Origin of the sequence: Halolamina pelagica, assembly GCF_900115675.1 — an archaeon.
GTDB lineage: Archaea > Halobacteriota > Halobacteria > Halobacteriales > Haloferacaceae > Halolamina > Halolamina pelagica.
In genome coordinates, this window is sequence record NZ_FOXI01000005.1 from 55,430 (window position 1) to 108,120 (window position 52,691).

At 69.8% G+C, this 52,691-nt stretch carries 62 protein-coding genes and 4 tRNA genes (2 of these 66 running past the window's edge); 31 read left to right on the forward strand and 35 right to left on the reverse strand.

Going from position 1 to position 52,691, the window contains the following annotated elements:
• On the reverse strand, window positions 1-571 hold the beginning of the coding sequence (ggt, locus tag BMZ83_RS08325) for a gamma-glutamyltransferase (protein ID WP_074877566.1). It extends 1,079 nt beyond the left edge of the window; the window shows 571 of its 1,650 coding nt (coding positions 1-571); it begins with the start codon at window positions 569-571; its stop codon lies beyond the left edge, outside the window.
• Window positions 572-702: 131 nt separating this feature from the next.
• Between ggt and BMZ83_RS17350 the strand changes: the two genes are divergently transcribed.
• Window positions 703-828 carry a hypothetical protein gene (locus tag BMZ83_RS17350; protein WP_255458091.1) on the forward strand — a complete coding sequence of 42 codons (126 nt, stop codon included), beginning with the start codon at window positions 703-705 and terminating at the stop codon, window positions 826-828.
• A 17-nt stretch (window positions 829-845) separates the two neighbouring features.
• Here BMZ83_RS17350 and BMZ83_RS08330 read toward each other — a convergent pair whose 3' ends face one another.
• From BMZ83_RS08330 to BMZ83_RS08345, 4 genes are all read right to left on the reverse strand, one after another.
• Complete coding sequence (locus BMZ83_RS08330) at window positions 846-1,280, reverse strand: universal stress protein (RefSeq protein WP_074877568.1); 435 nt, start codon at window positions 1,278-1,280, stop codon at window positions 846-848.
• A gap of 282 nt (window positions 1,281-1,562) precedes the next feature.
• Entirely contained in the window at window positions 1,563-2,936 is a 1,374-nt protein-coding gene (locus BMZ83_RS08335) for a M28 family metallopeptidase (RefSeq protein ID WP_074877570.1), read from the reverse strand.
• A 91-nt stretch (window positions 2,937-3,027) separates the two neighbouring features.
• A complete protein-coding gene (locus BMZ83_RS08340; RefSeq protein ID WP_074877572.1) occupies window positions 3,028-3,621 on the reverse strand; it encodes a DJ-1/PfpI family protein in 594 nt (197 codons plus the stop codon).
• 105 nt (window positions 3,622-3,726) lie between these two features.
• On the reverse strand, window positions 3,727-4,344 hold the full coding sequence (locus tag BMZ83_RS08345; protein ID WP_074877574.1) for a pyroglutamyl-peptidase I family protein: 618 nt from the start codon (window positions 4,342-4,344) through the stop codon (window positions 3,727-3,729).
• Between the two features lie 99 nt (window positions 4,345-4,443).
• Between BMZ83_RS08345 and BMZ83_RS08350 the strand changes: the two genes are divergently transcribed.
• The 3 genes from BMZ83_RS08350 to BMZ83_RS08360 all read left to right on the forward strand — a co-directional run bounded on the left by BMZ83_RS08350 (window position 4,444) and on the right by BMZ83_RS08360 (window position 6,286).
• Window positions 4,444-5,265: a class I fructose-bisphosphate aldolase gene (locus tag BMZ83_RS08350; protein ID WP_074877576.1), complete on the forward strand. Its 822-nt coding sequence runs from the start codon at window positions 4,444-4,446 to the stop codon at window positions 5,263-5,265.
• Window positions 5,265-6,137, forward strand: coding sequence for a class 1 fructose-bisphosphatase (locus BMZ83_RS08355; protein ID WP_074877578.1), 873 nt, complete (start codon window positions 5,265-5,267; stop codon window positions 6,135-6,137). The genes BMZ83_RS08350 and BMZ83_RS08355 overlap by 1 nt, the downstream gene beginning before the upstream one ends.
• Window positions 6,138-6,201: 64 nt before the next feature.
• A tRNA-Leu gene (locus tag BMZ83_RS08360) sits at window positions 6,202-6,286 on the forward strand.
• A 132-nt stretch (window positions 6,287-6,418) separates the two neighbouring features.
• Here BMZ83_RS08360 and BMZ83_RS08365 read toward each other — a convergent pair.
• On the reverse strand, window positions 6,419-7,558 hold the full coding sequence (locus BMZ83_RS08365; protein WP_074877580.1) for an AI-2E family transporter: 1,140 nt from the start codon (window positions 7,556-7,558) through the stop codon (window positions 6,419-6,421).
• A gap of 152 nt (window positions 7,559-7,710) precedes the next feature.
• Between BMZ83_RS08365 and dacZ the strand changes: the two genes are divergently transcribed.
• Together dacZ and BMZ83_RS08375 are read left to right on the forward strand one after the other, a co-directional pair.
• Window positions 7,711-8,520 carry a diadenylate cyclase DacZ gene (gene dacZ, locus BMZ83_RS08370; RefSeq protein WP_074877581.1) on the forward strand — a complete coding sequence of 270 codons (810 nt, stop codon included), beginning with the start codon at window positions 7,711-7,713 and terminating at the stop codon, window positions 8,518-8,520.
• Window positions 8,520-9,326, forward strand: a complete 807-nt coding sequence (locus BMZ83_RS08375; RefSeq protein WP_074877583.1) for a mechanosensitive ion channel domain-containing protein — start codon at window positions 8,520-8,522, stop codon at window positions 9,324-9,326. Before dacZ ends, BMZ83_RS08375 begins: the two co-directional genes overlap by 1 nt.
• Window positions 9,327-9,341: 15 nt before the next feature.
• Here BMZ83_RS08375 and BMZ83_RS08380 read toward each other — a convergent pair whose 3' ends face one another.
• Together BMZ83_RS08380 and BMZ83_RS08385 are read right to left on the reverse strand one after the other, a co-directional pair.
• Window positions 9,342-9,845 carry an acyltransferase gene (locus tag BMZ83_RS08380; protein WP_074877586.1) on the reverse strand — a complete coding sequence of 168 codons (504 nt, stop codon included), beginning with the start codon at window positions 9,843-9,845 and terminating at the stop codon, window positions 9,342-9,344.
• Between the two features lie 115 nt (window positions 9,846-9,960).
• A complete protein-coding gene (locus tag BMZ83_RS08385) occupies window positions 9,961-10,155 on the reverse strand; it encodes a cold-shock protein (protein WP_049981782.1) in 195 nt (64 codons plus the stop codon).
• Window positions 10,156-10,282: 127 nt separating this feature from the next.
• Here BMZ83_RS08385 and BMZ83_RS08390 point away from each other — a divergent pair, with 127 nt between their 5' ends.
• Window positions 10,283-10,669, forward strand: a complete 387-nt coding sequence (locus BMZ83_RS08390; protein ID WP_074877588.1) for a ribbon-helix-helix protein, CopG family — start codon at window positions 10,283-10,285, stop codon at window positions 10,667-10,669.
• On the opposite strand, the gene BMZ83_RS08395 is transcribed toward BMZ83_RS08390, so the two are convergent.
• A complete protein-coding gene (locus BMZ83_RS08395) occupies window positions 10,670-11,125 on the reverse strand; it encodes a DUF5814 domain-containing protein (RefSeq protein ID WP_074877589.1) in 456 nt (151 codons plus the stop codon). It lies immediately after the preceding gene.
• Between the two features lie 114 nt (window positions 11,126-11,239).
• On the opposite strand from BMZ83_RS08395, the gene BMZ83_RS08400 reads away from it, so the two are divergent.
• A tRNA-His gene (locus BMZ83_RS08400) sits at window positions 11,240-11,310 on the forward strand.
• Window positions 11,311-11,556: 246 nt separating this feature from the next.
• Here BMZ83_RS08400 and BMZ83_RS08405 read toward each other — a convergent pair.
• Window positions 11,557-12,738 carry a CBS domain-containing protein gene (locus tag BMZ83_RS08405; RefSeq protein ID WP_074877591.1) on the reverse strand — a complete coding sequence of 394 codons (1,182 nt, stop codon included), beginning with the start codon at window positions 12,736-12,738 and terminating at the stop codon, window positions 11,557-11,559.
• A gap of 79 nt (window positions 12,739-12,817) precedes the next feature.
• On the opposite strand from BMZ83_RS08405, the gene BMZ83_RS08410 reads away from it, so the two are divergent.
• A complete protein-coding gene (locus BMZ83_RS08410; RefSeq protein ID WP_074877593.1) occupies window positions 12,818-13,189 on the forward strand; it encodes a cupin domain-containing protein in 372 nt (123 codons plus the stop codon).
• A 102-nt stretch (window positions 13,190-13,291) separates the two neighbouring features.
• On the opposite strand, the gene BMZ83_RS08415 is transcribed toward BMZ83_RS08410, so the two are convergent.
• Window positions 13,292-13,495, reverse strand: coding sequence for a hypothetical protein (locus BMZ83_RS08415; protein ID WP_074877595.1), 204 nt, complete (start codon window positions 13,493-13,495; stop codon window positions 13,292-13,294).
• Between the two features lie 123 nt (window positions 13,496-13,618).
• Between BMZ83_RS08415 and BMZ83_RS08420 the strand changes: the two genes are divergently transcribed.
• From BMZ83_RS08420 to BMZ83_RS08430, 3 genes are all read left to right on the forward strand, one after another.
• Entirely contained in the window at window positions 13,619-15,673 is a 2,055-nt protein-coding gene (locus BMZ83_RS08420) for a DEAD/DEAH box helicase (protein WP_074877597.1), read from the forward strand.
• Window positions 15,674-15,749: 76 nt separating this feature from the next.
• A complete protein-coding gene (locus BMZ83_RS08425) occupies window positions 15,750-17,633 on the forward strand; it encodes an SLC13 family permease (RefSeq protein ID WP_074877599.1) in 1,884 nt (627 codons plus the stop codon).
• Between the two features lie 42 nt (window positions 17,634-17,675).
• Window positions 17,676-17,748, forward strand: a tRNA-Pro gene (locus tag BMZ83_RS08430).
• Between the two features lie 108 nt (window positions 17,749-17,856).
• On the opposite strand, the gene BMZ83_RS08435 is transcribed toward BMZ83_RS08430, so the two are convergent.
• The 3 genes from BMZ83_RS08435 to BMZ83_RS08445 form a co-directional block, all read right to left on the reverse strand.
• Window positions 17,857-18,072 carry a hypothetical protein gene (locus tag BMZ83_RS08435; RefSeq protein WP_074877600.1) on the reverse strand — a complete coding sequence of 72 codons (216 nt, stop codon included), beginning with the start codon at window positions 18,070-18,072 and terminating at the stop codon, window positions 17,857-17,859.
• 309 nt (window positions 18,073-18,381) lie between these two features.
• The gene (locus BMZ83_RS08440; RefSeq protein WP_074877602.1) at window positions 18,382-18,576 is read right to left on the reverse strand and encodes a cold-shock protein; all 195 of its coding nucleotides are present in this window, start codon (window positions 18,574-18,576) and stop codon (window positions 18,382-18,384) included.
• 59 nt (window positions 18,577-18,635) lie between these two features.
• Window positions 18,636-19,319, reverse strand: coding sequence for a hypothetical protein (locus BMZ83_RS08445; RefSeq protein ID WP_074877604.1), 684 nt, complete (start codon window positions 19,317-19,319; stop codon window positions 18,636-18,638).
• Window positions 19,320-19,513: 194 nt separating this feature from the next.
• Here BMZ83_RS08445 and BMZ83_RS08450 point away from each other — a divergent pair, with 194 nt between their 5' ends.
• From BMZ83_RS08450 to BMZ83_RS08460, 3 genes are all read left to right on the forward strand, one after another.
• The gene (locus BMZ83_RS08450; RefSeq protein ID WP_074877606.1) at window positions 19,514-20,932 is read left to right on the forward strand and encodes a single-stranded DNA binding protein; all 1,419 of its coding nucleotides are present in this window, start codon (window positions 19,514-19,516) and stop codon (window positions 20,930-20,932) included.
• A gap of 67 nt (window positions 20,933-20,999) precedes the next feature.
• Window positions 21,000-22,910 (forward strand): flippase activity-associated protein Agl23, encoded by a 1,911-nt coding sequence (locus BMZ83_RS17110; protein ID WP_074877608.1) that lies wholly within the window; start codon window positions 21,000-21,002, stop codon window positions 22,908-22,910.
• Window positions 22,907-23,542: a hypothetical protein gene (locus BMZ83_RS08460; RefSeq protein ID WP_074877610.1), complete on the forward strand. Its 636-nt coding sequence runs from the start codon at window positions 22,907-22,909 to the stop codon at window positions 23,540-23,542. The genes BMZ83_RS17110 and BMZ83_RS08460 overlap by 4 nt, the downstream gene beginning before the upstream one ends.
• 21 nt (window positions 23,543-23,563) lie before the next feature.
• Here BMZ83_RS08460 and BMZ83_RS08465 read toward each other — a convergent pair whose 3' ends face one another.
• Entirely contained in the window at window positions 23,564-24,373 is an 810-nt protein-coding gene (locus tag BMZ83_RS08465; RefSeq protein WP_074877612.1) for an MOSC domain-containing protein, read from the reverse strand.
• Between the two features lie 88 nt (window positions 24,374-24,461).
• On the opposite strand from BMZ83_RS08465, the gene BMZ83_RS08470 reads away from it, so the two are divergent.
• On the forward strand, window positions 24,462-24,935 hold the full coding sequence (locus tag BMZ83_RS08470; RefSeq protein WP_074877614.1) for a redoxin domain-containing protein: 474 nt from the start codon (window positions 24,462-24,464) through the stop codon (window positions 24,933-24,935).
• On the opposite strand, the gene azf is transcribed toward BMZ83_RS08470, so the two are convergent.
• Window positions 24,936-25,730: an NAD-dependent glucose-6-phosphate dehydrogenase Azf gene (azf, locus tag BMZ83_RS08475; RefSeq protein ID WP_074877616.1), complete on the reverse strand. Its 795-nt coding sequence runs from the start codon at window positions 25,728-25,730 to the stop codon at window positions 24,936-24,938.
• Window positions 25,731-25,823: 93 nt separating this feature from the next.
• Between azf and BMZ83_RS08480 the strand changes: the two genes are divergently transcribed.
• The gene (locus BMZ83_RS08480) at window positions 25,824-26,174 is read left to right on the forward strand and encodes a dihydroneopterin aldolase family protein (protein ID WP_074877618.1); all 351 of its coding nucleotides are present in this window, start codon (window positions 25,824-25,826) and stop codon (window positions 26,172-26,174) included.
• Between the two features lie 123 nt (window positions 26,175-26,297).
• Window positions 26,298-26,708 (forward strand): DUF5790 family protein, encoded by a 411-nt coding sequence (locus BMZ83_RS08485; RefSeq protein ID WP_074877620.1) that lies wholly within the window; start codon window positions 26,298-26,300, stop codon window positions 26,706-26,708.
• On the opposite strand, the gene BMZ83_RS08490 is transcribed toward BMZ83_RS08485, so the two are convergent.
• From BMZ83_RS08490 to pth2, 10 genes are all read right to left on the reverse strand, one after another.
• On the reverse strand, window positions 26,709-27,443 hold the full coding sequence (locus tag BMZ83_RS08490) for a creatininase family protein (RefSeq protein WP_074877622.1): 735 nt from the start codon (window positions 27,441-27,443) through the stop codon (window positions 26,709-26,711).
• A gap of 133 nt (window positions 27,444-27,576) precedes the next feature.
• Window positions 27,577-28,104 carry a YqaA family protein gene (locus BMZ83_RS08495; protein WP_074877932.1) on the reverse strand — a complete coding sequence of 176 codons (528 nt, stop codon included), beginning with the start codon at window positions 28,102-28,104 and terminating at the stop codon, window positions 27,577-27,579.
• A gap of 81 nt (window positions 28,105-28,185) precedes the next feature.
• Window positions 28,186-28,863, reverse strand: coding sequence for a DUF502 domain-containing protein (locus tag BMZ83_RS08500; RefSeq protein ID WP_074877624.1), 678 nt, complete (start codon window positions 28,861-28,863; stop codon window positions 28,186-28,188).
• 75 nt (window positions 28,864-28,938) lie between these two features.
• Window positions 28,939-29,778 carry a proline dehydrogenase family protein gene (locus BMZ83_RS08505; RefSeq protein WP_074877626.1) on the reverse strand — a complete coding sequence of 280 codons (840 nt, stop codon included), beginning with the start codon at window positions 29,776-29,778 and terminating at the stop codon, window positions 28,939-28,941.
• Window positions 29,779-29,803: 25 nt separating this feature from the next.
• On the reverse strand, window positions 29,804-30,061 hold the full coding sequence (locus BMZ83_RS08510) for a KEOPS complex subunit Pcc1 (RefSeq protein ID WP_074877628.1): 258 nt from the start codon (window positions 30,059-30,061) through the stop codon (window positions 29,804-29,806).
• Window positions 30,058-30,192, reverse strand: a complete 135-nt coding sequence (locus BMZ83_RS08515) for a DNA-directed RNA polymerase subunit P (RefSeq protein ID WP_049981803.1) — start codon at window positions 30,190-30,192, stop codon at window positions 30,058-30,060. The genes BMZ83_RS08510 and BMZ83_RS08515 overlap by 4 nt, the downstream gene beginning before the upstream one ends.
• Before the next feature lie 3 nt (window positions 30,193-30,195).
• Window positions 30,196-30,465: an eL43 family ribosomal protein gene (locus BMZ83_RS08520; protein ID WP_074877630.1), complete on the reverse strand. Its 270-nt coding sequence runs from the start codon at window positions 30,463-30,465 to the stop codon at window positions 30,196-30,198.
• A 51-nt stretch (window positions 30,466-30,516) separates the two neighbouring features.
• Window positions 30,517-31,269, reverse strand: a complete 753-nt coding sequence (locus BMZ83_RS08525) for a DUF2103 domain-containing protein (protein WP_074877632.1) — start codon at window positions 31,267-31,269, stop codon at window positions 30,517-30,519.
• A gap of 70 nt (window positions 31,270-31,339) precedes the next feature.
• Window positions 31,340-32,722 (reverse strand): tRNA pseudouridine(13) synthase TruD, encoded by a 1,383-nt coding sequence (gene truD / locus BMZ83_RS08530; protein ID WP_074877634.1) that lies wholly within the window; start codon window positions 32,720-32,722, stop codon window positions 31,340-31,342.
• Between the two features lie 81 nt (window positions 32,723-32,803).
• Entirely contained in the window at window positions 32,804-33,142 is a 339-nt protein-coding gene (gene pth2, locus BMZ83_RS08535; RefSeq protein WP_074877636.1) for a peptidyl-tRNA hydrolase Pth2, read from the reverse strand.
• Between the two features lie 88 nt (window positions 33,143-33,230).
• Here pth2 and BMZ83_RS08540 point away from each other — a divergent pair, with 88 nt between their 5' ends.
• The 3 genes from BMZ83_RS08540 to BMZ83_RS08550 all read left to right on the forward strand — a co-directional run bounded on the left by BMZ83_RS08540 (window position 33,231) and on the right by BMZ83_RS08550 (window position 35,614).
• Window positions 33,231-33,947: a YIP1 family protein gene (locus BMZ83_RS08540; RefSeq protein ID WP_074877637.1), complete on the forward strand. Its 717-nt coding sequence runs from the start codon at window positions 33,231-33,233 to the stop codon at window positions 33,945-33,947.
• 168 nt (window positions 33,948-34,115) lie between these two features.
• Window positions 34,116-34,706 carry a dCTP deaminase gene (dcd, locus tag BMZ83_RS08545; protein WP_074877638.1) on the forward strand — a complete coding sequence of 197 codons (591 nt, stop codon included), beginning with the start codon at window positions 34,116-34,118 and terminating at the stop codon, window positions 34,704-34,706.
• Window positions 34,703-35,614 carry a thiamine-phosphate synthase family protein gene (locus BMZ83_RS08550; RefSeq protein WP_074877640.1) on the forward strand — a complete coding sequence of 304 codons (912 nt, stop codon included), beginning with the start codon at window positions 34,703-34,705 and terminating at the stop codon, window positions 35,612-35,614. The genes dcd and BMZ83_RS08550 overlap by 4 nt, the downstream gene beginning before the upstream one ends.
• A gap of 21 nt (window positions 35,615-35,635) precedes the next feature.
• Here BMZ83_RS08550 and BMZ83_RS08555 read toward each other — a convergent pair whose 3' ends face one another.
• Window positions 35,636-36,751: a hypothetical protein gene (locus BMZ83_RS08555; RefSeq protein WP_074877643.1), complete on the reverse strand. Its 1,116-nt coding sequence runs from the start codon at window positions 36,749-36,751 to the stop codon at window positions 35,636-35,638.
• An 89-nt stretch (window positions 36,752-36,840) separates the two neighbouring features.
• Here BMZ83_RS08555 and BMZ83_RS08560 point away from each other — a divergent pair, with 89 nt between their 5' ends.
• Genes BMZ83_RS08560 through BMZ83_RS08570 form a run of 3 tightly spaced genes read left to right on the forward strand, consistent with a single transcriptional unit; the run spans window position 36,841 to window position 39,826 of the window.
• Window positions 36,841-37,836, forward strand: coding sequence for a glutathione S-transferase family protein (locus BMZ83_RS08560; protein WP_074877645.1), 996 nt, complete (start codon window positions 36,841-36,843; stop codon window positions 37,834-37,836).
• A 47-nt stretch (window positions 37,837-37,883) separates the two neighbouring features.
• Window positions 37,884-38,627, forward strand: a complete 744-nt coding sequence (locus BMZ83_RS08565; protein ID WP_074877647.1) for a hypothetical protein — start codon at window positions 37,884-37,886, stop codon at window positions 38,625-38,627.
• 44 nt (window positions 38,628-38,671) lie between these two features.
• Complete coding sequence (locus tag BMZ83_RS08570; protein WP_074877649.1) at window positions 38,672-39,826, forward strand: pyridoxal phosphate-dependent aminotransferase; 1,155 nt, start codon at window positions 38,672-38,674, stop codon at window positions 39,824-39,826.
• A 5-nt stretch (window positions 39,827-39,831) separates the two neighbouring features.
• Here the strand turns inward: BMZ83_RS08570 and BMZ83_RS08575 are convergent, their stop codons facing one another.
• Window positions 39,832-40,560, reverse strand: coding sequence for an SDR family NAD(P)-dependent oxidoreductase (locus BMZ83_RS08575; protein ID WP_074877652.1), 729 nt, complete (start codon window positions 40,558-40,560; stop codon window positions 39,832-39,834).
• A 107-nt stretch (window positions 40,561-40,667) separates the two neighbouring features.
• Between BMZ83_RS08575 and BMZ83_RS08580 the strand changes: the two genes are divergently transcribed.
• Window positions 40,668-41,780: a molybdopterin-dependent oxidoreductase gene (locus tag BMZ83_RS08580; protein ID WP_074877654.1), complete on the forward strand. Its 1,113-nt coding sequence runs from the start codon at window positions 40,668-40,670 to the stop codon at window positions 41,778-41,780.
• Window positions 41,781-41,825: 45 nt separating this feature from the next.
• Window positions 41,826-42,320 (forward strand): cupin domain-containing protein, encoded by a 495-nt coding sequence (locus tag BMZ83_RS08585; RefSeq protein WP_074877655.1) that lies wholly within the window; start codon window positions 41,826-41,828, stop codon window positions 42,318-42,320.
• Here BMZ83_RS08585 and BMZ83_RS08590 read toward each other — a convergent pair whose 3' ends face one another.
• Window positions 42,321-42,593, reverse strand: coding sequence for a hypothetical protein (locus BMZ83_RS08590; RefSeq protein ID WP_074877657.1), 273 nt, complete (start codon window positions 42,591-42,593; stop codon window positions 42,321-42,323). It lies immediately after the preceding gene.
• Between the two features lie 55 nt (window positions 42,594-42,648).
• Entirely contained in the window at window positions 42,649-43,128 is a 480-nt protein-coding gene (locus tag BMZ83_RS08595; protein WP_074877659.1) for an RNA-binding protein, read from the reverse strand.
• Window positions 43,129-43,228: 100 nt separating this feature from the next.
• Here BMZ83_RS08595 and BMZ83_RS08600 point away from each other — a divergent pair, with 100 nt between their 5' ends.
• The 5 genes from BMZ83_RS08600 to BMZ83_RS08620 all read left to right on the forward strand — a co-directional run bounded on the left by BMZ83_RS08600 (window position 43,229) and on the right by BMZ83_RS08620 (window position 49,670).
• On the forward strand, window positions 43,229-44,536 hold the full coding sequence (locus BMZ83_RS08600; protein WP_074877661.1) for a ribonuclease catalytic domain-containing protein: 1,308 nt from the start codon (window positions 43,229-43,231) through the stop codon (window positions 44,534-44,536).
• A gap of 194 nt (window positions 44,537-44,730) precedes the next feature.
• Window positions 44,731-46,791 (forward strand): hydantoinase/oxoprolinase family protein, encoded by a 2,061-nt coding sequence (locus BMZ83_RS08605; protein ID WP_074877663.1) that lies wholly within the window; start codon window positions 44,731-44,733, stop codon window positions 46,789-46,791.
• Window positions 46,788-48,617: a hydantoinase B/oxoprolinase family protein gene (locus tag BMZ83_RS08610; protein ID WP_074877665.1), complete on the forward strand. Its 1,830-nt coding sequence runs from the start codon at window positions 46,788-46,790 to the stop codon at window positions 48,615-48,617. Before BMZ83_RS08605 ends, BMZ83_RS08610 begins: the two co-directional genes overlap by 4 nt.
• A gap of 50 nt (window positions 48,618-48,667) precedes the next feature.
• Window positions 48,668-48,877 (forward strand): hypothetical protein, encoded by a 210-nt coding sequence (locus BMZ83_RS08615; RefSeq protein WP_074877667.1) that lies wholly within the window; start codon window positions 48,668-48,670, stop codon window positions 48,875-48,877.
• A gap of 40 nt (window positions 48,878-48,917) precedes the next feature.
• On the forward strand, window positions 48,918-49,670 hold the full coding sequence (locus BMZ83_RS08620; protein WP_074877669.1) for a DUF7289 family protein: 753 nt from the start codon (window positions 48,918-48,920) through the stop codon (window positions 49,668-49,670).
• A 118-nt stretch (window positions 49,671-49,788) separates the two neighbouring features.
• Here the strand turns inward: BMZ83_RS08620 and BMZ83_RS08625 are convergent.
• The 5 genes from BMZ83_RS08625 to BMZ83_RS08645 form a co-directional block, all read right to left on the reverse strand.
• Window positions 49,789-49,860, reverse strand: a tRNA-Ala gene (locus BMZ83_RS08625).
• 117 nt (window positions 49,861-49,977) lie between these two features.
• The gene (rpsJ, locus tag BMZ83_RS08630) at window positions 49,978-50,292 is read right to left on the reverse strand and encodes a 30S ribosomal protein S10 (protein WP_074877670.1); all 315 of its coding nucleotides are present in this window, start codon (window positions 50,290-50,292) and stop codon (window positions 49,978-49,980) included.
• On the reverse strand, window positions 50,293-51,561 hold the full coding sequence (tuf, locus tag BMZ83_RS08635) for a translation elongation factor EF-1 subunit alpha (RefSeq protein ID WP_074877672.1): 1,269 nt from the start codon (window positions 51,559-51,561) through the stop codon (window positions 50,293-50,295).
• Window positions 51,562-51,687: 126 nt separating this feature from the next.
• On the reverse strand, window positions 51,688-52,644 hold the full coding sequence (locus tag BMZ83_RS08640) for a homoserine dehydrogenase (RefSeq protein ID WP_074877673.1): 957 nt from the start codon (window positions 52,642-52,644) through the stop codon (window positions 51,688-51,690).
• On the reverse strand, window positions 52,641-52,691 hold the 3' portion of the coding sequence (locus BMZ83_RS08645) for an amino acid-binding protein (protein WP_074877674.1). 474 nt of this gene lie beyond the right edge of the window; the window shows 51 of its 525 coding nt (coding positions 475-525); the start codon falls outside the window, past its right edge — the gene reads right to left on this strand; its stop codon occupies window positions 52,641-52,643. The genes BMZ83_RS08640 and BMZ83_RS08645 overlap by 4 nt, the downstream gene beginning before the upstream one ends.

Here is a 52,691-nt window from a genome sequence, read left to right on the forward strand (position 1 = left end):
CGTCGAAGAGGAACGCCTCGCGGGCGTGGTCGTCGGTGAACAGCTCCTCGGCGTGCTGCCACTGGGCGGAGACGACCTCCGAGACGGGGTAGCCCTCGGTCGCGTAGCGGATCGCCGGCTGGAGCAGTTCGCCGAGCCCCTTCCGGCCGAACTCCTCGGCCGTGAGTTCCCAGCCACGCGCCGTGCCGGGAACGGTCACCGCCTGCGCGCCGGTCTGTGGCATCTCGGCCTCCTCGGGGTCGACGTCCTCGTCGGCGTCTTCGGCGACAGCTTCGCGGACGTTTTCGAGCGTCGCGTTCGCGGGTGCGCCCCCGCAGGAGCGCATCGCGCCCACGTCCCCGTCGGCGGTCTTGTAGAGCGCGAACACGTCGCCGCCCAGCCCCGTGGAGGTGGGTTCGACGACGTTGAGCGCGGCGGCGGTCGCGACGGCGGCGTCGAACGCGTTGCCGCCGTCCTGTAGCACGGAGATGCCGGCCTGCGAGGCGAGGGGCTGGCTGGTCGCGACGACGCCGTCGGCGCCGTAGACGGTCGAGCGGCGGGAAGTGAATCGGTCGAGGTCCGGGTCGGACATACGCCCGCTTGGGGGAGAACACGCAAAAAGGAACAGGACCGGGCGGGCTCTGCCGGGGATCCCGCACGTGACTGATCGCTCTCGCCCGTGGCGTCGGAACTGGTTTCCTCCCGGACCTCTAAAACTACGGCATGCGATCCTCAACGATGGTCCTCGCGTTCGGCGCGATCCTGTTCGCGATCCCGATCCCCGGGACGTTCGTCACCGGCGCGCTCGTACTGCTCGCCGGCGGTCTCGCCCGCTGGCTCGGGGAGTAACGCGACCCCGAGGCGTCCTACCGGACGACCGTCACCGGGCAGGGGGACCGGCGAACAACCTTCTCGGCGACGCTGCCGAGCAGCACGCGCGTCACGCCCGTCCGGCCGTGGCTCCCGATCACGATGTGGTCGACCGCCTCCTCCCCGGCGTACTCGACGATGGCGCGGGCCGGGCGGTCGTTCACTCGGACGGTCTCGATCTCGCGCCCCTCGTCGGCAGCGGTCTCGACAGCCTCGTCGAGGATCCAGTCCGCCCGCTCGTTGGCCTGTTCGACCCACTCGCCGGGGTAGCTCCCGCCGTCAGGACCGGGGGCGGACGCGTAGCCGGCGGCGACGGGGTCGATCGCTGTCAGGGCGACGATGTCCGCGTCGGGGAACTGGGCCAGCGCGTGCTCGAGTGCGGCGGCTGCCTGCGGCGATCCGTCGACGGCGACCAGCACGGTTTTGGACATGACTCGACGGTCGGCGCCGGGCGTCGAAAAGCTACCGGGCAGTCCCACCGGCCGGGGACTGGATCGACGGCAGTTCGGTTCGCAGGGCCACGGCGTCGAGCACGGCGGCCGCGAGCGGTCGCGCGCCGTAGATTAGCAGGTGCCAGAGCCACGGCGTCGAGCTCCGTACTCGCGACACGGCGGCCGCGAGCGGTCACGCGCCGTAGACTAGCAGGTGCCAGAGCCACGGCGTCGAGCTCCGTACTCGCGACACGGCGGTCGCGAGCGGTCACGCGCCGTGGCTCAGGTGTCGTCTTCGTACGGCCACCGCCCACCCATCTTCAGTTCCTGCACGTACCCCTCGTCGATGGCGTCGCGGGTCTCCTCGCGGCTGCGGGACTCCACCTCGAAGTCGTCCTGTGCGGCACGGTACACCGCCTCCGTAACGAGCGTCGCCACGTCGCGCAGGTTCCGGGAGTCGAGTTTGTCCAGCGTGTCGGCGTGGGTGTGACCCCACCCGCGCCCGGACTGCTCGGAGCTCGTGCCGGTCATCGTCGACGGCACGCCCTCCTGGACGAACGCCCACTGGTCGCCGTGGGGCGAGATCGTGTCGTCGGTCGAGACGGGAGCGTCGAACTCGTCGGCGACCGACCGGAACAGGTCGCCGAGTTCCTCGAAGCCGTTGGTGCCGACCCGGAGGTTCCGGGAGCTACAGGCGCCGTCGAGGTTGATCACGCACTTCACGTTCGAGAGGTCGGTGGTCTCGGCGCAGTGGTAGGCGCCGCGCAGGCCGATCTCCTCGGAACCGAACGTCACCAGCCGGACCCGGCTGTCGAGGTCCGCGGCGACCTGCGAGAGCAGGCGCCCGACCTCCGCGACGAGGACGGAGCCCGCACCGTTGTCGTTGGCACCGTCGGCGATGTCGTGGCCGTCGACGTGAGCGGTCACGAGCACCTCGTCCGCCTCGCCGCCCTCGTCGGGGCCTTCGGGGCCCACCAGCGCCTCCACGTTCCGGGAGGTCGCGGCCTCGTTCCGGCAGTCGACGCTGACCGTCACCTCGCAGTCGCCCTCGCCGGCGTAGCGCTCGAGGCGGGCGCCGACCTCCTTCGAGACGCCGACCGCGGGGATCGGGCCGGGGCGGTTGTTGTAGCCGACCTCCCCCGTCGGCGGCAGCGCGCCCTCGATGTGGTTCCGGAACACGAACGCGACGGCGCCGTGGTCGGCGGCGTTGACGTACTTCTCCATCCGGTGGAGCCAGCGGTCGGCGTGCTCGGGGGTGTTGCTTGAGGCCATCGCGATCGCGCCGTCGAGTTCGTCGCTCTCGGCCTCGAACTCCTCGTAGGTGCCGTCGCCCACGTCGACGATGGGCGCCGTCGCCTCGCCCGCGGGCGTTCCCGGCAGCGCGACGACCTGGTGGCTCCCCTCGTGGGTGCGCTCGTGGGGCGACTCGACGGTCAGCGAGGAGTCGCCGCGCCACCAGCCGGGGATCTCGAACTCCTCGATCCGGGGGTTCCGGAGCCCGGCGTCCTCGAACGCCTCGTGGATGATCTCGGCGCCAGCTGCTTCGCCCTGCTGGCCGGCCATGCGGTTGCCCACGTCGACGAGCTCCTCGAGCCGGTTCCACGCGAACAGGCTCGTCTGTGCGTCGCCGACGACGGCGTCGGGTAGATTGACCATGGGCGGGCTGTTCAGCCCCCGAAATAAAGCGGTGGGGGTCTCGGAAAATTCGCGGGGCGTCCGCGTTCGAACCGGGGGCGCCCGTTCGCCGTCAGTCGTCGGCGGCCACGGGGTCGGCGTGGTCGACCTCGGTGCCGAGCACGTCGAGGAACTCCGCCAGCCACTCGGGGTGGTCTGGCCACGCCTGTCCGGTCACGAGGTTGCCGTCGCGGACGGTCCCGTCGACCCACGAACAGCCGGCACCCTCGACCTCGGCGCGGACGGCGGGATAGGACGTGATCTCGCGGTCCTCCAGCACGCCGGCGGCCGCGAGGATCTGCGGGCCGTGACACAGCGCCGCGACGGGTTTGTCCTCCTCGAAGAAGTGCTGGACCGTCTCGATCACCGAGTCGTACGTGCGCAGGTACTCCGGGGCGCGCCCGCCCGGGACCACCAGCGCGTCGTAGTCGGCCGGGTCGATCTCCTCGAGCGCCACGTCGACGCCGAAGTCGTGGCCGCGGGTCTCCAGGTACGTCTGGTCGCCGCGGAAGTCGTGGACGGCCGTCTTCACCGTGTCGCCCGCCTCCTTCTCGGGACACGCGGCGTCGACCTCGTGGCCGACCATCTCGAGCGCCTGATACGGCACCATCACTTCGTAGTCCTCGACGAAGTCGCCGACGATCTCCAGTATCTTCTTGTTTGACATTTTCCCGGGCGTGAGTTAGTGCGCTGCGCTATTAGCTATTGTGTCGGGTTCTCCGAGTGATCGCCGCTTACGGGCCGAACGGTGGCGTTTCGGTCGTCGATCGAGCTACGACACCGTCGTCTCGAGCACCGTCCGGACCCCCTCGACCTGCAGCGAGAGCGGGAGCGACGCCTGCACGCCGCCGCCGCGTTCGGGCGCCTCGGTCTCCGCGACGGCGCCCGCGGGCGTCAGCGGCAGGTGGAGGAACCCCGCGGGCACGTCGTGGTCCTCGAGCAGGCTGTAGAGCGCGTGGTTGCAGCAGTGCGTGCCGGCGGAGTTGGAGACCCGGGCCGGGATCCCCGCGTCGAGCAGCGCCTCGACGCTCTCGACGACCGGAATCGTCGCGAGGTGGGCGTCGGCGCCCGCCGGGTCGATCCGCTCGTCGTGGGGGGAGTCGTCGGCGTTGTCGGGCACGGTCACGGCGTCGTCGACGTTGATGCCGACGCGCTCGACGCTAACGGTCGTGCGGCCGGCGGCCAGCCCCGTGGCGACGACGGTCGCGGGGTCGTGCTCGTCGATCAGCGCCGCGAGTTCGTCGGCGACGCGGTCGAACTCGACCGGGAGCACTTCGCCGACGATCTCGTGGCCGGCGACGGTCCCGCCGTCGAGTTCGCGGGCGACGCGCTCGCTGGGGTTGGTCTCGTGGTCGCCGAACGGCTCGTAGCCAGTACAGAGCAGCGTCATACGCGTCCGGGCGTGGCCCGGAGGTTTCGAGGTTTCGGTCGGGGCGATCCGGGCCGGCCGTTGGATAGCTTTTTGTGTCGACTCGCCCGAACGCCGGGTATGATCCCCGGCGCAACCGACCCCATCTCCCGTGACGGCAAACTACTGATCCTCGCGTACGACCACGGCCTCGAACACGGCCCCGTCGACTTCGAGGCGGTGCCGGAGTCGATGAACCCCGAGCACGTGTTCGACGTGGCGACCCACGACGCCGTCACCGCGCTGGCGGTTGGCAAGGGCGTCGCCGAAGCCCACTACCCCGACTACGAGGACGAGGTCAACCTGCTGGCCAAGCTCAACGGCACTTCGAACCTCTGGATGGGCGAACACGACTCGGCCGTGAACTGGTCGGTCGACTACGCGGACGAACTCGGCGCCGACGCCATCGGCTTCACGCTCTACGGCGGCTCGAACCACGAAGTCGAGATGGCCGAGGAGTTCCGCGACGTACAGGAGGCCGCGCGCGACAAGGACATGGGCGTCGTCATGTGGTCCTACCCGCGCGGGCAGGGCGTCAAGAACGACACCAAGCCCGGTACCATCTCCTACGCCGCCCGCCTCGGTCTCGAACTCGGCGCCGACGTGGCGAAGATCAAGTACCCGGGCGACCCCGAGGCGATGGCCCACGCCTGCGACGCCGCGGCGTCGACGGACGTGGTGATGTCCGGCGGCTCGAAGGCCTCCGACGAGGCCTTCCTCTCGACGGTGAAGGAGGCGATGGACGCCGGCGCGAAGGGGCTGGCCGTCGGCCGGAACGTGTTCCAGCGTGAGAACCCCGAGGCGCTGCTGGACGGGCTCGAGAAGGTCATCTTCGAGGAAACGTCGGTCGAGGCGGCGCTGGCGGCGGTCGAGGACCACGGCGAGCAGGCGACGCTCGACTGATGGTGGCCCACGAGTCGGTCGACGACGTGCTCGAGACGGTCGCCGCAGTCGCGCCCGACGTGCGCGACGGGCTCCCGGGCCGCCGGCTGACCGAGGCGGGCGTCGAGAACCCCTCCGGCGAGACCGTTACGGCCGCTGACGTCCACGCCGACGAGCTGTTCTTCGAGGCGCTGGGCGCCATCGACGGCGTCGTCGAGTACGCCAGCGAGGAGCGCGAGTCGGTCGTCGATGTCGGCGACGGCGCCCCCGGCGACGGGAACGTCGCGGTCGCGATCGACCCGCTCGACGGCTCATCGAACCTCGCCTCCAACAACGCGATGGGGACCGTCGTCGGCGTCGCCGAGGACTCCCTGCCCGCGGCGGGCGAGGCCCTCGTCGCCGCGGCGTACGTGCTCTACGGCCCGATCACGACGATGACCGTCGCCCGCGAGGGGACGGTGACGACGTACGTGCTCGACGGCGGCGAGATGCGCGCGGTCGAGGAGGACGTGACCCTGCCCGAGGAGCCGGTGGTCTACGGCTTCGGCGGCCGCGTCCCGGACTGGCCCGACGCGTTCCGCGAGTACGCCCGCGAGGTCGAGACCGAACTCAAACTCCGCTACGGCGGCGCGATGGTCGGCGACGTGAACCAGGTCCTGAGCTACGGCGGGATCTTCGCCTACCCCGCACTGGAGTCGGCGCCGAACGGGAAGCTCCGCCTGCAGTTCGAGGGGGCGCCGATCGCGAAGATCGTCGAGGCCGCCGGCGGCGCCTCCTCCGACGGCGAGCAGTCGTTGTTGGCTGTCGAGCCGACCGAACTCCACCAGCGCGTGCCGGTCCACGTCGGGAACGGGGCGTACGTCGACCGACTGGAAGCCGCGCTGGCGGACTGACGGCGTCGACGCCGCGGGTGCGAACGACAGTTTCTTACCGCGATTGGGGCGTACGTGTTGGTGCGCGCGGGTTGCCGAGCCAGGCCAAAGGCGTAGCGCTTAGGACGCTATCCCGTAGGGGTCCGCCGGTTCGAATCCGGTCCCGCGCACTGACTGCGTTTTCGAGCGCAGCGAGAAAACGAAGGAGGGAGCAGGAGGATTCCGAACCAGGGAGGTCGCGCACAGCGCAAGCGAGCACGTCCGACCGTGGTTCGAATCCGGTCCCGCGCCGCCGTGCCCGTTCAAAGCCGTTCCCGCAACCCGGACCGCAAGCTCTGGTTCTCCACGAAGTCACTCAGGCGCATCTGGTCAGACGAGATCCCGTCGTCCTCGTCGGCGCCAAGCAGCCGCGGGAGCGCGGTCTGGGCGAACGTCAGCCCGACCACCAGCACGATCGGGGCGAAGAAGAGCCCGTAGAACCCCAGCACGACCGGGCCGAGCGTGTACGCGAGCATCAGGAGCCCCACGTGGGTGTTCTCGCCGCTGAGGATCGGTCGCAGCAGGATGTCCGGGATCGTGTCGACGACCACGACGGCGACGACGAGGAAGCCGAGGACGTACACCAGTAGCGACTGGTCGCCCCCGAGCACGATCGGGAGCGCCGCAACCCCCGTCAGCGGGAGGTAGACGATCTTCATTCCGACTACCGGGACCAGGCTCGCGATGCCCGTGAGCGTGCCCGCGAGCGTGGGGTAGGGAACCTCCGCGGGGCCGGGAACGAGCGCGTTGTACACCGTGAACGCGGCGATGGCGATCAGCGATATCGCGATGACGTTGAGCAGGTTGCCGAACAGCACCGACTCCAGTTCCTGGTCGGCGGCCTCCAGGTACTCACGGATGATGGCGTCGTCGTCGAACCGGAGCAGCCAGTCCCGGATCCGACGGCCGTCGATGAGCAGGTAGTAGGTGACGATGACGACGACGAAGAAGTTGAGGAAGAAGCCCGAGATCAGCGAGGTCAAAAGCTCCGCGTGGGCGCTCGCGAAGTCGATGAACGGGGAGAGGTCCCCCGACTGGTAGGCCTCGTACAGCCCCTGCACGGTGAACTCCGGGATCTGGTCGATGCCGCCGATCCACTCGACGTTGGTCGCGGCCACCTCGAGCAGGGAGTACTCCGTGACGAACGCCCGCGCCTCGATCACCAGCAGCACCGTCGCGTAGCTGATGAGCAGGATCAACGGGATCGCCAAGGAGGCCAGCACGGTCACCGCACGCACCCGTGCCGGCAGTCGGAGGCGCCGGAGGAACTTGAAGTACCGCCGTGTCGAGTAGTAGAGGAAGATCGACACTGTCAGCGGCGCGACGAACTGGTACGCGAGGAAACCGACCACGGCTGTGACGACGACGCCGAACGCGGCGATGATCAGCCGTTTCTCGTCCATAGCGGGGCCAACACTGCGGTCGCTTGTAAAGTGTACTGGAGCGGAGTTGTTCCGTGTGGCTGCCCCCCGTTGGCCGCGAGTGGGGGTCCCGTCAGCCGTTCGTCTGACGGACCCACAAACCCTTTCATCCACGGGCGGGATTATTACTGATAATGTCGACCCCCGCCGATCTCCTCGACGATCTGACGGCCGATCTCGACGCGGTGTTCGTGTTCTCCCCCAGTAGCGGGTTCTACGAACGGTTCGAGGAGCTCGAGGGGGAGGTGGTCGTTATCGCCCCCGAGAACGCCGTCGACGCCGAGCAGTTCGTCGAACTGCCGCTGGCGTTCGAGAGCATCCGCGACCGGATCCGCTTCGGCGTCGAGGGGGCGATGGACCGCAACCTCATCGACGCCGGCGACGAGGTCGGCTGTGTGGTGAGCGTCTTCGGCGACGACAACGACGCGCTCGTTCGCGTGCGTGCCGACGAGTCGATGCACTCCGGCGTCTACGACCTGTTCGCCAACTCGCGTGCGGATCCGGGGGTCATCCGCGACGTGTTCGAGGTCGTGATCGAGCTGGGGAAGAAAGGACAGAAGGGCAAGCCCGTCGGCGCGCTGTTCGTCGTCGGCGACGCCGGGAAGGTGATGAACAAGTCCCGGCCGCTCAGCTACAACCCCTTCGAGAAGTCCCACGTCCACGTCGGCGACCCCATCGTGAACGTGATGCTCAAGGAGTTCTCGCGGCTCGACGGCGCGTTCGTCATCAGCGACTCGGGCAAGATCGTCTCCGCGTACCGCTACCTCGAAGCCGGCGCGGAGGGCGTCGACATCCCGAAGGGGTTGGGAACCCGCCACATGGCCGGCGCCGCGATCACCCGAGCGACGAACGCCACGTCGATCGTGCTCTCGGAGTCCGACGGGATGGTCCGGGCGTTCAAAGGTGGTGAGCTGATCCTGGAGATCGACCCGGAGGACTACTGATGGCTGGCCCGTCAGCCATCCAGTTCGGGTTCGAGATCGGCGGGTCGCTGGGGGCGATCCCGGAGCGCGTCTGGCTCGCGTTCGCGGTGTTCGTCCTCGCGGCGGTGCTCGCGTGGCTGGTGGTCCGTGTGAACGCCGGCTTGCTCCGGCGTGCGGGCCTGCCCGAAACGATCGAGGGGACCGCGTTCGAGCGTACCGTCCGCGGGATCGGCACCTCGACCGTCGCCATCATCTCCCAGCTCTCGGGCTGGTTCATCCTCCTCCTCGGCGGCATCGTCGCCCTCTCGATCGCGGAGCCGGCCTACGCCGAACAGTTCTGGTCCAGAACGACCGGCTTCTTCCCCCGCGTGTTCGTCGCAGTGCTGATCGTGATCGTCGGCGTCGTCGTCGGCGACAAGGTCGAACTCCTGCTCTCCGAGCGGCTCCGGAGCGTCAAACTCCCGCAGGTCGGGATCGTCCCGACGGCCGCGAAGTACAGCGTCTTCTACGTCGCGCTCGTGCTCGCGCTCGATCAGGTCGGCATCGCGACGTTCGCGCTCGTCGTCCTCCTGGCACTGTACGCGCTCGCGCTGGTGGTGTTCACGGTCGTGGCGGGCGAACAGCTACTCACCTCCGGGGCCGCGGGACTGTACCTGTTCCTGAACGAGCCCTACGGCATCGGCGACACGGTGCGGATCGGCGACCAGACCGGCGTGGTTCAAGAGATCGACGTGTTCGTCACCCACATCGAGTCCGACGGCGAGGAGTACGTGGTCCCCAACGACCGCGTGTTCGAGGGCGGCATCGTGATCGTCCACGACGACTGACCGTCGCCGGCACGCTCACTTCGACCGATCCAGCGGCTCCGCGGGTACGCCCGCGACGGTCTCCCCCTCGGGCACGTCGTCGACGACGAGCGAGTTCGCCGCGACCTGCGCGTCGTCGCCGATCTCGACGCCCGGGAGCACGATCGCGCCGGCGCCGATCATCGCCCGGTCGCCGATCGTCACGTCGCCGAGTCGGTACTCCTCCTGGAGGAACTCGTGACAGAGCAGCGTCGCGTCGTAGCCGACGATGGCGTCGTCGCCCAGCGTGATGCGCTCGGGCCAGAACACGTCCGGGGTGGCCTCGAGTCCCCACGAGACCCCCTCCCCCACGTCGGCCCCGAGGCGGACGAGCAGCCAGTTCTTGAGTCGGAGGCTGGGCGAGACGCGGATCAGCCAGACGACGACGTAGTTCAGCGCGACACGGAGCGGGGACTTGGCGTCGGGCCAGTGCTGGAGGGAGTTCCGCGGGCCGGGCGTGGCGTGACGCTCGAGCCGATCGAACCGCGAGCCGTCGCTCATGGGTGGCGTTGGTCACGGGGTGACAAAACGGCAGGGGCCGGCCGCCGTCACGGCAACCGCCGACGCTACCGCTACTCGGTGTGATAAACGCAGAAGTCCGCAGCGAAGAACCGACTTACAGGCGGGTCAGGTTCGTCGCGCGGGGGCCCTTGTCGGCCTGTTCAATGTCAAACTCAACTTCTTGGCCTTCCTCGAGGTCAGGGCCGCCCACGTCTTCCATGTGGAAGAAGACGTCTTCGTCCGCGTCCTCAGTCTCGATGAAACCGTAACCGCCCGTGTCGTTGAAGAAATCAACCGTTCCAGTCGCCATTGCAACCGTAGCAACGTCGGCCGCCGGGATAACCTTTTCGAGAGAGCGACCCGCGGATCGCCGGTTCGCTCGCGGAACCCGTCGTCTGACAAACGCTTAAGTCCGGCCGCTCGCAAGCGCCACCGAGATGGGCACGAAGAGCAAGACGATCTCGTTCCGCGTCGACGAGGACGCCTTCGAGACGCTGCGGGAGATCGCCGAGGAGCGGGAACTCTCGCTGTCGGCGGTGTTCCGCGACTACGTCGACACCCTCGTGGCCCACGACGGCCAGGTGGATCTCGTCCCCGCGGACAAGGGGCCCGAGGAGGGGGAGGGGTTCCCGCCGACGGTGGAGGTGCCGAAGAGCTTCATCCGCGAACACGAGCGCCTGGAGCTCGAGGCCGACCACCTGCGAGAGCAGTTGGAGGAGCACAAACGCTACATCGACTACCTGCGCGAGCAGGCCGACGAGGAGGAGGAGGTCGTCAAGCTCGAGGAGCTCGACGGCGACGAGAACACCTACCAGATCGGGTAGCTACCCGGACAGTTCCCGCTTGGCCTCCCGAGCGCGCCGCGCCGCTTCCTGATCCCCCTCCACTTCTGCCAGCGACTCGACGGCCTCCAGCCGCCGGATCGCGCTGTCGAGGAAGGAGAGCACGTCCCCCGAGTACGCGTAGAGCATGTACTCCGCGGACATCGTGTCGACGATGGCGTCGGGGCCCAGCCCCTGTGCGCGGAGTTCGAGGAGGTAGGTGATGAACTTCTCCTCGGGGTGGCCGCAGTAGGGGTTGTTGTCGCAGTCACAGTCGAGGAAGTCCTCCGCGAAGTCGAGCACCTTCTCGCGGGTCGCCTCGTCGAGTTTCTCCATGCCGTCACCGGTGAACAGCAGGTCCAGCGTCGCGCCCTTGAACGCGCCCTTGGGGATCGAGCGCTCCAGCTGGGAGGCGATCTGCCGGTGGTTCTTGACGTAGATCTTGTCGGTGATGGCCACTACCGACGGCTACGGCGTTGGTCGGCAAAAGCTCCCCGCTCCTCTGCGTCGACGTAGCACGGGACCGGTGATGTCGTAACGTATTTCCCTGAAACCGTGGTAGGAGTCGGTGTGTCCGGGCTGGGGTAGTGGTATCCTTCAGCCTTGTGGGGGCTGAGACGCGGGTTCAATTCCCGCGCCCGGACCTCGTTGTCTCCGAGCAACTACGCGAGGAGACACGAGTCCATCGGTAAGGGATTGGACCCTGCCAGCCGTGCGCAGCGCAGCGAGCACGTCTGGCTCCGGTTCGATTCCCGCGCCCGGACCTTCTGGCTGCGAACGAAGGTGAACAGCCGAAGGGAATTGAATCAGGGAGTGGAGCGAACGGAGTGAGCGGAACGACCGTGGCTCGCTTCTCCGGCGACAACCGGCGCCACACGCGCCGTCGACGCCTACCGCCCGAACGGCGACAGGTTCGGCCCCAGCGACTCGCCGGAGGCGGCGCCGCTCTGCTGGATGATGTCGAACGCCGTCATCAGGTCCGTCCGGGAGACGATGCCGCAGAGCTCGCCGTCGGCGTCGACGACGGGGAGTCGCCCGACGTTGTTCTGTTGCATCGTCTGGAACGCGTCCATCGCGTCGGTTTCGGGCGTGACGGTGTAGACGTCCGTCGTCATCACGTCGTCGACGCGCATCGCGTCGCGCTCGACGTCGTCGACGGACTGGGCGTCGCCGAGTGTCACCATCCCCACCAGTTCGCCGCGGTCGACGACCGGGTAGCCCGTGTGGCGCTCGCGGAACATCCGCTGGATCAGGTCGGCGACGCTGTCCTCGGGAGCGACGGTGTGGAGGCCGTCGCCCGTCATCACGTCCGCGACCGTGACGCCACGGAACGCCGCCTTCAGCACGGTCTGCTGGGCCTCCCCGGCGGCGCCCATGTAGATGAAGAACGCCAGCGCGAGCAGGTAGAGGTTCAGCCCGGTAAAGAGCGCGAACAGCGCCAGTAGCAGCGCGAAGCCCTTCCCCACCTCGGCGGCGAGCTGGGTCGCGCGGGCGTGCGTCCGGGTGCGGGCAAGCAGCGCGCGCAGCACGCGCCCGCCGTCCATCGGGAACCCCGGCAGCATGTTGAACGCCGCGAGCACGACGTTCGCGAGCATCAGGTAGCCGAGGACGAACGTGATCACTGGCTGGCCGCCGCCGGCCAGTAGCGTGAAGCCGGCGTAGGAGAGGGCCCCCAGCGCGACGCTGACGATGGGGCCGGCGATGGCGACCTGCAGTTCGATCTTCCAGTCCTCGGGCATCTCGGTGAACTGGGCGACGCCGCCGAGCAGCCAGAGCGTGATCGAGTCGATCTCGTAGCCGTAGTACATCGCGACCACGGAGTGGCCGAGTTCGTGGAGGAGCACGCAGGTGAACAGGCCGACGGCGGCGACGGCGCCCAACACGAACGGGGTGGAGCCGCCGGTCAACGCGGCCGCCTCGATCCCGGCGCCGAAGGCGGGGTTGAGCACCTGATCGACGAGCGTCCCGACGTCGCTGCCGATCAGGTACGCCAGCAGCGGCAGGATCAGCAGGAACGTGACGTTGAGCTTGATCGGGATCCCGAAGATGCTCCCTAACCGGATTCCTCGCATACCTCCCGGTTCGGGGTACGGAGTGAAAAAGGCGCGGCGCTCCCGTACGGTTTAGGCCGTCGGCGCCGAACGCCGACGTATGAGCGATTCCGATCCCGTGGTGAAGCACAGTGAGGAGATCAGCTACGAACCGGTCGACGCCGCGGCGGGCCTGCGGAAGGGGGTCCTGATCGACGACTCCGACGGCGCGCCCCACTTCGCGATCCGGCGGTTCGAACTCGACGCCGGCGCCGAGGTCCCCGAGCACACCAACGAGATCGAACACGAGCAGTACGTTCTCGCGGGCGAGTACGTCGTCGGAATCGGCGACGAGGAGTACACCGTCTCCGCGGGCGACTCGCTGCTGATCCCCGCGGGCGCGGTCCACTGGTACCGGAACGAGGGCGACCAGCCGGGGGCGTTCCTCTGTGCGGTCCCAAACGGCGACGACACGATCGAGCTGGTGGAGTAAGGCGTCCCGCCGGCCGACGGCCGTGGCGTCAGTCGCCCACGCCGGGTGATAGCGTCCCGGCGTGATCAGTCGCCCACACCGGGTGACAGCCTTCCGGCGTGATCAGTCGCCCGCCACGACGGCGTCGACGCCCCGATCACGGAGGGGGCGGCGCGTGATGGTCGTCTCGCAGTCCGGACAGGAGAGCGTGAGCCGCTGGCCCACCTCGGTCGTCGTCTCGGACTCGTGCCAGTCGCCGTCGGGCGGGCTCTCGTGGCCACACACCGAACAGAACAGCGTCGTCTTCGAACGCATGGAGGAGCTCATTACCGGAGCCTAGCCGCTCCGGGGTGGTAAACCCTCTGTGAGGCTGTGTTGCACCCGCATGGGGCGGATTCGCGCGCGGCACGCACCGCATGGCTGAAGTACCCGTTTCGCCTACGCCCACCCGTGTCTCAGCAGGTCGCTCGCGTCGATACCCTGTTCCTCCACGAGGCCGGCGACGACTTCCTCGTCGCGGTCCTGCGTGACGGCTCCCGGGTGTTCCGCGGCACGCTCGAACTGAAGGAGACCGACGCGGGCCCCCGGCCCCGGCGGTTCCTCCAGTCCGACGACGACGGCGGCGAGCCGATGCGCCCCGAGGAGTTCGTCGAACTCGCCCGCCGCGCCGAGCGTATCCGCATCTCCGAGCAGACCTCCCCCGAGGGTCGTAAGCGCCTCCAGGAGATGCTCGACGGCTACCAGCAGGAGGCGCTGGTCGTGCGGACCTGTCGCTACTGCGCCAACGCCGGCCGCTACTCGCCGATCACCGAGGAGACGGCCATCGCCGCCGATCGGGACTACATCTGTCAGGACTGCGCCGTCGAGGAACTGGAGCGCGAACTCGCCTACAAGGGCCAGTTCACCGGCGCCGCACAGGAGCGCCTGGAGGAACTCCTGCTCGAGGTGGGCGACCTCGACCGCATCACCGACCTCCTGCAGGGCGAGCTCGACCCCGACCTCACCAAGTTCGACACCATCTCGGCGACGACCGACGAGGTCGATCCTTACCCCACCAGCGACCTCGACCTGCACCCGGAACTCCAGTCGATGATCGAGGGCCGGTTCGAGAACCTCCTCCCGGTCCAGAGCCTCGCGGTCGAGAACGGGCTGTTCGAGGGGCGGGACCAGCTCGTCGTGTCGGCGACGGCGACGGGGAAGACCCTCGTCGGCGAGCTCGCCGGCGTCGACCGCGCGCTGAAGGGCGAGGGGAAACTGCTCTTTCTCGTCCCGCTGGTCGCGCTGGCGAACCAGAAACACGAGGACTTCGAGGAGCGATACGGCGACATCCTCGATGTGACCCTGCGGGTCGGCGGCTCCCGTGTGACCGACTCCGGCGCCCAGTTCGACCCGAACGCCGACGTGATCGTCGGCACCTACGAGGGGATCGACCACGGCCTCCGGACCGGCAAGGACATGGGCGACATCGGCACGGTCGTCATCGACGAGGTCCACAGCCTGAAGGAGGGCGAACGCGGCCATCGCCTCGACGGGATGATCTCCCGGCTCAAACACTACTGCGAGAACCGCGCGAAAGAGCGCGAGGACTACGCCGGCGCCCAGTACGTCTACCTCTCGGCGACGGTCGGTAACCCCGAGTGGCTGGCCGAGCAACTGCGCGCGACCCTGATCGAGTTCGAGGAGCGTCCGGTGCCCATCGAGCGCCACGTCACGTTCGCCGACGGCCGGGAGAAGCTCCGGATCGAGGACCGCCTCGTGAAACGGGAGTTCGACAGCAAGTCCTCGAAGGGCTATCGGGGCCAGACGATCATCTTCACCAACTCCCGGCGGCGCTGCCACGAGATCTCCCGCAAACTCGAGTACGACTCCGCGCCCTATCACGCCGGCCTCGACTACGGCCGGCGCAAGCAGGTCGAGGGCCAGTTCCTGGACCAGGATCTCGCGGCCGTCGTCACGACCGCCGCGCTCGCGGCGGGCGTCGACTTCCCCGCCTCGCAGGTGGTGTTCGACTCGCTCGCGATGGGGATCGAGTGGCTCTCCGTCCAGGAGTTCTCCCAGATGCTCGGCCGCGCGGGCCGGCCGGACTACCACGATCAGGGGACGGTGTACCTGCTCGTGGAGCCGGACTGCAGCTACCACGGCTCGATGGAGGCCACCGAGGACGAGATCGCGTTCAAACTCCTCAAAGGCGAGATGGAGGACGTGTCGACGGTGTACGACGAGTCCGCCGCCGCCGAGGAGACGCTGGCGAACGTCGCCGTCGCCGGCAAACTGGCCAAGCGGCTCAACGACCGCATGATCGGCGACGTGCCGACCAAACACGCGGTCGGGAAGCTGCTGGAGTGGGAGTTCATCGACGGGTTCGAGGCGACGCCGCTGGGCCGGGCGGTCACCAGCCACTTCCTCTCGCCCGACGACGCGTTCCTGATCCTCGAGGGGATCCGGAACGGGAGGAGCCCCTACGAGCAGGTGGCGGCGCTCGAACTCGCCGACCAGGAGCTGTAGGCGGCACCGATCTCCCCCGCGGCCCGCACCTGACGCGACCCTCACCCTTTTGCCGACGCCCGGATATCCTGCGTTCGTGGCAGCGATCACGCCCGGAGTCGTCGTCGTCACCCTGATCGTGCTGGCGGCGCTCGTGCTGTTCGCGACGGAGCCGGTGCCAGTCGACATCACCGCGCTGGGGGTGATGGTGACGCTGATGCTCGTCGAACCGGTCAGCGGCCTGCTCGCCGACGCCGGCGTCCTCGCCGTCCCGGTGACGATGATCACCCCCGAGCAGGGGCTCTCGGGCTTTGCGAGCGCGGCGACGATCACCGTGCTGGCGATGTTCATCCTGAGCGAGGGCGTCCGCATGACCGGCATCGTCCAGACGCTCGGGGAGTACATCGGCCGGATCACCGGCGACAGCGAGACCAAGCAGTTGGGCGCCATCGTCGGCATCGTCTCGCCGGTCTCGGGGTTCATCAACAACACCGCCGCGGTCGCGATCCTGCTCCCGATGGTGACCGACGTGGCCAACCGCGGCAACACCTCGCCCTCCAAGCTCCTGCTCCCGCTGTCGTACGCGTCGATGTTCGGCGGGACGCTCACGCTGATCGGGACGTCGACCAACGTGCTCGCCAGCGACGTGGCCGCGCGGCTGGCGACGGCGCCGGAGTACGCCGACACCGACCTCCACGCCCTCGGGATGTTCGAGTTCACGGGGCTGGGGGTGGTGGTGATGCTCGTCGGGATGGCCTACCTGCTGACGGTCGGTCGGTGGCTCACGCCGGCCCGGATCCCGCCGACGGACGACCTCACCGAGGAGTTCGGCGTGGGCGACTACCTCACCGAAGTGACCGTCCGGGAGGACTCGCCGCTGGTCGGTCGGAAGGTGCGGGACGCGCTGGTCGAGGGGGACCTCGACGTCGACCTCCTCCAGCTCATCCGGGGCGACGACGTGTTCCTCGAACCGCTCGGCCCCAAACAGATCCGGGCCGGCGACACGTTCACGCTCCGGACCGATCGCGACACGCTGCTCTCGCTGCTCGACGTGGAGGGGCTGGACCTGGTCGACGTGCCAGTCGACGAGGCCGAACTCGAGCAGGCCGAGGCGGGCCAGAACCTCGTCGAGGTGGTCGTCGCCCCGGGCTCGCCGCTCGTCGGCGAGTCGCTCACCTCCGTCTCGTTCCGCCAGCGCTTCAACGCGACCGTGCTCGCGCTCCGGCGCGGGCGCGAGGTCGTCCGCCGGCGGATGGACGAGGTGCCGCTGAAGGTCGGGGACACGCTGCTGGTCCAGGCGCCGACGGAGACCGTCGAGCGCATCGACGCCGGGCGCGAGTTCATCCTCATCGGCGAGGTCGACCACCACGACTACCGGCAGGAGAAAACCGGGATCGCCATCGGCATCGTCGCCGGTGTCGTCGCGCTCGCGGGGCTCGGCGTGCTCCCCATCGTCGTCTCGGCGCTGCTTGGCTCGCTGGCGATGGTCGTCACGGGCTGTCTCGATCCCGGAGAGATCTACGAGGCGGTGCAGTGGGACGTGATCCTCCTGCTCGCGGGCGTGATCCCCCTGGGGATCGCGCTCGAACGCACCGGCGCGGCCTCGCTGCTCGCGGAGGGCGTCGTCGCGTCGTCGTCGATGCTGCCGGCGATCGGCGTGCTCGCGGTGTTCTACCTGCTCACCGCGCTGCTGACCAACGTGATCAGCAACAACGCGAGCGTCGTCCTGATGATCCCCGTCGCCGTCGAGACCGCCCAGGCCGTCGGCGCCAGCGCCACCGCGTTCCTGTTCGCGGTGATGTTCGCGGCCAGCACCGCGTTCATGACCCCGGTCGGCTACCAGACCAACCTGTTCGTCTACGGGCCGGGCGGGTATCGGTTCACGGACTACGTCCGGGTCGGTGGGCCCCTCCAACTGCTGTTGATGGGCGTGACGACGGTGGGGATCGCGGTGATGTTCGACATCCCGATCCCGGTCTGACCCCGAAACGCTTTACCGCGAGAGTCGCGGAGATGGGAGTACGGGACCGTGGGTTAGCCTGGTATACTTCGGGCCTTGGGTGCCCGTGACCCCGGTTCGAATCCGGGCGGTCCCATACCCTTCTCGAAGAACGCGGCCGCTTCACCGGGAGGCTCAGGGCCGACCGAGGGGCGACGGCGCCGGGTGGAACGGACCCCGGACGGTCCGCCGAGCTGCGACCGGCTCACTCCTCCGGGAGCTGCCGGATCTTCGTCGTGGAGTCCCCGTTGAGGATGAGCTTCCGGTACTCGTCGGCGATGTACTTCCGCAGGATCCGTTCAGCGTGGTCGTCGGCGTCGACCGACTGGTCGTGTTGTTGCTCCAGCCCGTTCAGGATCCGCTCGTAGGCGTGCGCCGCCTCGCTGTCGAGTGAGACGGTGATCTCGAGCGTGTCGCTCATCGTCCTCGAGCCCGGTGCCGCCCAGTCAGTCTCCCCCCAATGGCGCCGATTTCCACGCCTTCGCTTCGTACTCCGTCGGGTTGCCGGTGGTTCATCGACGGGACATCATTCGTGTCAACGAAAAAACTTTCCCTGTCGATATCTCGACTGATAACTTGATTCCCCCTCGGCGGCCGAAACGAGCCAGCCCGCCACGAGGCCGATGGCGAACGTGGTCCTGTGGCGTCGACGCTCGAACGCCGTCGCTCGGCGGTGAGTGGGTACGTAAAAGGTGCTGTATCCGGTCGCGGTCAGGCGACAGAAGACAGATTAGTTGCGGACGAGGTTCGTCGCGCGGGGGCCCTTGTCGGCCTGTTCGATGTCAAACTCCACTTCCTGTCCCTCCTCGAGGTCGGCGCCGCCGATGTCTTCCATGTGGAAGAAGACGTCATCGTCCGCGTCCTCAGTCGAGATGAAACCGTAACCGCCCGTGTCGTTGAAGAAATCAACTGAACCGTTTGCCATTGCAAACAAACGTACAGCCCGTTCCCGGATAACCCTTGCGAGGGTCGTGGTACCACGACCTACCGCTCGGCGAGCATCCGCACGACGATCTGGAGCACGTGGACGAACACCCCGGCCACCGCCACGTACAGCCCCACGGACTGCATCGCCGGCCGGCCGCGGCTCTCCCGGACCTGCCACATCTCGTACCCCAGTCGGAGCAGGAAGCCGAGGAAGATGAGCGCGAAGGCGGCGACGCCGACGACCGGGACGAACGTCGCCACGAGGAGTGCCCCCAACCCACCGAGGAAGGCGTAGGTCGCCCAGCGGCCGTAGTGATCGAACTGTGTACCCGAGCGCAGGTAGACGTACGAACCGATCACCGCCGTCATGGCGACCACGACGACGCCGGCGATCGCGAGGGCGGGGATGCGGGCCCCCGCCGAGAGGAAGGAGAGCACGCCGCCGCCGAAGGCGCCGAAGGCGAGTTCGAGAACGATCACGCCGGCCATCGCCATCCCCATCGAGTCGTTCTTGAACCCCCGCTCGGCGATCATCTGGCCGCCCGTGATCAGCGCGCCGTAGACCAGCGCGCCGACGATGGGGACCGAGAACACGATCTGGTTCACCCGCGCCAGCGGCGTCGCCGCGGCGAGGTACATCACGAACACGTTCAGGAGCATCAGCCCCGTCGCGCCGCCGATGACGCCCCACTCCCGTGTCGAGAGCAGGAACCCTCGCTCGGTCGTGGTCTCGTAACTCATGGCTCTCGGTTGGCGAAGCGCACCGAAAAGCGTTGTCGCCGTTCGGCGGCGCGACGCCGTCCCGGACCTCTTGTGGGAGGGCGCGCCACGGCTCCCATGGACGCGAGATCCCGAACGCGAAAACCGATAGATAGCGGCGCGTTCACACCCCAACGGCAACGCTTAACCGTCGGCTGTGCTACCCACCGCTACGAATGAGTGCCATCGAGGACGTCCACGAGGAACTCGACGCGGACGTCTCCGCCGAGGAGTTCGAGGAGATGGTGGCGGAGAAGGTCGAGGAGATGGGTGGCCTCGCGGACGACGAGACGGCGGCGATGCTCGTCGCCCACGAACTCGAGGACGAGGGCGGCGAGGTCGAGAGCGTCGCCGACGTCGAGCCCGGCATGGACGACGTGAAGTTCGTCGCCAAGCTCGTCTCGATCGGCGAGAAGCGGACGTTCGAGCGCGACGGCGACCAGCCCGACGGGCAGGTCGTCAACACCGAGGTCGCCGACGAGTCCGGCCGGATCCGGCTCTCGCTGTGGGACGAGATGGCCGAGTCCGCCCTCGAGGAACTGGAGGAGGGCGACGTGCTCCGCATCGCCGGCCGCCCCAAGGAGGGGTACAACGGCGTCGAGGTCTCCGCGGACAAGGCCGAGATCGACCCCGACGTGGAGATCGACGTCTCCCCGTCCGACAGCTACACCGTCGAGGAGCTCTCGATGGGGCTCTCGGACGTGACCCTCGTGGGGAAACTGCTCGACGTGGACGACGACTACCGGACGTTCGACCGCGACGACGGTACGGAGGGCCGGGTCGGCAACGTCGCGATCGGCGACGAGACGGGCCGGATCCGCGTGACGCTCTGGGACGAGGCGACGGACCTGCTCGAGGAGCTCGACGCGGGCGAGGTCGTTGAGGTCGTCGACGGCTACGTCCGCGAGCGCGAGGGCGACCTCGAACTCCACGTCGGCTCCCGCGGGACGATCGAGGAAGTCGACGAGGACGTCGAGTACGTCCCCGAGACCACCGACATCGACGACGTGGAGATGGGCGACACCGTCGACATCGCCGGCGCGGTGATCGAGACCGACGACAAGCGCACGTTCGACCGCGACGACGGCTCGCAGGGCCAGGTCCGGAACGTCCGGGTCCGAGACGACACCGGCGACATCCGGGTCGCGCTCTGGGGGGAGAAGGCCGACCGGAACGTCGACCTCGCCGACCGCGTCGCGTTCACCGACGTGGAGATCCAGGACGGCTGGCAGGACGAGCTCGAAGCCTCCGCCGGCTGGCAGTCCACCGTCTCGGTGCTCGACGGCGAGGCCGACGTGGAGGCGCCCGACGCCGGCGGCGAGAAGACGCCGCCCGCCGCGGACCAGGGCGGCCTCTCGGCGTTCGGCGAGGACGGCGATGGGGCGGACGAACTCCGCGAGGAGAGCGACGACGCCGGCGACGGCGAGGAAGTGGAGTTCACCGGTACGGTCGTCCAGTCGGGCAGTCCCGTCGTCGTCGACAACGGCGAGGAGACCCGCAGCGTCGAGACCGGCGAGAGCGTTCAGCTCGGCGAGGAGGTCACCGTCCGCGGGGTCGAGCAGGACGGCCGGATCGACGCCGACGAACTGCTCTGACCGGGTTTCTGCCGCTGACCGTCCCGGAGGGACACACTTAGGTTTCGGCCGTTACACTCGCCGACCGATGAATCGCTCCTCGCTCCCCGATGCCCTCCGCCGAACCGACGACACGGTACGGGCCGTCCTCGCCGTCGTCGCCGCGGGGCTGGTCGCCCGCCTGCTGTTTCTCGGCCAGCGCGTCGCCCACTTCGACGAGGGCCGCGTCGCCTACTGGGCGCTGAACTACCTCGAGACGGGCGAGATCAGCTACCGCTACATCGTCCACGGGCCGCTGGCGCAGTACGCCGACGCCTGGGTGTTCGCCGTCCTCGGGGCGAACGACTTCTCGATGCGCCTGTTCGTGGCCGTCGTCGGCGCGCTCCTCCCGCTCGCCGCGCTGCTGTTCCGTGGGCGGCTGAGCGACCTCGAGACGGTGCTCGTCGCCGTCCTGCTCTCGTTCAACCCGATCCTGCTCTACTACTCCCGGTTCTACCGGAGTTCGCTGCTGGTGGCGGCGTTCATGTTCGTCGCCTTCGGGTTCGGCCTCCGCGCGCTGGACGACGCCCGGCCGCGCCTGCTCTCCCCCGCCTTCGCGTTCGGCGCGCTCGGCTTCGCGGCCAAGGAGAACGCGATCGTCTACCTGATGTGCTGGGTCGGCGCCGGCGCGCTCCTGCTCGACTTCTCGCTGATGAACCCCCGGAACTACGACTCGGGGCTCGACGCCGTCGTCGCCCGGGTCGACCCCTACGTCGACGCGCTCTCCGGCCCCGACCGATCGACCGACGTGGGCCTCTGGACGGCGGTGTCGGTGCTGACGCTGCTCGTGCTCGGCTACGCCGTCCTCTCGGGGTGGCCGCTGACCGCCAGCGTCGCCGCGCTGGTGCTGCTCGTCGCGGTGACGATGCTGGTCGACCTCGTCCACCCCGACGGGGACGCGATCCGCTGGGGCGGCGCGCTGCTGGGCAGTCTGGGCCTCTTCTTCCTGGTCTCGCTGTTCTTCTACGCGCCGCGAGCGCCCGGCGCGGGCGTCGGGCTCTGGGACGCCGTGTTCAACCCGCTCCGATTCCCCGACCTGCTCGACGCCACGTGGGCCGACATCCGGCCGGGGCTGGAGTACTGGTTCGGCGGCAGCGTCGAACCCAAATGCGGCGAGGAGACGGTGATCGGCGGCTACGTCTGCTTCCTCGAACACACCGTCGGCGTGCTGGCGAACTACGCGCTCGTCGTCGTTCCCTTCGCCGCGGTTGGCTTCCTGGTCGCGCGCTACGGCGGCGACCGGCCGCGCCCCCTGGTGATGTTCGCGGGCTACTGGGGGTTCGTCAGCATCCTCGGCTACCCGCTGGCGACGGACATCCGCGCCGGCTGGATCATGGTGAACGCGGTCGTGCCGCTGGTGATCCCCGCCGCCGTCGCGCTGGCGCTCGTGATCCGCTCGGGCTGGCAGTCGCTGGCCGCCGAGGACCGCGTGGGAACCGTCCTGACAGCCACGCTGGTGGTGCTGGTCGTCGGCGCCATGCTCGTGCCGGCCGCGTCGGCCGCGTACGTCTCCCCCGCTTCCGACGACAACGAACTCGTACAGTACGCTCAGCCCCAACAGGAGTTCCGGGAGACGTTCGACGACATCGGCGCCATCGCGCCGACTCACGAGGGGACTGACCTCCTGATCTACGGCAGCGAACTCGTCGTCGAACCCGGCACCGGCGGCGGGATGGCGCCGGAGTGTCTCAACCTCGGGCACGCGCTCCCCCTCCACTGGTACATCGCCGCCGACGACGTGACCACCGAGTGCGCGTACAACGAAACACAGCTCGGAAACCGGATCGAGGAGGACCGGCCCGCGGTCGTCATCGCCCACGTGAACCGCGACGGCGCGGTGACGGCCGCGCTGGACGGCGAAGGGGAGTACGAGCGCCGGCGCCACCACCTCCGAACCGTCGGTCGGGAAGTGGTCGTGTTCGTCGACGAGGACGCCCTCGCCGAGGCGGAGAACCGATGACCGACGCGGTACTCGCGGGCGTCGCCGCCCACAACGCGGGCGAGTACGCCGTCGCCAGCGCGATCTGGGCGGGCGAGGCACCCGTCGATCCCGAGCGCCACGATGCCGAAGTCGACGAGTTCGACGCCGCCAACCGACTGCTCGACGGCCTCGCCGCGTTCGCGACCGCGGTCACCGGGAGCCGTCGGGGTGACTGGTCCGCGGCGCTCGACGCGGCGACGGCGGCGGAACTGGCCTTCGACGCAGTTGCGGACGACGAGGGGATCGACCTCGCCCCGATCGAGCGCTGGCTGGCGGCGTTCGACGCGGACCCGGAACTCGCCGAGCGCTCGTCGCCGCCGACGGTCGCCGTCGACGGTGACCGTCCCACGCCCGGGGAACTCCCGATCGCGGCGGCGGCGGTCGTCGCCGGCGCCGTCGCGGCCGCCCGCGGCGACGGCCCCGACGTGGTGGCGGACGCGCTCCGGTTCGCCCGCGAGGCCGAGCACCCCGAGACCACGCGCTACGCGACGTTCCTCCGGGATTACGCGGCCGCCGACCCGAGCCAGCGGGCGATCGTGTTCGAGCGTCTGTCCGGCGTCGTGGCCCAGGAGCGACGGAAGGAGGACGACGTGGCGGGACTGTTCGAGTGACGCGAGGCCGTCGACGCCCGCTCAGTCGACGACTTCGACCGGATCGCCGACGCGGAGCGTCCGGCCACGGTCGCGTTCGGGCACGCGGGCGATAAGCATCAGCGTGTAGAAGTGGTCGAACGCGTCCTCGTCGGCCCACTCGGGGAACGTCGCCTCCCGCTTCCGGACGAACCGATCGCGGAACTCGGGGGTCGGGTCGCCGGTCTCCGGGTCGCGCTCGGGCACGACACAGCGAGCGCAGGGGGTGACACCCTCGAAGCGGGCGCCGCCGACCGCGAACGCCGGCGCGTCGTCGCCGACGAACCGGTCCTCCCAGAACGCCGGCACGCCGGAGACCTCGAGGTTCGCGCGGAGGCGTCGTCTGGCGCTTTCGACGCTCATGTCGTCGAACCACGAGGCGACTGTTTCGAGCGTGGCGGTGCTCACGACGGCGGGGCCCATCCCCCGTCGGTCGACGAAGCCGAGCGATCCGTCCCGTCGCAGGGTGAGGTCGTGATCGAAGACCTCCGAGAACCACGCCGACGCGGCGTTGCGCTCGTTATCGAGGTCGAACTCCCTGGATCCGCCGTCCGTCTCGACGGTTACTTCCGCCGTCTCGGGGTCGTACGCCGTGTCGAGGACGTGGAAGCGATCGCTGTGTTTGGCGTTGAACACCCCGTTACCGTGTGGATTCCCGTCCACTCCGCCGGCACCAGTCACGGCGCCGGCGTCGAACAGCGCGAACTCCCGATCGCCCGCGAGCGTTCCGCCGTCGAGGACCTCGACCGAGTCGACTTCGGTTGCGTCGAGCCCCTTCACGGGGTAGATTCGGACGCGTTCGAGTCGGGGCATGGCCGGATGTGGGCGCCCGGGAACAAAGACGTTCGTCCTGATCACGTTCGCGTCCGCGTTTAAGTGTCACTAGTACGTACTCTCGGGTATGGTTTCAATCGGCGACACCGCACCAGTGTTCACGGCGACGAAGGGGACGAGCGATCACGAGGAGTTCGATCTCGGCGACCACCTCGGCGACGGACCGGTCGTGCTCGCCTTCTTCCCCGGGGCGTTCACGCCGCCCTGTACCAACGAGATGGTCGCGCTCCAGGGCCGCCTCGACGACTTCGAGGCCGCCGGCGCGACGGTGTTCGGCGTGAGCGCCGACTCGCCGTTCTCGCAGGGCGCCTTCCGTGAGGAACACGGCATCGAGTTCGACCTCGTGAGCGACATGGCCGGCGAGGCGATCCGGGGGTACGGGCTGGAGATGGACATCCCCGAGCTCGGCCTGTACGGCATCGCGAACCGGGCGGTGTTCGTCCTCGACGACGAGGGAACGGTCGCGTACTCGTGGGTCGCCGACGACCCGACCAACGAACCGCCGTACGACGACCTCCTGGATGCGGTCGTGGCGGCGTAACTACTCGCCGTCGACGGCGTCTTTCGGTTCCCCTTCGAACGTGTACGCCGCGGAGTTGTCCACGGGCTCGTAGCCGAGCACGTCCTTCGCGCGCTCGATGGAGTAGTACTTCCGGTCGTTGTCGGAGATGCCGTAGACGATCTCGTAGTCGTAGTCGGCCCGGAGACACCGATCGAACAGGCGTGCGCAGTCGCGGTGGGAGAGCCACATCGCCTGCCCGCGCTCGTACTCCCGCGGGGGGTGGCCTTCGGTGAGGTTGCCGATCCGGACACAGACCACGTCGAGGTCGGTGTGGTCGTGGTAGTAGCGCCCGAGCGTCTCGCCGCTGGCCTTCGAGACGCCGTAGAGGTTCGACGGCCGGGGGAGTTCGGTGCCGTCGAGCCGGTAGTCGTCGTCGGTGCGGTACATCTCGGGCGTGCGATCGTCGGTCTCGTAGGCGCCGACGGCGTGGTTCGAGGAGGCGAACGCGACCTTCTCGACGCCGGTGTCGGCGGCCGCGGAGAAGACGGTCTGGGTGCCGTCGATGTTGTTGGCGAGCACCGAGTCCCACGGGGCGTCGGGACGCGGGTCGCCCGCGAGGTGGATCACGGCGCCGCAGTCGGCCATCGCGTTCGCGACGGCGGCCTCGTCGGTCACGTCGGCGACCACTGTCGCCGACTCGGGGACGCCGTGTCGACGCGTTTCGGGGATCGGTTCCCGGTCGAGCAGTCGCCAGTCGTACTCGTCGGCGAGCTGTGAGAGGATAGCCTGCCCCACGCGCCCGCCGGCACCCGTCAGCAGCACCGGGTCGTCCATTCGGTTGGATATGTGGATACCGGGGGTAAATACGGTGCGGTTCGTCCGGTCGGCTCCGGTATCGCTTTCCCCCGTCGCTGCCCACCCCCGACCATGTCCGACGCGCCTACCGACGCCCAGCAGGCCTGCTTCGAGGCCGGCATCAAGTTCGGTTCGCTCTACCACCAGTTCGCCGGGACGCCCGTCTCGCCGGCCAGCACGGACAGCCTCGAGACGGCGATGGCGGAGGCGATCGGGAACCAGCCCCACTGCGAGTGGGTTTCGGTCGACATTCTCGACGACCGCGTCGCCGATGCCATCGACCACGACGAGGGGTACGCCGAACTCACGGGCTCGCTGATGGAGGTCGAGATGCGCATCGACTACGAGGGGACCGCGGTCCGGACCCGGATGACGATGGAAGAGGGCTACCCGCGGATGCGACTCGTCGCGATCGAGAACTGAGGCCGGCGCGGTGAAACTGGTCGGTGGTTTCCGTCTGAACAGCGTGCTGACTCGGCAATGGCCGGTGTTTTCAGTTTCACTCCGTGGCGACCTTTTTACCGCACGGGTGTGCAACCTGTCGGCATGAGTCAGACCACGTTCGACGAGGACGACCTGTTCGGCGAGGCCGCCGAGGAGATGCGGGGCGAGGTCGAGAGCCACCTCGCGGACGCCCGGGCGTCGCTGCCGGCCGCCGACGCCGTCTGGGAGATCGAGTCCGACAACGCGCTGGGCGCGCTCAACTCCCTCAAGTCGGCGCTCGACACCGGCGACGCCGCCGAACACCTCCGCGCGGCGAAGAAGCAGTACGTGATGGGCGAGCGCGCCGACGCCTTCGAGGACGCCGACGATCTGGAGGACGAGATCGACGACTTGGAGGACCTCATCGAGGACATCCAGGACGCCCACGAGGACGTGGGCGACCTCGCGGGCACGCTGCCCGAGATCCGCTCCGAACTGCAGGACGCCGCGGGCGGGGACGAAACCGACGAGTAGCTACGCGGTCCGCTCCTGGAGCGCGTCGAGCAGCTCGACCAGCGCCGCCGTCGCGAGTTCTTCCAGTTCTTCGCCCCGCGCGGCGTCGCCCTCGCTCGGGTCGCCGACGACCCCGTTCCCGGTGAACTCGTCGCTGTCGACGGCGAGGTTCACGCCCGAGACCCAGTCGCCCCAGCGCTCGCTCCCGTTCTCGCGGGCCGCCTCGACGCGATCCTCCCGGACGAGGTCGGGGCGTTCGTGCCGCAGGAACGCGGTCTCCAGCGGGCCGGCGTGGCCCATGTCGCTCGTGTGCTCGCCGACGGCTTCGAACCACGTGAACGGCGCGACCCGCGCCACCCCGTCGCGGGTGAGTCGGGCGGCGACCTCCCGGAGCGCGTCGACGTTCCCGCCGTGGCCGTTGACCAGCACCACCGCGTCCGGCCCGCCGCCGCCGGCGAGGCTCTCCGCGGTCTCGCGGACGTACGCCCGGAACGTGTCCGGCGACACCCAGAGCGTGCCGTCGAACGCGCGGTGTTCCTCGCTGATCCCGACGGGGATCGTCGGCGCGACCAGTACGGACTCGCCCGTCTCCGCCTCGTAGGCGGCGGCGCCGGCGTCGGCGACGGTCTCGGCGGTCAGGCTGTCGGTGCCCAGCGGCGCGTGCGGGCCGTGTCCTTCGGTCGAGCCGACCGGGAGCACGGCGAGGTCGGCGTCGGCGTCGCGAACGTCGGTCCAGGTGGCGTCGGCGAGGCGCATACCCGGGGATGGAGTGGCTGGCGCTTGTAGGCTGTGGGTCGGGGTGATGGGTATCGTCGTCGGCTTCGCACAGCCACGGCAGACGCTCCGAGCGAGCGGCCGGCGCCGCTCGCTGGTCACGTGCCGTGGCTGGCTAGAAGAACGTCACGACCTCGATCAGCCCAAGCGTCACCAGCAGCCGCCCGACGCTGCCGACGAACGTCGCCAGCGCGAACCGGTAGTAGTCCTCCTCCAGCACCGAGAACGCGTAGATCGAGAGCGTGTCGGGGAACGTCGGGACACAGAGCGCCAGGGCGAGGCCGCCGTAGCCGTACTTCTTCGCCAGCTGGACCACCTTCTTCTCGGACCACTCGACCACGTCGAACCGCGAGCGCCGCAGCGCCCGCGTCACGGGGCCGGACTCCTTGGCCTCCTGGCCGATGTGGAACGCGAACACGGAGCCGGCGGCCTTACCGACGCCGGAGACGAGGATGATCACCGCGAGTCGCATGGTCTGACTCAGTCCCAGATCCAGCGGCGCCGCCAGCACGATCTCGCTCACGCCCGGGAGTGCGAACGCGATCAGGAACGAGTAGACGAAGATCGCGACGAGGCCGACCGGACCGGTGGCGGTCTCGACGAGTCGGGAGAGCGGGCCGCCGGAAGCGGTGTGCTGGAGCAGGACCGCGAGCGGGGAGACGAGCGGGTCGAAGCCGGGGACCGGCAACACGGGTGGGTATCCAGCCTGGGCCGACCTAAGTCTTCAGGTTCGGGACCGTTCCGCACCGTCGTCGCCGGTCCCGGAGAGGGCGTCGCTGACCGGGATCTCGGTCGCGTCCGACGCCTCCGACTCGCCGAACCCCGCCGAGAGCACGCGCGTCAGCGCCTGTTCGACGCTCTCGTCGGTCTCCTCGTACTCGTCGGGGTCGACCTCGACGACGAAGCCGGTGGTGATGTTCGGCGCGGTCGGGAGGAAGAGCACGTCCCGGCCGTCGGAGGTGCGCTGGCCGGTCTTGAACGCGGTCATCCGCATCCCGTTCCAGGGCTCCAGCTTCACCGGCTGCTGGAGCTCGCTCGCGCCCGAGACCGCGGTCTCGACGGCCAGCTTCGAGGCGTTGTACAGCACGCGGACGCCGGGGAGGCGGTTCACGATGTCGTCGAACAGCCCCTCGGCGATCCGCCCCATCTGGGTGCGCATCAGGTAGCCGGCGGCGAGCGTGATCGTCAGGAACAGCCCCAGCGTCAGCCCGAGCTCCAGCGCCATCGCCGCCGCTTCGAGGGTAATCGGCGCCGGCACCAGCCCCGGCGGGATGCGGTCCGGCGGCACGTTCAGGGGCAGCCCGAGCAGGTGGCCGATCAGCCAGCGCAGCACCAGCAGCAACACCAGGACCGGGAGGACGACGATCAGGCCGCTGGCGAAGTCGCGCTTCCACCGAGTCATTGTCGACACGTGTCGCCGCGAGAAGTAAAGCGGTACCGCTCCGCGAGCTCCCTCGCTCACGATTGCGTAACGCGGTTACCCGCTCACGATTGCCCGCAGCGCGAACAGCGCGTTCTCCTTGCGCTCGCGCAGGCGGCGGTAGAAGTACGAGAGCCACTTGTCGCCGTAGGGTGCGTACTGCCAGACCTCCTCGCCCTCGGCGGCGAGCTCGCGTTGCGCGTTCCCACGGACCCCCATCAGCATCTGGATCTCGAACTCCCGATCGTACTCCTCGCGCAGGTCGCGGGCGTAGTCGATCATCTCCGGGTCGTGGCTGCCGACGGCGACCTCGCCCTCGTACTCCGCGAACAGCGTCTCCAGGTCCTTCCGGTAGCGCTCGTTGACCGCCGACTTCTCGGTGTACGCGATCGACTCGGGCTCGTCGTAGGCGCCCTTCACCAGGCGGATCTTCCCCGGCACGTCCGAGAGCCGTTCGAGGTCGTCGCTCGTGCGCCGGAGGTTCGACTGCACACACTGCCCCACGCCGCCGTCGAACTCGCGACCGAACTCCTCGAAGGCGTCGAGGGTCACGTCGGTGGTGTCGGCGTCCTCCATGTCACACCAGACGAACACGCCCGCGTCCTGTGCGGCCTCGACGATCGAGCGGTAGTTCGACGTGAACACGTTGTCGCTGATGTCGATCCCGAGCTGGGAGGGCTTGACGGAGATGCAGGCGTCCACGTCGCTGTCGGCGATGTCACGGACCAGCGCGCGGTAGGCCTTCGTGTCGGCGGCGGCGTCGCGCGGGTCGTCGTAGTGCTCGCCGAGGAGGTTCAGGATCACGTTCACGCCGTCGTCGTTCGCTCGCGCGGCGTGGTCGAGTGCGGCCGCGGGGCTCTCACCCGCGACGAAGTTGCTGGCGATCGGGGGTATCACACCCGTACAGTTCGCCGGGGGGAGCCTAAAACCGTTGGGCTCCGGCCTGCGTCACCGCTTCGGCGACGGTGAGCAGCCGACTCCAACTGGTCGTACCGGCCCGTAGCGCGGTCAGATCGGTGGCCTCGACGGTCACCGCCACGGTGTCGCCGTCGCGGGTAACCCCCGCACTCGCTCGATCGTCGTCGACGCCGCCGACCTCGGGTTCGAGACTCTCGAAGACACGTCTGGCGCGGTCGGGAGAGTCGAACGAGATAGAGAGGGTAGCGCTGTGTGCCGTCACTTCACGTCGACTTCCTTCACGTCGCCGCCGCGTTCCTTCAGCAGGACGCGGTGGCCACAGTAGGGACAGCGGACGCCGCCGTACTCGTCGAGTTCGACGTCGCGCTTACAGCGGGAGCACTTGTAGCTCATTCGTTACTCGCTCTCTTCGGAGAGTGCCGCGCGAATGGACCGCTTGACCGAGCGCCCGCCGGGCGTCTCGGGGCGGTAGGCGCCGCCGGTGAAGGTTTCGCCCGTCTCCTCGTTCTTCCAGATGCCGGTGCCGATTCGCTTGACGGAGTCGCCGTCGACGGTGGCGTTCTCCATCGCGTCCTCGATCTCCGAGACGCGTCGTCGCGAGACCCGCCCGTAGCGAGCGCCGAAGCGCCCGGCGCTGCCGGTGGACCGAGCCTTGTTCTCAGCCATAGTGGAGGTGAGTAACCCCAGCGCGCACAAAAACCCTGCGAGTCGCCCCGACTACTCCGCCTGAAAACCGGCGTCGACCAGCGCCTCGTTGAGCGCCGCCCGAACCCGTTCGCCGGTTTCGCGGTCCATCGCCGTCGTCACCACCCGGTTCTCCTGGACGCTGGAGCCGTCGCGGATCAGCAGGCGGACGTTGCCGTTCTGCCCGGCCCGGGTCGCCTTCGCTCGCACGCCCCCGCGGCTCCCGCCCCCGCCGGCCTCGATGGGGCCCGGGATCAGCTTCTTCACGTTCGGGTGGGCGGCGACGGTGTTCACCACGTCCCGGCCGTCCCGGCCGCCGATGAGCGTGGAGTGGGAGCCGCCGAGTTTCTCCTCGGGCGCGGTCCGGACGACCTCCAGCGACCGCTCGCCGCGCTGATTTCGAACGCGCTCGACGGGGTCGTCGTCGGGCACGCGGTAGAACCGGTGGTGGAGCTGGGCGCGACACTCACGCAGCGGCTCGCGTGCGCCGGCGGCGTACACCTCCTCGGGTCGCTTGCGCCGGATCTCGTCGGCAACCTTCCCGGCGAAGTTCCGGAGTTCGACGACTCGTGCCTCGGGATCCTCCTCAGGGACGGTGGTGATCGTGGTTTCGCCGACGATCTCGGGCTCCTCGTCGTCGGCGTGCTCGGGCGGATCCCGCAGGAAGGTGAGCGTCGCCCGCTCGCGCTCGAACGCGACGACGACGGCGTCGCAGTTGGCGGTGTCGCAGGCCAGACAGTAGTCGCCCGGCCGGTCGAGGTCGGTACCACACCGCCGACAGTTCATGTCGGGAGGAGGCGGCTGGCCGGGAAAAGCGGAGCGCTTGCGGTCTTCGTGTCACGGGGCGCGGTTTCGGCTACAGATCCGTGGGGTCGGTCTTCAGGTACTCCCGGAGCACCGTCGTCGCGTAGCTCCCCGAGGGCAGCGCGAACTCGAACGTCAGCGGGTCGCGTTCGACACCCATCTCGGTGTCGACCAGGATCGCCCGCCGCGTCCCGGTCGACTCGAAGTTCCCCGGCAGGTCGAACAGCGCCGGTTCGAGGCCGAGCTCGTCGAACACCTCGCGCTCGATCTCGCCCGGCTCGCCGTCGGCGAACTCGGTCCCGGTGCCGATCAGCGGCGCGGTCACGAACGCCCGACCGCGCTGACAGTGACGCGCGAGCACGTCGACGCGGCTCTCGGTCGCGCGCTGGATCCTGTCGGGATCGGGCTTCCGGACGGCGTCGATCCCCGTGTCCGCGAAACAGCACACGTCACCCGCAACCGGTTCGTGGAACGGGAGCCCGCGATCGAGTCGCTCGCTCAGGATCCGGTTGAACGCGTAGGACTGCGCGGCGTTGACGAACAGCCGCTGGAGGTTCGACGGGACGGCTTCGAGCGCGTGGCGCCACGGGTCCGCGGCTTCGTCCTCGCCGGCGTCGACCTCGCCGCCGTCGGCGCCGCCGGCGCCGCGCTCCTGCAGGCGGTGGAGCATCGACCGCTCGTACCCGAGTTTCCGGGGCATCACGTCGAGGCAGGCGCCCCAGTCGGGGTCGTCACTCGCGGCCTGCTCGTCGACGACCGCCCGCGCCTCGCGGGTGTCGTCGGGTTCCGTTTCGTAGGGGTTCCCGACGTACGCCAGCACCGCCTCGCGCCACTCCCGGCGGACGATCGCGAGCCCGACCTCGTGGGTGACGGGCCGGCGGCTGCCGAAGCGCTGGTGGCCGAAGACGTTGGGGACGCCGATCCGGTCGCCCTCGCCGTCGCCGGCGAACGCGCGAAGTTGGTCGGTGATCTCGTCGGCGTTCGCCGGGGTCTCGGGGTCGCGAACCGTGATCTCGAAGGCGTTGCCCGCGAGGTCGCCGTAGGAGAGGTGGCGGCCGGCGCGGCCGACGACCTCGATCTCGGCGTCGCGGATCTCGGGCAGGTCCTCGGGGTCGGCGTCGTACACCGAGAACAGCTGGGTGGTGACGGCGTACTTGTCCTTCGTGCCGGCCCAGTCGACCCGCTCGCGGGAGATCTCCATCGCGTCCGAGAGCCGGCCGGCGAAGTCGTTGGTGTCCCAGCCGGTCAGCGTCGCCCGGAGCACGAGGTACGGGTAGTCGCCGGCGCCGGCGTCGACGGGATTGGTGTCGAAGTTTTCCAGTTCCCGCACGCGGAAGTCGTCCGGACGATCCCGGAGGCGGCCGCCGACGCCGTCGGCGTCGCTGACGTACCACTCGACGCCGATCGTGCGCTCGCGGGGGTGGGCCTCACGCATCGCTTTCCGATACCCCGGCTCGGGAGTTAACGCTGTCCGTCCCGACGCCGACCGTCAGTCGAGCGCCCTCGGACCCCGGCCTCAGTAGAGCGAGAGGTCGCCGGTCACGCGGTCGACGATCTCGTCCTCGCCGGGGCCGATCGCGACCGTCGTCGCCGTCCCGGGATCGAGTTGGGTGTGGCCCGCGTCGCGGACGACCGCGTTGGGGAGCCCCTCCCGCTCGGCGCGGTCGGCGAGTTCGAACAGCTGGTCCTCGCCGCTGCCTTTCAGGACGACTTTCTTCTGGCCCTCGCCCTTCCAGGCCCGGCGCGTACGTTCGTCGGCGTCCTCGTAGGCCGAGAGCGACGCGTGTGCAACCTGCGCGGCCAGCTTGCCGGTCCCCATCGCGAGGTCGGTCCGGGCGACGATCGCCTGCTTCATACCCGCTTCTCCCCGGGGACGCGGGAAAGCGCTTCGGGACCGGCCGTCGACGGCAGGCTATTTGTCGCCCGGCGAACACCGTGGCGCCATGGCCGGTCCCCGAACGCCCCTCCTCCGACCGGATCGGTACTTCCGCGAACACGACGGCTCGCCCCCGCTCGCCCACGCGGCGGCCGTCGTCGCCGTGGTGACGGTCGCCGTCGCGGCCGGGATGGCCGTGTTCCTCGACCAGTTCGCCGCCGCGCTCGACACGACGGTCACCGTCGACAACCCGGCGTACCCCGGCGACGCGTTCTGTGAGGACGGAACGTTCGACCGGACGCCGTCTGGCTGTGGCGAGCCGAAGACCGTCGAGCGGAACCTCGGCGCGATGGTCGTCGAGGAGCTCTCGTGGCTCCCGCCGGCGTCGGTCGTGCTCGTCCCGCTCTGGTGGCTCTGGCACACGACCGTCCTCTACGGCGCCGGACGGGCCGCGGGCGGCTCCGGGAACTTCGCCGAGATCGCCGCCGTCGCCGGCTGGGGGATGGCGCCGAGCCTCCTCCGACTCGTCGCCGTGCTCGGGTTCACGGTGCGCCAGCTCCGGTCGGTGTCGGTCCCCGCGGACCCGGAGAGCGCGATCGCGGTACTCCAGTCGGCGATCGTGGGCGTCGAGGTCGTCGGGCTGATCGCGGTGCTGCTCGTCGGCGTCTGGGCCGGCGCGATCCGGGCGTACGGCCTCGCCGACGCCCACGGGATTCCGGTGCCGACGGCAGCCACCGTGGTCGCGGGGCTGACGCTGGTCGGCTTCGTGTTCGAACTCGCCTGAGTCGGCGGCGTCGTGAACGGACGACCGGCGGACGCCCGAAGCGGTGTGCCGTACGCCCGCTCGCCGCTCGGGGGTGGCGCTCGGCGCACGGGTGGACCGCCCCGTCGTTCCGTTTCGGTCCTCGCCGGACCGGGGCGTTTAGGCACCCCCGGCCCCTGCCTCTCGGGTATGATCCTCTCGGACCGCGACATCCTGCGCCGGATGGAGGAGGGCGACCTCGTCGTCGAACCCATCGATGACCTCGACACCCAGCTCCAGCCGGCGAGTCTCGACCTCCGACTCGGCGAGGAGTTCCTCGAGTTCCAGCGCACCAACATCTCCTGCATCCACCCCAACCGCGAGCAGGAAGTCGGCGACTACGTCCGCGAGACCACCGTGTCCGAGGGCGACGAGTTCATCCTCCACCCCGGGGATTTCGTCCTCGGGACGACGAAGGAGCGCGTCGACGTGCCCGACGACCTGATCGCGACCGTTCAGGGGCGCTCCTCGCTCGGCCGCCTCGCGGTCGTCATCCACGCCACGGCGGGCATCGTCGACCCCGGCTACCGGGGACAGATCACGCTCGAGCTCTCGAACCTCGGGACGGCGCCCGTCGCGCTCTCGCCGGGGATGCGGGTCTCACAGCTCATCTTCACCGAACTCTCCTCGGCGGCCGACCGCCCCTACGGCGTCGACCGCGACTCGAAGTACCAGAACCAGGAAGGCCCACAGGCGTCCCGGATCGGCGTCGATCCGGAGTTCTCGGGGGAGGGGGAATGAAGTTCGTCGAGGAGGTCGTCGTCGACGCCTTCCTCCCGACGTACCGGGCGATGCTGGCCGAGCGCCTCCGCGAGCGCGGGCTCACCCAGGCCGAGGTCGCAGACCTGCTGGGCGTGAGCCAGTCGGCCGTCTCGAAGTACGCCCACGGCGAGGTCGACGTCCACCCCGACGTCGAGGGCGACGAGCGCGTCCAGGCGCTCGCCGACCGCGTGGCCGAGGGGCTGGCCGACGGGACGCTCAGCCGCGTCGGCGCGCTGGTCGAGGCCGAAGTGCTGATCCGGGAACTGGAGGACGGCGACCTGCTGGCCCGCCTCCACGAGGCGGCCGTCCCCGAACTGGCCGACGCCGACGCGACGTTCGCAGTCCACGACGCCGACTCGGCACTGCGCACGAGCGAGCAGGTGCTCGCCTCGGTCCGGCGCGGCCTCCGGGTGCTCACCAACGCCTCGGGCTTCGCAGGCCTGATCCCCAACGTCGGCACGAACCTCGTCGAGACGCTGCCGGACCCCACGGGCATCGAGGACGTGGCCGCAGTCCCGGGCCGGATCGTCGACGTGAAAGGCGCCGCGACGGTGCCGGGCGACCCGGAGTTCGGCGTCAGCGAGCACGTCGCCGGGATCCTGCTCGCCGCCCGCGCCGGCGGGACAGCAGCTGCCGCCGCGGTGAACGTCGCCTACGACGAGGAGGTCCTGACGGCGTTCGCCGACGCGGGCTACGCGACCGTCGAGTTCGACCCCGGCGCGGGCGAGGACGCTGCGGAAGCAGCCGTCGCGGCGGCCGACCTCGACGCCGACGAGTCGTTCGTGCTCTACCAGACCGGCGCCCACGGCGTCGAGGCGATCACGTACGTCCTCGGCCCCGACGCGCCGACGGTCGCGCGAGCGGTCGTCGAGACGCTGCTGCGGTAGCGCGGTCACCGGGTCCCGGTTTCAAACGACGCCCACCAGCGGCGCGGCCAGCGCGGCGATCCACGCGACGACGCCGAGTCCGAGGACCCGCCGGTCGGTTCGTGCGGCACCGAACGCGATGACGCCGAGCGCGGCCGCCAGCGCGAGGCGGTGCTGCAGGACGTGGGTCGGAACCGGATCGACGCCGACGACCGCGAGGTCGACCCCGGCCGCGACGGCGAGCCCCGCGAACGCGAGCAGCGCGGCCGGAACGGGCGGCCGATCCCGGGCGAGGACGCTCGCCAGCGCGGGCGGGCCGACAACGAGCACGGGGTAGCCGACGGCGACGTACAGCTTCGGGTTCACGCCGGGGGCAACCGCCTCGGCGGCCAGTCCCCAGGCGCGGACGCCGAGGACGACGCCGAGGATCGCGACCGGGAGCGCGACGTCGCGACGCGAGAGTCGCCCCCGCGTCAGCGGCACGGCGGCGCCGAGGAGGGTCGCCGCCGCGAACTCCACGGTGATCCAGGTGCCGTCGCTGCCGCCGCCGAGTTGGCCGTGGGTCCGGCGGTCGATCGCCTCGACGAACGGCTCGTCTTTCAGGTCGCGCCCGACGAACGCCGCGCCGGGCTCGACGCCGGTGACGGTGTGGCGGAGCCGGAACCAGTCCCAGTACTCGGTGTGGGCCTGCAGCGCCGTCCAGTTACCCGACGGGCCGGGGTAGGCCCGGATGTGGGTTCGGTCACCGAAGTACGCGCCGACCGCCAGTTGGTACTCGGGGGCGATCCAGCGGCCGGTGCCCCCGCGGTCGGGGGTGACGTAGGAGTACCGGACCGAGCCGTGGGCCGGCCGCCACGGCGACGCGCCGACGGTCGCGTTCTGGCCGGCGACCGTCCAGTTCGTCCCCGAGCGATCGACGAACGCCCGCCTGACCCTGTCGGGCCCGCCGTAAACGACGACGTTGAGTGCGAGCGTCCGGCCGGCGGTCGACTGCCGCCGGCTGGTGTACGGCCAGACGTAGCTCTCGGTCCCGGCCGGCGAGACGAGTTGGTCGGCCGGGGGGACCGACGGCTCGGCCGTCGACGACCCGACCGCGGCCGTCCCGGCCAGCGCGGCGGCGACGAGCACGGCCGCCAGCAGGACGCGTCGTGAACGCACGGTCGTCCTTGCGGCGCCACCGACAATACTGTTCGCGTGAGCGGGCCGGCGACGCTCGCCTTATCCGGCTCGCAGCCCTCCCCTCGTCCATGAACATGCTCGTCGACGGCGAGTGGCGGACCGGCGCGTACGAATACACGGACGAGTCGGGGGAGTTCGACCGCCAGGAGAGCAGCTTCCGTGACTGGCTCGACGGGGGCGTCGCCGCGGCGGGCGAGGAGCCGGTATCCTCGACGTTCACTCCCGAGTCCGGCCGCTACCACCTCTACATCTGTCGGGCGTGCCCGTGGGCCCACCGCGCGGCGATGGTTCGACGGCTCCGGGGACTGACGGACGAGATCTCCGTCTCGCTGGTCCAGCCCGAACGCTACGACCAGGGCTGGGAGTTCTCCGACGACCACCCCGACCCGCTGCACGGCTACGACTACCTCCGGGAGGTGTACACCGACGCCGACCCCGGGTACACCGGTCGCGTGACGGTCCCCGCCCTCTGGGACAAGCAGACCGAGACCATCGTCAACAACGAGTCCAGCGAGATCATGCGGATGCTGGATACCGCCTTCGACGGCAACGACGCCTCGCTGTACCCCGAAGACCGGCGCGAAGCGATCGACGAGATCGTCGACGCCATCTACGGGCCGATCAACAACGGCGTCTACCGCGCCGGCTTCGCGGGCACGCAGGGGGCGTACGAGGACGCCGTCGACGACCTGTTCGACGCGCTCGACCACTGGGACGCCGTCCTCGCGGACCAGCGCTACCTCGCCGGCGACGGCGAGCGCCTCACCCTCGCGGACGTGGCGATGTTCGCGACGCTGATCCGGTTCGACCACGTCTACCACACCCACTTCAAGTGCAACCGCCGGGCGATCCACGAGTACCCGAACCTCTGGGGGTACACGAAGGACCTCTACCAAACCCGGGGGATCGCCGAGACGGTGAACATGGACCACATCACCCGGCACTACTACGGCAGCCACGCCGACATCAACCCCAAGCGCATCGTGGCGACGGGCCCGGACATCGACTTCGACGAGTCCCACGGCCGGGACGGTCTGTCGGGCGAGCCGCCGCTCCCGCAGTAGTCTCGCCGCAGCGACACATCCATACGCTGCCCGGCCGCACCGCCGGCATGGTCCTCGGTCTCTCCGGCAGCGACCTGTTCGGCGCCGCGCTGGTCGCCGTCGGCGCGGTCGTCCTCCTGTTCAGCGCCCGCTACGTCCGGCGTGCGATCGGCGTCGTCCGGGCACGCTCGGTCGCGACGCTCGACGGAACACCCGCGGGAACGCTCGTCCGCGTCGCCGGCACGGCCCGGGAAGCCGAGGCGGGAACGCTGACGGCGCCGTTCTCCGGCCGGGAGTCGCTCGTGCTCCGGTACGCCGTCGAGGAACGCCGACTCAGCCCGTACCTCCTCCCGTGGTTCGTGACGATCCACGAGCGGGCGGGCTCGAACGCCTTCTCCCTGCGGACCGCCGAGGGCGTCGTCGACGTGACTCGACCGACCCGGACGGTCACGCTCGCGCGGGACACCGTCGCGACCGTCGCGGCGGGCGAGACACCCCCGGACAGCGTCGCCCGTTTCGAGCAGCGAACCGGCGCGCTCCCGGCGACGACGCGCTGGCGCGACCCGCCGACGGGGCTCCGGACGATCGCGAAGCACCTCTCGCTGGGGACCCGTCGCTACACCGAGGAGCGCGCGACGCCGGGCGACGACGTGACTGTCGTGGGGCGGGTGACCGACGGCGGCCTCGACCCGGTCGTGGTCTCTGACCGCCCGCGTACGGAGACCCTGCGCCGGATGGCGGGCACGTCGCTGATCGGCCTGGCTATCGGCGCGTTCGCGGTCGCGCTGGGTTGTGTGTTGCTCGTGATCTGACTCGGCGGCAGAACTGCCTTGACGCTCCGCCACGAGGTAGAGGTATGCCAACGCCAACGGAGCGGGTTCGCGCCTGCGAACGCTCGAAGATCCGCGTGATGTTCGACCTCGCGGAGGCCGCCGACCGCGACCTCGTCCGACTGGAGGTCGGGGAGCCGGACTTCGACACGCCCGAGCACATCGTGGAGGCCGCCGCCGACGCCGCCCGCGCGGGCGAGACCCACTACACCTCCAACGCCGGCCTGCCCGAACTCCGGGCCGCCATCTCGGAGACGCTGGACCGCGACTACGACGTGTCCTACGACCCCGAGCAGTTCGTCGTCACCAACGGCGGGATGGAGGCGCTCCACCTCGCGACCCTCTCGACGGTCGGGCCCGGCGACGAACTCCTGCTCCCCTCGCCGTCGTGGCCCAACTACTGGGCGCAGGCCCGACTCGCCGACGCCGTCCCGGTCGAGATCCCGATGCCGGAATCGACCGGCTACGCGCTCGACGCCGACCGCGTGATCGAGCGCATGAGCGAGGACACGGGCGCGGTGGTGCTCTGCTCGCCCGCCAACCCCACCGGCCAGCTGTACGACCCCGACGAGATCCGCGCGGTCGTCGACGCTGCGGCCGAGCACGACGCCTACGTGCTCGCCGACGAGGTGTACCTCGGGCTGACCTACGACCGCGATCCGACCGGGATCGCCGCGCTGACTGGGCACCCCGACCACGTGCTCACCATCGGCTCCTGCTCGAAGACGTACGCGATGACGGGCTGGCGGGTCGGCTGGCTCGGCGGCCCGCAGGAGGTGATCGACGAGGTGACCAAGATCCACGAGAGCACGACCGCCTGTGCGGGCTCGGTCGCCCAGCACGCCGCGATCGCTGCCCTCACCGGCCCGCAGGACCCCGTCGAGGAGATGTACGACGCCTTCGCCGAGCGCCGGGACTACGTCGCCGAGCGGATCGACGCGATGGACGGCGTGTCGGCGCCGACGCCCGACGGCGCGTTCTACGCCTTCCTCGACGTGGACCTGCCGGGGAGCAGCCTCGACGTCGCCAAGCGCCTGCTCCGGGAGCGCGACGTGGTACTCGCACCCGGGGACGGCTTCGGCGAGGCCGGGGAAGGGAAGCTCCGGCTCTCCTTCGCGAACTCACTGGAACAGTTGGAGAAAGGGCTGGACGGCATCGAGGCGGCGGTTCGGGAGAGCTGAGTCGCTTATCGCATCAGCTCGCCGCCGTTCACGTTCAGGGTCTCCCCCGTCACGAACCCCGCGTCGCGCAGGTACGCACACGCGTCGGCGATGTCCTCCACCTGCCCGATCCGCCCGACGGGGATCCGTGCGATCTCCTCGGCCAGTTCCTCCTCGGTCCGGTCGCTCACCATGTCGGTCTCGATGTGGCCCGGCGCGACCGCGTTCACCCGGATCTCCGGCGCGAAGTCCTTCGCGTGGCTCTTGGTCAGCGAGAGGAGCGCCCCCTTCGAGGACGCGTAGTGCACCTCGACCGGCGCGCCCTCGAACGCGAGGATCGAGGAGACGTTGACGATCGAGGGGCCGTCGTCGGACGCCCGCAGGTGAGGGAGCGCTGCCTTCGTGACGTTGAACGCGCTGTTGACGTTCACGTCCATCACGCGGTCGAAGTCCGCCGGGTCGAGGTTCTCGGTGAAGGTGTGCTGGTCGATCCCGGCGTTGTTGACCACGTGATCGACGCCGCCGAACGCGTCGACCGCCGTCTCGACCAGTCGCTCGGCGGCGTCGGGATCGGCCACGTCGGCGCCGACGACGACTGCCTCCTGCCCGGCCGACCTGACGCGTGCTGCGGTTTCCTCGGCCGCCTCCTCGCTGGTGTGGTAGTTCACCGCGACGTCGTAGCCGTCGGCGGCGTAGCGTTCCGCGATCCCGCGCCCGATACCCCGCGACGAACCGGTGACGATGACTGCTGGCACGTTTCCACATGGTCGCTCCGGCACTTGGCTCTCGGGGTGGCGGCGACGGCGGCCGGGTCGCCCTCGCCCGCGACGCACTCTTGCCCGCCGAGGCCCATCCCCCCGATATGGGCCGCTTCAGCCGGCGGCTGCGCCGCCTCGCGCCGCCGCCCCGGGTCGTCGACTGGGCGATCCTCGCCGTGGTCGCGGGCGCCGTCGCCACGGGGCTGCTCGCGTGGACCGGCTGGCTCCCGGCGGCGCTACCGGTCGACCTCCACGGGATCGTCGGCCTCACGCTCGCCTGCCTGCTCCTCTTCAAGTTCGCCCGCGTCGCCCGGCGCGTGCTGGATCGTGGTCGCTGGGATCCTTCGACGCCGATCTCCGTCCTGCTGGGAAGCCTCGCCGTCGCCGTGCTCGCCTCGGGCGCGTTCTGGGGGCTGGGCGGGAACGTCCCGCTGGGCCCGTGGACGACGCTCGCCGCCCACGTCGGCTTGGGCCTGCTCGTCGTCCCGATCCTCCTCCTGCATCTCCGCGCCCGCCTCCGGTTCCCCTCCCGGACCGACGCGTCCCGCCGGAGCGCGCTCCGGTTGGGTGGGCTGCTCGTCGCCGGCACGATCGCGTGGCGCCTCAGCGAGGCCGTCGGGTCGCTCCGCGGCGCGACGATCGCTGAGACCGGCTCGAAACCGACGGGCGAACTCTACGACACGGAGACGGAGGGCGGCTCGTTCCCCGTCACCTCGTGGGTCGCCGACGACCCCGAGCCGATCGACCGGTCGAACTGGACGCTCACGGTCGCGGGGCTGGACGATGCGGCGGTCGAGCTGGCGTACGGCGACCTGCTCGCCGCCGCCGGCGAGGAGCGCCGCGCGAGGCTCGACTGCACCAGCGGCTGGTACACGGTTCAGGACTGGGAGGGGGTCCGCGTGGGCGACCTGCTCGCCGAGGCTGGCGTCGACGCGGGCGTCGACGGTGCAGGGGAGGCGGCGAGCGAGGCCCGCTGGGTGCGGTTCGTCAGCGTCACGGGCTACCGCTGGAGCCTCCCGATCGAGGAGGCCCGCGACGCGCTACTGGCCACGGCCATCGACGGCTCCCGGCTGGCCCACGGCCACGGCGGGCCCGCGCGGCTGGTCGCGCCCGGCCGCCGGGGGTTCCAGTGGGTGAAGTGGGTTGAGCGCGTCGAACTCCGGCGCGACCCGGACCCCGCGCAGTGGGCGGTCACGCTGGTGAGCGGGTTCGACTGACCCTCGGTGCGCGGCTTTTTGTCACTCCGTCACTCCCCACCGAGCATGGACCGAATCGCCGTCGACGACCTCGACGACAGCATCCAGGCGGCCGCGGTGATGCGCCACCTCACCGAGCCGCTGGGAACGACGGATTTCGCGATGAACTACTACGAACTCGAACCGGGGGACTCCTTCGCCTTCGCGTACCACAGCCACGAGGTACAGGAGGAGGTGTTCTACGTGATCGAGGGGACGGCGACGTTCGAGACCGAGTCCGGTCCGGTCGAGGTCGGGCCCGACGAGGCGATCCGGTTCGGCCGCGAGGAGTTCCAGCGCGGCTGGAACCGCGGCGACGAGCGCGTCGTCGCGCTGGCGCTTGGCGCGCCGCTCGAGTACGGCGACCAGGTGAAACTCCGCTACTGTCCGGAGTGTGCCGAAGAGACCGACAACGAACTCGACCGCGCCGACGACGAGGAGGCCGTCGTCGCGTGCTGTAAGGAGTGTGGGACCGAAACCGGGCGCTGGTACCGCGGGTCGATGCCGGGCGAGGTCCCCTGATTACGCGGAGCCCTCGTCCGACTCGGCGGACTCCTCGCCGCCGGCCGTCGCGGGACCGCTCCCGTCCGTGCGGTCGCGCTCGCGGTCCGCGAGGATCGCAAAGCCCGGGAGGCCGATGCCGAGACCGACGGCGAAGGGGACCCAGAACAGCGGCTCGCCGACGAACAGCAGCGCGAGCGAGAAGGCGAACGCGCCGATCACCGAGAACCCCGCCAGCCGGTCGAGCCGGTAGCTCCGTGTCGTGTCGTCCTCGGTGCCGGGGGACTCGCTCATGGCCTGATCGAGGTGACGCGCGCTCAAAGGCGCTGTGTTCCAGTCGTCGACGGGCTCAGACGGCGAACTCGTAGACCTCGTCGCCGACGTGGTGCAGCGACTCGATCACCTTCCCGCTGTCGCCCAGCATCTCCCCGCCGTCGACCAGCGCGCGGCCGACCGCCAACGCCTTCCCGTGGCTCTCCTCGACGATCACGACGAGGTCGCCCTCCTCGATCCCCTCGTCGGCCTCGGTGATCCCGGGACGCATCACGTCGGCGCCGTTGCTCACGAACGACACCGCGCCGGCGTCGACGGTGACGACGCCCTCCGCGGGTGGGTGGGCGTTCGCGCCACGGACCGAGAGGAACGGCTCGCCGTCGTAGTAGAGCACGTCGGGGTCGCCGTCGACCAGCACCACGTCGAACTCGGTGTCCTCGAGCTCCACCAGTTCGTACGTGTCGGCGTCGAGGGCGACGCCCAGTCCCTCGTCCAGCGCAGTCTCGATCTCGTCGACGGCGTCACTCCGCAGGTGGTGGCGGGAGCTGATCTCCATACCGGACAGTCGGCCGTCTCGGGAAATAAATCGCCCGCTCCGGAGCGTTCTCCGGCGGCGCCCCCGAAACGCCTACCTGCCGGCTCCGCCAACGGGGACCATGAGCGAAACTGACGACGCCCAGGCCCAGGCCGGAACCGCCGAGGGGCAGGGGCCCGTGCTGATCTCCGAAGCCCTCGACGAACGGCTGGAAGAGAAACGCGACGAGCTGTTCGAGGAGTTCGACCTCCGGGACGAGTTCCCGCCCGCGGTGCTCCGGGAGGCCGAGCGCCGCGTCGAGAACGTCGGACAGGAGATCCAGGACGAACTTGACGACCGGCATGACCTCCGGGACCTGACGGCGTGGACCACCGACCCCGCCGACGCACAGGACTTCGACGACGCGCTCTCGGTCGAGGAGCACGACGACGAGTACGTGCTCTACGTCCACATCGCGGACGTGAGCCACTACGTCCACCCGGACTCGCTGATGTGGGAGGAGGCCGTCGAGCGCTGTAACACGGTCTACCTGCCGGCGTACACCACGCACATGCTCCCGCCGGCGCTGGCGGAGACTGTCTGCTCGTTGGTGCCCGAGGAGGACCGACTCGCCCACACCGTGGAGATGCACCTCGACAAGGAGAACCTCTCTTTCGAGGAGATCGATATCTACAAGTCCGTCATCAACTCCGACGAGCGGCTCACCTACACGCAGTGTGAGCACCGACTCGACGACGAGGACGCGCCGTTGCACGACGAGAACCAGCTGGCGTTCGAGCTCGCCGACCGCATGCACGAACAGCGCAAGGCGGACGGTTCGCTCGTGCTCAACCCCCGCCGGGACCGGGCGCACACGATGATCGAGGAGTGCATGCTGAAGGCGAACAAGGCCGTCACGCACACGCTGATGTGGGACCGCGGCGTCGAGGCGATGTACCGCGTTCACCCCCAGCCCACCCCGGACCAGTGGAACGAGGCGCTGAAGGAGATCCAGGAACTGAACGGCGTCTCCATTCCGGGCGAGGCGTTCGGGGACGACCCGCGGAAGGCGGTCAACGCCGCCCTGGAGGAGTCGCCCGGGCGCTCGCTGGACAAGATCCAGCGCGCCGTGTTGAAGGTGATGCCCCGCGCGAAGTACATGAACGACCCCTTCGGCGGCCACCACGCGCTCAACTTCGACATCTACGGCCACTTCACCTCGCCCATCCGGCGGCTGTCGGACCTGATCAACCACTGGATCGTCCACACCAACGAGGTGCCGGAGGACCTGATCGAACTCTGTGACCGCGCCTCGGACAAGCAGAAGGACGGCGAAACTGCGGAACGGCTGTACAAGCAGTTCATGCAGGAGCAGGGCCTCGATCCGCACGCGGTGAACAACCGTGGCCTGGAGGTCGTCGACGCCGAGGACGCCGATCACGACGTATAGGGTTTTAGCGTTCGCGTTTTTGCTGGATCTCTTGGTCGAGTAGCGTCGACGACGACGCTCCTGCCAGAGCGACCGAACCGATCCCCACTCACGCCGAAGGGGAAACACCCACGTACCGCGAACCACTCCCTGCGAGTAATGCAGTCCACCCCGAGCAGGCACGCGAATCACACCAGCCTCGGAGGAGCCCTGTCGTGACCGAACAGCCCCACGGGACCCGCGTCGGCGTCGACATCGGCGGCACGTTCACCGATGTGGTCGCCGTCCGCGACGGCGAGGTCACCGTCACGAAGACGCCGTCGACGCCCGACGAGCCCGAGCGCGGCGTGATGAACGGCCTCGACGAGAGCGAGGCCGCCGCGGGCTACGCGCCCGACGCGGTCGACTTCTTCAGCCACGGCACGACCGTCGCGACCAACGCCGTGCTCGAGGGGACGTGGGCCGACACCGCGCTCGTCACCACCGAGGGCTTCCGCGACGCGCTGGAGATCGGCCGGCAGGACCGCCCCGACATCTACGACTTCGACGCCGAGAAGGCCGAGCCCGTGGTCCCGCGGGATCGGCGGTTCACCGTGCCCGAACGCCTCGACGAACGGGGGACCGTCCTGCGCGAACTCGACGAGGACGCGGTCCGGGAGGTCGCCGCCGCCATCGACGGGACCGGCGTCTCGGCGGTCGCGGTCTGTCTCCTCTTCGCCTTCGAGAACCCGACCCACGAGCGGCGCGTAGCCGAGATCCTGCGCGAGGAACTGCCCGACGTCTCGGTCTCACGATCCAGTACCGTCCTCCCCGAGATCCGGGAGTACGAGCGCAGCGTCACCACCAGCCTCAACGCCGCGCTCAAGCCCGTGATGTCCGACTACGTCGGCGACCTGGAGCGGGAGGTCCGGGGCCGCGGCGTCGACGCCGCGGTGAAGCTGATGCAGTCCAACGGCGGCCTGATCGACGCCGACGCCGCCCGGGAGCGCCCGGTGAACACGCTCCTCTCCGGGCCCGCCGCGGGCGTGCAGGGCGCGACCCACGTCGCCGACCGCGCGGGCTATTCGGACCTCATCACGATGGACATGGGCGGCACCTCCTGTGACGTGTCCCTCGTCCAGGACGGCGAACCGGTCGTCTCGACCGACGTGGCCGTCGGCGACTACACCGTCGGCGTCCCGATGATCGACGTCCACACCGTCGGCTCCGGCGGCGGCTCCGTCGCGTGGGTCGACGCCGGCGGCGCGCTCCGGGTCGGCCCGCGCTCGGCGGGCGCCGATCCGGGCCCGATCTGTTACGGCCGCGGCGGCGAGCGCCCGACGACGACCGACGCGCACCTCCTGCTGGGCCGGATCGACCCCGAGGGGTTCCTGCCCGAGGACCGCGACGTGGGCGTCGCCGACGTGCGCGCCGCGTTCGCGGAACTGGGCGACGAACTCGGGATGGGCCCCGAGGAGACCGCCCAGGGCGTCCTCGACGTCGCGAACGCCAACATGGGTCGCGCGCTCCGGGTGGTGTCGGTCGAGCGCGGTCACGACCCCCGGGAGTTCGCGCTGGTCGCCTTCGGCGGCGCCGGCCCGCTGCACGCGCCGACGCTGGCGGCCGAACTCGACGTGCCGACGGTGCTGGTGCCCCGAACTGCGGGCGCGCTCTCGGCGCTCGGCCTGCTCATCAGCGACGTGGGCTACGACTACAGCCAGTCGATGGTCCGGCCGTGGGCCGGCGTCGACGCCGAGACCGTCGCGACCGCCTTCGCGGAACTCCGGGCCGAGGGCGACAGCGAACTCGCCGCCGAGGACGTTCTGCCCGCCCGGCGCGAGTTCGAGCGCGTCGCCGACCTGCGCTACGAGGGCCAGTCGTTCGACGTGTCCGTCCCGCTTCCCGACGGCGAGGTCGACGACGGGATGCTCGCGACGATCGAGCGGCGCTTCCACGAGCGCCACGAGTCCCGGTACGGCCACGCCGACCCCGAGGAACCGGTCGAACTGGTCACCCTGCGCCTGCACGCTCGCGGCGTCGTCGACTCGCCGGAAACGGCCGCGGTCGCCGCCGACGGCACCGTCGCTGACGCCGTCGCCGAGCGCCGGGAGGTCCGCTTCGCGGGTGACGCCTACGACGCGCCGATCTACGACCGGGACCTGCTCCCCGCGGGCGGCGAGTTCGACGGGCCCGCGGTCGTCGAGGGGCCGGAGAGCACGGTCGTCCTCAGACCCGGCCAGTCGGCCGAGGTCGACCCCGACGGGACGCTGGTCGTCGATACGGGGGTGGCGAAATGAGCGCCGATCCCGCGGCCGGCGACGACGCCGAGGTCGACCCGGTCACCCTCGAAGTCGTCCGGAACGGCTGCGTGGCCGTCGCCGAGGAGATGAACGCCAACCTCGTCCGGACGGGCTACTCGCCCAACATCAAGGAGCGCCGGGACTGCTCGTGTGCGCTGTTCGGCGCCGACGGCGAGATGGTGAGCCAGGCCGAGAACATGCCGGTCCACCTCGGCGCGATGCCGTTCTCGGTCCGTGCGGCCGTCGACGCCTTCGAGGGCGACCTGAACCCGGGCGACGCGATCCTGCTCAACGACCCGTTCCGCGGGGGCGCGCACCTGCCGGACCTGACGCTCGTCTCGCCGGTGTTCGCCGACCCCGAGAGCGACGACCCGCGGCTCGTCGCGTACGCCGCCAACCGCGCCCACCACGCCGACATCGGCGGCTCGACCGCGGGCAGCGTCGCGGCCGACTCCACCGAGATCTACCAGGAGGGGCTCCGCATCCCGCCGGTCAAACTGATCGAGGATGGCGAGATCGACGACGACGTGTTCGGGATGATCCTCGCGAACGTGCGCACGCCCGACGAGCGTCGCGGGGACGTGCGCGCCCAGGAGGCTGCAAACGAGACCGCCCGCGAGCGCGTCCACGGGATGGTCGACGAGTACGGCGCCGACACGCTGGAGGCCGCCTTCGAGGCGGTGAAGGACTACTCCGAGCGCCGGATGCGTAGCGAGCTCGAGGCGTTCCCCGACGGCACCTACGAGTTCTCGGACCTGCTCGACGACGACGGCCGCGGGAACGAGGACCTCCCGGTCGAGGTCGAGGTGACCGTCGACGGCGACGAGGTCGGCGTCGACTTCGCCGGCACGGCACCCCAGACCGAGGGGCCGATCAACGCCGTGCTGGCGGTCACCTCCTCGGCGACGTACTACGCGGTCCGCTGCGTGACCGACCCGGAGATCCCGCCGAACCACGGCTGTTACCGGCCGATATCCATCGACGCCCCGGAGCGGAGTCTCGTCAACCCCGAACCCCCGGCGGCGGTCGTCGGCGGCAACCTCGAGACCAGCCAGCGCGTGACCGACGTGGTGCTCGGCGCGTTCGCGACCGAAGCGCCCGAGCGCGTCCTCGCGGCGTGTCAGGGGACGATGAACAACGTCACCTTCGGCGGCACGGACCCGCGGGGGGAAGACGGCGACGGAGCCGACGGCGAACCCTACGCCTTCTACGAGACCCAGGGCGGCGGCTTCGGCGGCCGCGCGGGGAAGGACGGGATGGACGGCGTCCACGTCCACATGAGCAACACGATGAACACGCCCGCGGAGGTGCTGGAGACGGCCTACCCGCTGCGGATCCTGCGCTACTCGCTCCGCCCCGACTCCGGGGGCGCGGGGGAGTTCCGCGGCGGTCTCGGGCTCCGGCGTGACATCGAGGTCCGGGACCACACGGCCCGGTTCAGCCTGCTCGCCGACCGGCAGCGCCACGCGCCGTACGGACTGGAGGGCGGCGACGAGGGGGAGCGCGGCGCCGCGTACCTGTACGACGACGCCGACGCGTACGACGCGGCCGCGGACGACGACGCCGCGGACGCCGGCGAGAAGCTCCCCCAGAAGTCGGTCCACGACCTCCCGCCGGGGAGCGTCGTCAGCATCCGCACGCCCGGCGCGGGCGGCTACGGCGATCCGGACGAGCGCGCGCCGACGGCGATCGATCGGGACCTCCGGCTGGGGAAGCTGACCCCGGCGGCCGCCCTGGCGCGGTACGGCGTTGACGAGGGGAGTTCGTCAGCCGGTCGGACGCAGTCCGACGACGCCGATCCCGCGGACCTCGACGGCGAGTAGGCGCTCACGACCATCCGGACGCTTATGGTCGCGGCTGGCGTCTACCGGGTATGAGCGACGACGACGGTCCCGAGGTGCCGATCCACTGCCCCGAGTGTGAGACCACCACTCGCGTGCCCCTCGACGACCTCGCCGAGCGGATCGAACGCCACAACGAGTCGGTCCACGACGGCGAGGAGTTCGCGCGGGTCGATCCCGAACTCGCCGCGGCGTTTCAGGACCTCGTGGTCGAGGACCTCGGCCTGCTGGAGGAGGAGTAGCGTGGCGAACGCTTATCCCGTCGCTGGTCGAGGCTAAGGCGTGTTCCGTGACCGCCGCGGGGTGAGCGAGACCGTCGGGTTCGTGCTCGTGTTCTCGCTCGTGATGCTCACGGTCGGGACCGTTCTCACCGTCGGCTACGCCGGTCTGCAGGACGCCCGCGACGCCGAGCGGGTCAACAACGCCGAGCGCGCCTTCGACGTGCTCGCGAACAACATCGAGGACATCATCGACGGCGGTGCCCCCAGCCGCGGGACCGAGATCAGGCTGGCCGAGGCGAGCATCGGCCCCGGGGAACCGATCACGCTGAACATTTCCGGGTTCGCGGCCGACGGCTCAAGACAGTTCTCCACCGGGAACGACAGCCTCGGCACCATCGCGTACGAGGCCGACGGCACGAGGATCCGCTACGCCGGGGGCGCGGTGACGCGCGTCCAGTCCGACGGGTCGACGTTGCTCGGCGACCCCAACTTCCTGATCTCGAACGACAGCGTGATCATCCCGATCGTGGAGCTCACCGTCCAGGAGCGCACGATCGCCGGATCGCGGACCGTGCTCGTGCGCTCCGAGCGCAATCTCAACGACGTGGAGGTTGACCGGACCGGCATCGACCGGCTGGCGATCAACCTCTCCACCCCGGCGGCGGGGGCGTGGGAGACGTACTTCGAGGACGAGGGGATGGACTGCTCCCGCCCGGACGGCGACGACGGCACCCGGCTCACCTGTGAGTTCGAGGCGGCCGACGAGTTCCGAGTCCAGTTGGTCCGGTTCACTATCGACGTGACGTTCGACTGAGTCGGGGGTGCCGTCGCTCGACGTTCGTTTCGGCGTGTTCGACCAGTACCGCGTGTGGACTCGCTGCGAGTGGGACTAAAGCGAGTCCACGACTGAACGAACGGAGTGAGTGAAGAAGTGGACTCGCTGGGATTTGAACCCAGGGCCTCTTCCTTGCGAAGGAAGCGATCTACCACTGATCTACGAGCCCGCACTCGAATCGACGCGGGGGAGCGGTTTGAACGTTGCGCTTCCTCGTCGTGTGGCCGCTGGGGCGTCGACGGCGCAGCCGCTGGCCGGCCGGGAAAACGTAAGAACGGAAGGCCGCTCAGTCCTCGAGGACGATCTCGATCGAGACGTCGTTCGGGACCTGAATCCGCATCAGCTGGCGGAGCGCGCGTTCGTCCGCGTCGATGTCGATCAGTCGCTTGTGGACCCGCATCTCCCAGTGTTCCCACGTGGCGGTCCCCTCGCCGTCGGGGGACTTCCGTGAGGGCACGTTGAGCTCCGTCGTCGGGAGCGGGATGGGGCCCGAGAGCGAGACGCCCGTCTTCTCCGCGATCTCGCGGACGTCGTCGCAGATGTCGTCCAGGTCCTCCGGGCTCGTTCCCGAGAGTCGGACGCGGGCCTGTTGTTCGGGCATCTATCGCTCGTCGACGCTCAGGACCTTGCCGGCCGCGATGGTCTGACCCATGTCGCGGATGGCGAAGCTCCCCAGCTCCGGGATCTCGCTCGACGGCTCGATCGAGAGCGGCTTTTGGGGGCGGACGGTGACGACCGCGGCGTCGCCGGACTTGATGAAGTCCGGGTCCTCCTCGGCGACCTCGCCGGTCGACGGGTCGATCTTCTGGTCGATCGACTCGATCGTACACGCCACCTGTGCGGTGTGAGCGTGGAACACCGGCGTGTAACCGGCGGTGATCACGCTCGGGTGCTGCATGACGACGACCTGGGCCTGGAACGTCTCCGCGACGCTGGGCGGGTCGTCGGCCGGGCCACACACGTCGCCACGGCGGATGTCGTCCTTGCCGATGCCGCGGACGTTGAACCCGACGTTGTCACCGGGCGCAGCGCTGGGCACCTCCTCGTGGTGCATCTCGATCGTCTTCACCTCGCCGCCCACGTCGCTGGGCTGGAAGGAGACGTTGTCGCCCGTGTTGAGCGTCCCCGTCTCGATCCGTCCGACCGGGACGGTCCCGATGCCGGAGATGGTGTAGACGTCCTGGATCGGCAGGCGAAGCGGCGCGTCCGTCGGCGGCTCCGGCTCCGGCAGGTTGTTGAGGGCCTCGAGCAGGGTCGGGCCGTCGTACCAGTCGGTGTTCTCGGACGCCTCGGAGACGTTGTCGCCTTCGAACGCCGAGATCGGGATGAACGTGGTGTCGTCCGTCGCGAACTGGACCTGGTTCAGGAGGTCGGTAACTTCGTCGATGACCTCCTTGTAGGAGTCCTCGCTGTAGTCGACGAGGTCCATCTTGTTGATCCCGATGATGAGCTCGTTGATACCCAGCGTGCGGGCCAGGAACACGTGCTCTCGGGTCTGGGGCGCGACGCCGTCGTCGGCCGCGACGACGAGCACCGCGTTGTCGGCCTGCGAGGCACCCGTGATCATGTTCTTCACGAAGTCACGGTGGCCCGGACAGTCGACGATGGTGAAGTTGTACTCGTCGGTGTCGAACTCCTGGTGGGCGATGTCGATGGTGACCCCTCGCTCCCGCTCCTCCGCGAGGTTGTCCATGACGTAGGCGAACTCGAAGCCGCCCTTGCCCTTCTCCTCGGCCTCCTCTTTGTGCTGCTCGATGACGTGCTCGGGGACGCTTCCTGTCTCGTACAGGAGTCGGCCCACGAGCGTACTCTTCCCGTGGTCGACGTGGCCGATAATGGCCAAGTTCTGGTGCGGTATGTCTTCGCTCATGGTGGATTCACGCGCTAAAGGCGCTGTGGGGAAACCTTCGGCAGAACGCCGTAAAACCATTTCGATACGCACCACCGGAATCCGGCCGCGTACGGCGGTTTGTGCCACTGTACCGTGGTTCTGGCCTCAACGGGGGGGCAATCGCCCCACGTCGGACAGCACCGCCGACGCCGTCTCGGGGCCGCCGGCGCCGTGGCCCGAGAGGTTCAGCCGACCGGCGTGGGCGGTCTCGACCTGGACGATGTTCTGGGTGCCTGTCACCGCGAGCGTGCCGTTCTCGGGCACCAGTCGCGGACCGACCCGGACGCCCTCGGGCGACGCCTCGGCGATCAACCGCACCGTCCGGCCGTCGTCGCCGGCCAGCGAGAGCGCGCTGACCGGGAGATCCTCGATCCCGGCCACCTCGGCGTCCGACAGCGAGAGCGCGTCCTCCCCGCGAGCCTCCCGGAGCACGTTCGCGACGATGACGCCCTTGAGTGCCGCGTCGGTGCCGTCGACGTCGAACGTCGGGTCGGCCTCCGCGACGCCCAACTCCTGGGCCTCCGCGAGCACGTGGTCGTAGCTCAGCCCCTCGGCAGCCATCCGGGAGAGCACGAAGTTCGCGGTGCCGTTGAGCACGCCCCGGACGCGCTCGACCCGGCTCGGGCCGAAGTCCTCGACGGTCCGCACCGCGGGGATCGCGCCGCCGACGGTGGCCTCGAACCGGAGTTCGCCCGCGCTCTCGCGCGTGGCGGCCCGTATCTCGTCGTACCGTTCCGCGACCGGTCCCTTGTTCGCCAGCACCACGTGGCGGTCCCGGTCGAGCGCGGCGACGGCGTTGGAGAAGCCGGGTTCGGCGTCGCCGAGCGTCGTCGGCGTCGCCTCGACCAGCACGTCGTAGGCGGCCCCGAGCAGGTCGTCGTGGTCGGCGTCGCCGACGGCGCCGGTCTCGGACTTGCGTTCGAGCGCCGCGGGCACGTCGAGCGGGTCGCCGAGTGCGGCGCCCGTCGAGTCCGCGAGGCCGATCACGTCGTGGCCGTGCTCGCCGGCCAACTGCGCGACCGAGCGCCCGACGGCGCCGGCGCCGACGATCGCGAGCCTCATGAGCTCGCCTCCAGCGGTTCGACGACGGTCAGTCCCTTGGCGTCGGC

What these genes read in the sequence shown, in the direction of transcription:
- BMZ83_RS17350 (WP_255458091.1), top strand. Translation starts at nt 703, where the DNA reads ATGCGATCCTCAACGATGGTCCTCGCGTTCGGCGCGATCCTGTTCGCG.
- BMZ83_RS08330 (WP_074877568.1), bottom strand. Translation starts at nt 1,280, where the DNA reads ATGTCCAAAACCGTGCTGGTCGCCGTCGACGGATCGCCGCAGGCAGCC.
- BMZ83_RS08335 (WP_074877570.1), bottom strand. Translation starts at nt 2,936, where the DNA reads ATGGTCAATCTACCCGACGCCGTCGTCGGCGACGCACAGACGAGCCTG.
- BMZ83_RS08340 (WP_074877572.1), bottom strand. Translation starts at nt 3,621, where the DNA reads ATGTCAAACAAGAAGATACTGGAGATCGTCGGCGACTTCGTCGAGGAC.
- BMZ83_RS08345 (WP_074877574.1), bottom strand. Translation starts at nt 4,344, where the DNA reads ATGACGCTGCTCTGTACTGGCTACGAGCCGTTCGGCGACCACGAGACC.
- BMZ83_RS08350 (WP_074877576.1), top strand. Translation starts at nt 4,444, where the DNA reads ATGATCCCCGGCGCAACCGACCCCATCTCCCGTGACGGCAAACTACTG.
- BMZ83_RS08355 (WP_074877578.1), top strand. Translation starts at nt 5,265, where the DNA reads ATGGTGGCCCACGAGTCGGTCGACGACGTGCTCGAGACGGTCGCCGCA.
- BMZ83_RS08365 (WP_074877580.1), bottom strand. Translation starts at nt 7,558, where the DNA reads ATGGACGAGAAACGGCTGATCATCGCCGCGTTCGGCGTCGTCGTCACA.
- dacZ (WP_074877581.1), top strand. Translation starts at nt 7,711, where the DNA reads ATGTCGACCCCCGCCGATCTCCTCGACGATCTGACGGCCGATCTCGAC.
- BMZ83_RS08375 (WP_074877583.1), top strand. Translation starts at nt 8,520, where the DNA reads ATGGCTGGCCCGTCAGCCATCCAGTTCGGGTTCGAGATCGGCGGGTCG.
- BMZ83_RS08380 (WP_074877586.1), bottom strand. Translation starts at nt 9,845, where the DNA reads ATGAGCGACGGCTCGCGGTTCGATCGGCTCGAGCGTCACGCCACGCCC.
- BMZ83_RS08385 (WP_049981782.1), bottom strand. Translation starts at nt 10,155, where the DNA reads ATGGCGACTGGAACGGTTGATTTCTTCAACGACACGGGCGGTTACGGT.
- BMZ83_RS08390 (WP_074877588.1), top strand. Translation starts at nt 10,283, where the DNA reads ATGGGCACGAAGAGCAAGACGATCTCGTTCCGCGTCGACGAGGACGCC.
- BMZ83_RS08405 (WP_074877591.1), bottom strand. Translation starts at nt 12,738, where the DNA reads ATGCGAGGAATCCGGTTAGGGAGCATCTTCGGGATCCCGATCAAGCTC.
- BMZ83_RS08410 (WP_074877593.1), top strand. Translation starts at nt 12,818, where the DNA reads ATGAGCGATTCCGATCCCGTGGTGAAGCACAGTGAGGAGATCAGCTAC.
- BMZ83_RS08415 (WP_074877595.1), bottom strand. Translation starts at nt 13,495, where the DNA reads ATGAGCTCCTCCATGCGTTCGAAGACGACGCTGTTCTGTTCGGTGTGT.
- BMZ83_RS08435 (WP_074877600.1), bottom strand. Translation starts at nt 18,072, where the DNA reads ATGAGCGACACGCTCGAGATCACCGTCTCACTCGACAGCGAGGCGGCG.
- BMZ83_RS08440 (WP_074877602.1), bottom strand. Translation starts at nt 18,576, where the DNA reads ATGGCAAACGGTTCAGTTGATTTCTTCAACGACACGGGCGGTTACGGT.
- BMZ83_RS08445 (WP_074877604.1), bottom strand. Translation starts at nt 19,319, where the DNA reads ATGAGTTACGAGACCACGACCGAGCGAGGGTTCCTGCTCTCGACACGG.
- BMZ83_RS08450 (WP_074877606.1), top strand. Translation starts at nt 19,514, where the DNA reads ATGAGTGCCATCGAGGACGTCCACGAGGAACTCGACGCGGACGTCTCC.
- BMZ83_RS17110 (WP_074877608.1), top strand. Translation starts at nt 21,000, where the DNA reads ATGAATCGCTCCTCGCTCCCCGATGCCCTCCGCCGAACCGACGACACG.
- BMZ83_RS08460 (WP_074877610.1), top strand. Translation starts at nt 22,907, where the DNA reads ATGACCGACGCGGTACTCGCGGGCGTCGCCGCCCACAACGCGGGCGAG.
- BMZ83_RS08465 (WP_074877612.1), bottom strand. Translation starts at nt 24,373, where the DNA reads ATGCCCCGACTCGAACGCGTCCGAATCTACCCCGTGAAGGGGCTCGAC.
- BMZ83_RS08470 (WP_074877614.1), top strand. Translation starts at nt 24,462, where the DNA reads ATGGTTTCAATCGGCGACACCGCACCAGTGTTCACGGCGACGAAGGGG.
- azf (WP_074877616.1), bottom strand. Translation starts at nt 25,730, where the DNA reads ATGGACGACCCGGTGCTGCTGACGGGTGCCGGCGGGCGCGTGGGGCAG.
- BMZ83_RS08480 (WP_074877618.1), top strand. Translation starts at nt 25,824, where the DNA reads ATGTCCGACGCGCCTACCGACGCCCAGCAGGCCTGCTTCGAGGCCGGC.
- BMZ83_RS08485 (WP_074877620.1), top strand. Translation starts at nt 26,298, where the DNA reads ATGAGTCAGACCACGTTCGACGAGGACGACCTGTTCGGCGAGGCCGCC.
- BMZ83_RS08490 (WP_074877622.1), bottom strand. Translation starts at nt 27,443, where the DNA reads ATGCGCCTCGCCGACGCCACCTGGACCGACGTTCGCGACGCCGACGCC.
- BMZ83_RS08500 (WP_074877624.1), bottom strand. Translation starts at nt 28,863, where the DNA reads ATGACTCGGTGGAAGCGCGACTTCGCCAGCGGCCTGATCGTCGTCCTC.
- BMZ83_RS08515 (WP_049981803.1), bottom strand. Translation starts at nt 30,192, where the DNA reads ATGAGCTACAAGTGCTCCCGCTGTAAGCGCGACGTCGAACTCGACGAG.
- BMZ83_RS08520 (WP_074877630.1), bottom strand. Translation starts at nt 30,465, where the DNA reads ATGGCTGAGAACAAGGCTCGGTCCACCGGCAGCGCCGGGCGCTTCGGC.
- BMZ83_RS08525 (WP_074877632.1), bottom strand. Translation starts at nt 31,269, where the DNA reads ATGAACTGTCGGCGGTGTGGTACCGACCTCGACCGGCCGGGCGACTAC.
- truD (WP_074877634.1), bottom strand. Translation starts at nt 32,722, where the DNA reads ATGCGTGAGGCCCACCCCCGCGAGCGCACGATCGGCGTCGAGTGGTAC.
- pth2 (WP_074877636.1), bottom strand. Translation starts at nt 33,142, where the DNA reads ATGAAGCAGGCGATCGTCGCCCGGACCGACCTCGCGATGGGGACCGGC.
- BMZ83_RS08540 (WP_074877637.1), top strand. Translation starts at nt 33,231, where the DNA reads ATGGCCGGTCCCCGAACGCCCCTCCTCCGACCGGATCGGTACTTCCGC.
- dcd (WP_074877638.1), top strand. Translation starts at nt 34,116, where the DNA reads ATGATCCTCTCGGACCGCGACATCCTGCGCCGGATGGAGGAGGGCGAC.
- BMZ83_RS08550 (WP_074877640.1), top strand. Translation starts at nt 34,703, where the DNA reads ATGAAGTTCGTCGAGGAGGTCGTCGTCGACGCCTTCCTCCCGACGTAC.
- BMZ83_RS08560 (WP_074877645.1), top strand. Translation starts at nt 36,841, where the DNA reads ATGAACATGCTCGTCGACGGCGAGTGGCGGACCGGCGCGTACGAATAC.
- BMZ83_RS08565 (WP_074877647.1), top strand. Translation starts at nt 37,884, where the DNA reads ATGGTCCTCGGTCTCTCCGGCAGCGACCTGTTCGGCGCCGCGCTGGTC.
- BMZ83_RS08570 (WP_074877649.1), top strand. Translation starts at nt 38,672, where the DNA reads ATGCCAACGCCAACGGAGCGGGTTCGCGCCTGCGAACGCTCGAAGATC.
- BMZ83_RS08580 (WP_074877654.1), top strand. Translation starts at nt 40,668, where the DNA reads ATGGGCCGCTTCAGCCGGCGGCTGCGCCGCCTCGCGCCGCCGCCCCGG.
- BMZ83_RS08585 (WP_074877655.1), top strand. Translation starts at nt 41,826, where the DNA reads ATGGACCGAATCGCCGTCGACGACCTCGACGACAGCATCCAGGCGGCC.
- BMZ83_RS08590 (WP_074877657.1), bottom strand. Translation starts at nt 42,593, where the DNA reads ATGAGCGAGTCCCCCGGCACCGAGGACGACACGACACGGAGCTACCGG.
- BMZ83_RS08595 (WP_074877659.1), bottom strand. Translation starts at nt 43,128, where the DNA reads ATGGAGATCAGCTCCCGCCACCACCTGCGGAGTGACGCCGTCGACGAG.
- BMZ83_RS08600 (WP_074877661.1), top strand. Translation starts at nt 43,229, where the DNA reads ATGAGCGAAACTGACGACGCCCAGGCCCAGGCCGGAACCGCCGAGGGG.
- BMZ83_RS08610 (WP_074877665.1), top strand. Translation starts at nt 46,788, where the DNA reads ATGAGCGCCGATCCCGCGGCCGGCGACGACGCCGAGGTCGACCCGGTC.
- BMZ83_RS08615 (WP_074877667.1), top strand. Translation starts at nt 48,668, where the DNA reads ATGAGCGACGACGACGGTCCCGAGGTGCCGATCCACTGCCCCGAGTGT.
- rpsJ (WP_074877670.1), bottom strand. Translation starts at nt 50,292, where the DNA reads ATGCCCGAACAACAGGCCCGCGTCCGACTCTCGGGAACGAGCCCGGAG.
- tuf (WP_074877672.1), bottom strand. Translation starts at nt 51,561, where the DNA reads ATGAGCGAAGACATACCGCACCAGAACTTGGCCATTATCGGCCACGTC.
- BMZ83_RS08640 (WP_074877673.1), bottom strand. Translation starts at nt 52,644, where the DNA reads ATGAGGCTCGCGATCGTCGGCGCCGGCGCCGTCGGGCGCTCGGTCGCG.